57 protein-coding genes and 1 riboswitch (1 of these 58 running past the window's edge) are annotated in these 55,880 nt (G+C 64.0%); of the genes, 32 read left to right on the top strand and 25 right to left on the bottom strand.

The genetic code is table 11. From position 1 onward, the window contains the following. A protein-coding gene (locus JQ609_RS29390) for a hypothetical protein (protein ID WP_212276277.1) crosses the window boundary here: on the bottom strand, window positions 1-627 show its 5' portion. The gene continues 15 nt to the left of window position 1, outside the view; 627 of the gene's 642 nt are visible here — the first part of the coding sequence; its start codon is at window positions 625-627; its stop codon lies off the left edge, out of view. A 15-nt stretch (window positions 628-642) separates the two neighbouring features. Next, on the bottom strand, window positions 643-1,800 hold the full coding sequence (locus JQ609_RS29385; protein ID WP_249128550.1) for a TAXI family TRAP transporter solute-binding subunit: 1,158 nt from the start codon (window positions 1,798-1,800) through the stop codon (window positions 643-645). Window positions 1,801-2,306: 506 nt separating this feature from the next. Between JQ609_RS29385 and JQ609_RS29380 the strand changes: the two genes are divergently transcribed. Next, entirely contained in the window at window positions 2,307-2,525 is a 219-nt protein-coding gene (locus tag JQ609_RS29380) for a hypothetical protein (RefSeq protein ID WP_192737681.1), read from the top strand. A 100-nt stretch (window positions 2,526-2,625) separates the two neighbouring features. On the opposite strand, the gene JQ609_RS29375 is transcribed toward JQ609_RS29380, so the two are convergent. The 3 genes from JQ609_RS29375 to JQ609_RS29365 form a co-directional block, all read right to left on the bottom strand. Continuing rightward, window positions 2,626-3,423 (bottom strand): ABC transporter substrate-binding protein, encoded by a 798-nt coding sequence (locus tag JQ609_RS29375; RefSeq protein WP_212276276.1) that lies wholly within the window; start codon window positions 3,421-3,423, stop codon window positions 2,626-2,628. Next, the gene (locus JQ609_RS29370; RefSeq protein ID WP_212212921.1) at window positions 3,416-3,754 is read right to left on the bottom strand and encodes a cytochrome c; all 339 of its coding nucleotides are present in this window, start codon (window positions 3,752-3,754) and stop codon (window positions 3,416-3,418) included. Before JQ609_RS29370 ends, JQ609_RS29375 begins: the two co-directional genes overlap by 8 nt. A 76-nt stretch (window positions 3,755-3,830) precedes the next feature. Continuing rightward, window positions 3,831-5,555, bottom strand: a complete 1,725-nt coding sequence (locus JQ609_RS29365; RefSeq protein ID WP_212276275.1) for a PQQ-binding-like beta-propeller repeat protein — start codon at window positions 5,553-5,555, stop codon at window positions 3,831-3,833. 518 nt (window positions 5,556-6,073) lie between these two features. Here JQ609_RS29365 and JQ609_RS29360 point away from each other — a divergent pair. Then, window positions 6,074-6,790: a dihydrofolate reductase family protein gene (locus tag JQ609_RS29360; RefSeq protein WP_212276274.1), complete on the top strand. Its 717-nt coding sequence runs from the start codon at window positions 6,074-6,076 to the stop codon at window positions 6,788-6,790. 67 nt (window positions 6,791-6,857) lie between these two features. Here JQ609_RS29360 and JQ609_RS29355 read toward each other — a convergent pair whose 3' ends face one another. From JQ609_RS29355 to JQ609_RS29345, 3 genes are all read right to left on the bottom strand, one after another. Further along, window positions 6,858-7,667 (bottom strand): SDR family NAD(P)-dependent oxidoreductase, encoded by an 810-nt coding sequence (locus JQ609_RS29355; RefSeq protein ID WP_212276273.1) that lies wholly within the window; start codon window positions 7,665-7,667, stop codon window positions 6,858-6,860. 176 nt (window positions 7,668-7,843) lie between these two features. Then, window positions 7,844-8,470, bottom strand: a complete 627-nt coding sequence (locus tag JQ609_RS29350) for a 6,7-dimethyl-8-ribityllumazine synthase (protein WP_212276272.1) — start codon at window positions 8,468-8,470, stop codon at window positions 7,844-7,846. Between the two features lie 74 nt (window positions 8,471-8,544). Next, window positions 8,545-8,693, bottom strand: a riboswitch (FMN riboswitch). 202 nt (window positions 8,694-8,895) lie between these two features. Further along, entirely contained in the window at window positions 8,896-9,231 is a 336-nt protein-coding gene (locus JQ609_RS29345) for a glyoxalase superfamily protein (protein WP_212276271.1), read from the bottom strand. Window positions 9,232-9,744: 513 nt separating this feature from the next. Here JQ609_RS29345 and JQ609_RS29340 point away from each other — a divergent pair. Both JQ609_RS29340 and proC read left to right on the top strand, forming a co-directional pair. Next, window positions 9,745-10,245 (top strand): YbjN domain-containing protein, encoded by a 501-nt coding sequence (locus JQ609_RS29340; protein ID WP_212212934.1) that lies wholly within the window; start codon window positions 9,745-9,747, stop codon window positions 10,243-10,245. A 202-nt stretch (window positions 10,246-10,447) separates the two neighbouring features. Further along, window positions 10,448-11,275: a pyrroline-5-carboxylate reductase gene (gene proC, locus JQ609_RS29335; RefSeq protein WP_249128548.1), complete on the top strand. Its 828-nt coding sequence runs from the start codon at window positions 10,448-10,450 to the stop codon at window positions 11,273-11,275. A gap of 116 nt (window positions 11,276-11,391) precedes the next feature. Here the strand turns inward: proC and JQ609_RS29330 are convergent, their stop codons facing one another. The 6 genes from JQ609_RS29330 to JQ609_RS29305 form a co-directional block, all read right to left on the bottom strand. After that, the gene (locus tag JQ609_RS29330) at window positions 11,392-11,787 is read right to left on the bottom strand and encodes a thioesterase family protein (RefSeq protein WP_212212940.1); all 396 of its coding nucleotides are present in this window, start codon (window positions 11,785-11,787) and stop codon (window positions 11,392-11,394) included. Between the two features lie 161 nt (window positions 11,788-11,948). Further along, complete coding sequence (locus JQ609_RS29325) at window positions 11,949-12,152, bottom strand: tautomerase family protein (RefSeq protein WP_025590867.1); 204 nt, start codon at window positions 12,150-12,152, stop codon at window positions 11,949-11,951. A 123-nt stretch (window positions 12,153-12,275) separates the two neighbouring features. Beyond that, window positions 12,276-13,790, bottom strand: coding sequence for a histidine--tRNA ligase (hisS, locus tag JQ609_RS29320; protein WP_212276269.1), 1,515 nt, complete (start codon window positions 13,788-13,790; stop codon window positions 12,276-12,278). A gap of 144 nt (window positions 13,791-13,934) precedes the next feature. After that, on the bottom strand, window positions 13,935-14,417 hold the full coding sequence (locus JQ609_RS29315) for a DUF2314 domain-containing protein (protein WP_312014907.1): 483 nt from the start codon (window positions 14,415-14,417) through the stop codon (window positions 13,935-13,937). A gap of 292 nt (window positions 14,418-14,709) precedes the next feature. Then, window positions 14,710-15,600: a branched-chain amino acid aminotransferase gene (locus tag JQ609_RS29310; protein ID WP_212276267.1), complete on the bottom strand. Its 891-nt coding sequence runs from the start codon at window positions 15,598-15,600 to the stop codon at window positions 14,710-14,712. A 131-nt stretch (window positions 15,601-15,731) separates the two neighbouring features. Beyond that, window positions 15,732-16,808: a branched-chain amino acid aminotransferase gene (locus JQ609_RS29305; protein WP_212276266.1), complete on the bottom strand. Its 1,077-nt coding sequence runs from the start codon at window positions 16,806-16,808 to the stop codon at window positions 15,732-15,734. 343 nt (window positions 16,809-17,151) lie between these two features. Here JQ609_RS29305 and JQ609_RS29300 point away from each other — a divergent pair, with 343 nt between their 5' ends. From JQ609_RS29300 to JQ609_RS29290, 3 genes are all read left to right on the top strand, one after another. Next, the gene (locus tag JQ609_RS29300) at window positions 17,152-17,703 is read left to right on the top strand and encodes a MarR family winged helix-turn-helix transcriptional regulator (RefSeq protein ID WP_212276265.1); all 552 of its coding nucleotides are present in this window, start codon (window positions 17,152-17,154) and stop codon (window positions 17,701-17,703) included. An 86-nt stretch (window positions 17,704-17,789) separates the two neighbouring features. After that, complete coding sequence (locus tag JQ609_RS29295; RefSeq protein WP_212276283.1) at window positions 17,790-18,473, top strand: response regulator; 684 nt, start codon at window positions 17,790-17,792, stop codon at window positions 18,471-18,473. Between the two features lie 19 nt (window positions 18,474-18,492). Further along, the gene (locus JQ609_RS29290; protein WP_212212954.1) at window positions 18,493-19,878 is read left to right on the top strand and encodes an ATP-binding protein; all 1,386 of its coding nucleotides are present in this window, start codon (window positions 18,493-18,495) and stop codon (window positions 19,876-19,878) included. A gap of 185 nt (window positions 19,879-20,063) precedes the next feature. Here JQ609_RS29290 and JQ609_RS29285 read toward each other — a convergent pair whose 3' ends face one another. Together JQ609_RS29285 and JQ609_RS29280 are read right to left on the bottom strand one after the other, a co-directional pair. After that, window positions 20,064-20,609: a DUF3617 family protein gene (locus tag JQ609_RS29285; RefSeq protein WP_212276264.1), complete on the bottom strand. Its 546-nt coding sequence runs from the start codon at window positions 20,607-20,609 to the stop codon at window positions 20,064-20,066. 43 nt (window positions 20,610-20,652) lie between these two features. Next, window positions 20,653-20,943, bottom strand: a complete 291-nt coding sequence (locus JQ609_RS29280) for a hypothetical protein (protein ID WP_212276263.1) — start codon at window positions 20,941-20,943, stop codon at window positions 20,653-20,655. Between the two features lie 165 nt (window positions 20,944-21,108). On the opposite strand from JQ609_RS29280, the gene JQ609_RS29275 reads away from it, so the two are divergent. From JQ609_RS29275 to JQ609_RS29260, 4 genes are all read left to right on the top strand, one after another. Beyond that, a complete protein-coding gene (locus tag JQ609_RS29275) occupies window positions 21,109-21,567 on the top strand; it encodes a hypothetical protein (RefSeq protein WP_212212963.1) in 459 nt (152 codons plus the stop codon). Window positions 21,568-21,723: 156 nt separating this feature from the next. Continuing rightward, a complete protein-coding gene (locus JQ609_RS29270; protein WP_212269329.1) occupies window positions 21,724-22,407 on the top strand; it encodes a ribonuclease T2 family protein in 684 nt (227 codons plus the stop codon). Between the two features lie 132 nt (window positions 22,408-22,539). Beyond that, on the top strand, window positions 22,540-23,400 hold the full coding sequence (locus tag JQ609_RS29265) for a 23S rRNA (adenine(2030)-N(6))-methyltransferase RlmJ (RefSeq protein WP_212212970.1): 861 nt from the start codon (window positions 22,540-22,542) through the stop codon (window positions 23,398-23,400). A 327-nt stretch (window positions 23,401-23,727) separates the two neighbouring features. Beyond that, window positions 23,728-23,943, top strand: a complete 216-nt coding sequence (locus JQ609_RS29260; RefSeq protein WP_028350729.1) for a cold-shock protein — start codon at window positions 23,728-23,730, stop codon at window positions 23,941-23,943. An 82-nt stretch (window positions 23,944-24,025) separates the two neighbouring features. On the opposite strand, the gene JQ609_RS29255 is transcribed toward JQ609_RS29260, so the two are convergent. Next, window positions 24,026-24,865, bottom strand: coding sequence for a class I SAM-dependent methyltransferase (locus JQ609_RS29255; protein WP_212296398.1), 840 nt, complete (start codon window positions 24,863-24,865; stop codon window positions 24,026-24,028). A 109-nt stretch (window positions 24,866-24,974) separates the two neighbouring features. Then, on the bottom strand, window positions 24,975-25,598 hold the full coding sequence (locus tag JQ609_RS29250) for an outer membrane protein (RefSeq protein WP_212212987.1): 624 nt from the start codon (window positions 25,596-25,598) through the stop codon (window positions 24,975-24,977). Window positions 25,599-25,817: 219 nt separating this feature from the next. On the opposite strand from JQ609_RS29250, the gene uvrC reads away from it, so the two are divergent. From uvrC to JQ609_RS29200, 10 genes are all read left to right on the top strand, one after another. Beyond that, on the top strand, window positions 25,818-27,932 hold the full coding sequence (gene uvrC, locus JQ609_RS29245) for an excinuclease ABC subunit UvrC (RefSeq protein ID WP_212276261.1): 2,115 nt from the start codon (window positions 25,818-25,820) through the stop codon (window positions 27,930-27,932). A 114-nt stretch (window positions 27,933-28,046) separates the two neighbouring features. Then, entirely contained in the window at window positions 28,047-28,661 is a 615-nt protein-coding gene (gene pgsA / locus JQ609_RS29240; RefSeq protein WP_212212993.1) for a CDP-diacylglycerol--glycerol-3-phosphate 3-phosphatidyltransferase, read from the top strand. After that, a complete protein-coding gene (gene moaD / locus JQ609_RS29235; RefSeq protein ID WP_211998529.1) occupies window positions 28,658-28,909 on the top strand; it encodes a molybdopterin converting factor subunit 1 in 252 nt (83 codons plus the stop codon). Before pgsA ends, moaD begins: the two co-directional genes overlap by 4 nt. Window positions 28,910-28,917: 8 nt before the next feature. Continuing rightward, window positions 28,918-29,379: a molybdenum cofactor biosynthesis protein MoaE gene (locus JQ609_RS29230; RefSeq protein ID WP_212276260.1), complete on the top strand. Its 462-nt coding sequence runs from the start codon at window positions 28,918-28,920 to the stop codon at window positions 29,377-29,379. Then, the gene (gene prmB, locus JQ609_RS29225; RefSeq protein WP_212276259.1) at window positions 29,379-30,362 is read left to right on the top strand and encodes a 50S ribosomal protein L3 N(5)-glutamine methyltransferase; all 984 of its coding nucleotides are present in this window, start codon (window positions 29,379-29,381) and stop codon (window positions 30,360-30,362) included. Before JQ609_RS29230 ends, prmB begins: the two co-directional genes overlap by 1 nt. A 122-nt stretch (window positions 30,363-30,484) precedes the next feature. Then, the gene (locus tag JQ609_RS29220; RefSeq protein WP_212276258.1) at window positions 30,485-31,825 is read left to right on the top strand and encodes an aspartate aminotransferase family protein; all 1,341 of its coding nucleotides are present in this window, start codon (window positions 30,485-30,487) and stop codon (window positions 31,823-31,825) included. Between the two features lie 172 nt (window positions 31,826-31,997). Then, window positions 31,998-32,576: a phage holin family protein gene (locus JQ609_RS29215; protein ID WP_212276257.1), complete on the top strand. Its 579-nt coding sequence runs from the start codon at window positions 31,998-32,000 to the stop codon at window positions 32,574-32,576. Beyond that, window positions 32,576-33,697, top strand: coding sequence for a YihY/virulence factor BrkB family protein (locus tag JQ609_RS29210; protein ID WP_212276256.1), 1,122 nt, complete (start codon window positions 32,576-32,578; stop codon window positions 33,695-33,697). Before JQ609_RS29215 ends, JQ609_RS29210 begins: the two co-directional genes overlap by 1 nt. A gap of 134 nt (window positions 33,698-33,831) precedes the next feature. Continuing rightward, a complete protein-coding gene (locus JQ609_RS29205; protein ID WP_212276255.1) occupies window positions 33,832-35,298 on the top strand; it encodes an EAL domain-containing protein in 1,467 nt (488 codons plus the stop codon). 15 nt (window positions 35,299-35,313) lie between these two features. Further along, window positions 35,314-36,168, top strand: coding sequence for a TIGR01459 family HAD-type hydrolase (locus JQ609_RS29200; protein WP_212276254.1), 855 nt, complete (start codon window positions 35,314-35,316; stop codon window positions 36,166-36,168). 172 nt (window positions 36,169-36,340) lie between these two features. On the opposite strand, the gene JQ609_RS29195 is transcribed toward JQ609_RS29200, so the two are convergent. Then, window positions 36,341-36,736 carry a response regulator gene (locus JQ609_RS29195; RefSeq protein WP_192738834.1) on the bottom strand — a complete coding sequence of 132 codons (396 nt, stop codon included), beginning with the start codon at window positions 36,734-36,736 and terminating at the stop codon, window positions 36,341-36,343. A gap of 242 nt (window positions 36,737-36,978) precedes the next feature. Between JQ609_RS29195 and JQ609_RS29190 the strand changes: the two genes are divergently transcribed. The 8 genes from JQ609_RS29190 to arfB all read left to right on the top strand — a co-directional run bounded on the left by JQ609_RS29190 (window position 36,979) and on the right by arfB (window position 46,644). After that, window positions 36,979-37,950, top strand: coding sequence for a bifunctional riboflavin kinase/FAD synthetase (locus JQ609_RS29190; RefSeq protein WP_212276253.1), 972 nt, complete (start codon window positions 36,979-36,981; stop codon window positions 37,948-37,950). Then, the gene (locus JQ609_RS29185) at window positions 37,947-38,501 is read left to right on the top strand and encodes a sugar O-acetyltransferase (protein WP_212276252.1); all 555 of its coding nucleotides are present in this window, start codon (window positions 37,947-37,949) and stop codon (window positions 38,499-38,501) included. The genes JQ609_RS29190 and JQ609_RS29185 overlap by 4 nt, the downstream gene beginning before the upstream one ends. A 194-nt stretch (window positions 38,502-38,695) precedes the next feature. After that, window positions 38,696-41,704: an isoleucine--tRNA ligase gene (gene ileS / locus JQ609_RS29180; protein ID WP_212276251.1), complete on the top strand. Its 3,009-nt coding sequence runs from the start codon at window positions 38,696-38,698 to the stop codon at window positions 41,702-41,704. A 206-nt stretch (window positions 41,705-41,910) separates the two neighbouring features. Further along, on the top strand, window positions 41,911-42,408 hold the full coding sequence (gene lspA, locus JQ609_RS29175) for a signal peptidase II (protein WP_212276250.1): 498 nt from the start codon (window positions 41,911-41,913) through the stop codon (window positions 42,406-42,408). A 111-nt stretch (window positions 42,409-42,519) separates the two neighbouring features. Next, entirely contained in the window at window positions 42,520-43,242 is a 723-nt protein-coding gene (locus tag JQ609_RS29170) for a hypothetical protein (RefSeq protein ID WP_409411204.1), read from the top strand. A gap of 154 nt (window positions 43,243-43,396) precedes the next feature. Further along, window positions 43,397-44,788 (top strand): M16 family metallopeptidase, encoded by a 1,392-nt coding sequence (locus tag JQ609_RS29165; RefSeq protein WP_409363437.1) that lies wholly within the window; start codon window positions 43,397-43,399, stop codon window positions 44,786-44,788. Further along, entirely contained in the window at window positions 44,785-46,158 is a 1,374-nt protein-coding gene (locus JQ609_RS29160; protein ID WP_312014906.1) for a pitrilysin family protein, read from the top strand. Before JQ609_RS29165 ends, JQ609_RS29160 begins: the two co-directional genes overlap by 4 nt. 66 nt (window positions 46,159-46,224) lie before the next feature. Beyond that, entirely contained in the window at window positions 46,225-46,644 is a 420-nt protein-coding gene (gene arfB / locus JQ609_RS29155; RefSeq protein WP_212034213.1) for an alternative ribosome rescue aminoacyl-tRNA hydrolase ArfB, read from the top strand. Between the two features lie 128 nt (window positions 46,645-46,772). On the opposite strand, the gene JQ609_RS29150 is transcribed toward arfB, so the two are convergent. The 3 genes from JQ609_RS29150 to JQ609_RS29140 form a co-directional block, all read right to left on the bottom strand. Continuing rightward, window positions 46,773-47,069, bottom strand: coding sequence for a hypothetical protein (locus JQ609_RS29150; protein WP_212276249.1), 297 nt, complete (start codon window positions 47,067-47,069; stop codon window positions 46,773-46,775). Between the two features lie 203 nt (window positions 47,070-47,272). Then, window positions 47,273-47,806 (bottom strand): RNA polymerase sigma factor, encoded by a 534-nt coding sequence (locus tag JQ609_RS29145; RefSeq protein WP_212276248.1) that lies wholly within the window; start codon window positions 47,804-47,806, stop codon window positions 47,273-47,275. Beyond that, window positions 47,803-48,009, bottom strand: coding sequence for a DUF2892 domain-containing protein (locus JQ609_RS29140; protein ID WP_212276247.1), 207 nt, complete (start codon window positions 48,007-48,009; stop codon window positions 47,803-47,805). Before JQ609_RS29140 ends, JQ609_RS29145 begins: the two co-directional genes overlap by 4 nt. Window positions 48,010-48,174: 165 nt before the next feature. On the opposite strand from JQ609_RS29140, the gene mutL reads away from it, so the two are divergent. After that, the gene (gene mutL, locus JQ609_RS29135; RefSeq protein ID WP_212276246.1) at window positions 48,175-49,986 is read left to right on the top strand and encodes a DNA mismatch repair endonuclease MutL; all 1,812 of its coding nucleotides are present in this window, start codon (window positions 48,175-48,177) and stop codon (window positions 49,984-49,986) included. Window positions 49,987-50,073: 87 nt separating this feature from the next. Here mutL and rsmD read toward each other — a convergent pair whose 3' ends face one another. Then, a complete protein-coding gene (gene rsmD / locus JQ609_RS29130; protein WP_212276245.1) occupies window positions 50,074-50,628 on the bottom strand; it encodes a 16S rRNA (guanine(966)-N(2))-methyltransferase RsmD in 555 nt (184 codons plus the stop codon). Between the two features lie 7 nt (window positions 50,629-50,635). After that, on the bottom strand, window positions 50,636-52,762 hold the full coding sequence (locus JQ609_RS29125; RefSeq protein ID WP_212276244.1) for a pseudouridine synthase: 2,127 nt from the start codon (window positions 52,760-52,762) through the stop codon (window positions 50,636-50,638). Between the two features lie 153 nt (window positions 52,763-52,915). Between JQ609_RS29125 and JQ609_RS29120 the strand changes: the two genes are divergently transcribed. After that, window positions 52,916-53,374, top strand: coding sequence for a nucleoside deaminase (locus JQ609_RS29120; protein WP_212034203.1), 459 nt, complete (start codon window positions 52,916-52,918; stop codon window positions 53,372-53,374). A 133-nt stretch (window positions 53,375-53,507) separates the two neighbouring features. On the opposite strand, the gene JQ609_RS29115 is transcribed toward JQ609_RS29120, so the two are convergent. Then, window positions 53,508-54,410 carry an alpha/beta fold hydrolase gene (locus tag JQ609_RS29115; RefSeq protein WP_212276243.1) on the bottom strand — a complete coding sequence of 301 codons (903 nt, stop codon included), beginning with the start codon at window positions 54,408-54,410 and terminating at the stop codon, window positions 53,508-53,510. A 120-nt stretch (window positions 54,411-54,530) separates the two neighbouring features. On the opposite strand from JQ609_RS29115, the gene JQ609_RS29110 reads away from it, so the two are divergent. Beyond that, the gene (locus tag JQ609_RS29110; RefSeq protein ID WP_211998553.1) at window positions 54,531-55,763 is read left to right on the top strand and encodes an acyl-CoA dehydrogenase family protein; all 1,233 of its coding nucleotides are present in this window, start codon (window positions 54,531-54,533) and stop codon (window positions 55,761-55,763) included. Window positions 55,764-55,880: the final 117 nt, after the last annotated feature.

Below are 55,880 nucleotides of genomic sequence, written 5' to 3'. Positions count from 1 at the left end.
CGCTTCCTCCTTCCTGGTCACATGCCAGATCACGAGGTGGTAGTGCGGCACGTCCACGCCGGGGTGACCAGGGTTGAAATAGATGCTGACGTGGTCAAGCGGTGCACCGGCGAACCCCGGCGCCTCCAATGGCTTGTGATCGTCGATATCTTTTGTCGGGACCATATACACGGTCGCCATCAAGCGATCCTTGCGGTCGAAGGTCACGAATGGTCCGAGCGGCAAGGTTTCGGGTTTGACAAAGACGATGCCCAGGCTGGGAAAGAACTTTGGGAAGTTCACGAGATCGCTGACGCGCTTGTATCCGTTCTTCTCGGCCATCTTCCGCTGATTTGGCGGCGCACGAACGACGGCGGGCTTCCTGTGCGCTTTGGCTGCTCTGCGAACGGCTGGTTTGGCTTTTCTGACCTTGTCGGCCGTTTGCACCCTGGTCGGTGCTTGCACTTGCGGTGCCGCGCTTTGCGATGGACCAAATTGGGGTTGACCAAACGGGGGCTGAACAAATTGTGGTTGACCGAATTGCGGTTGGCTCAATTGGGGTTGGCCAAATTGGGCGGCAGGCTGCCGCACATCGGCGATCAATCCGAGCGAAGCGACGAGAGCTGCGGTCACCAGCGCATTGCGCATCGTGATCTCCCAATCTCACCTGCCCTGCTTGCGTTCCTGCCACCGCATGAAATCCTGGAACAACTCTTCGCGGTCCGGCGGATTGCTGGCTGGCTTCTGCTCGAGGAACCGGCCGAACGCCTTGCGAAGCGCAGCCTCTCCGCCCGATTGCCGCTGCAGCCAGCGCTCTGCCGGACGAAATCGCCGCCACCCCGGCAGCACCTCAGGCAAATTCACCTCGCGCCATTTGGGGTGGTGAGCGTCACCGAGAAATTCGGGAAACCGCGAGAACAGCGTTTCGACAAAATGTTCCAGGAGCTGAAACCGCTCGCTTCGGGTCGGCCAGTTGTAGGCGAAAAGAGCGCATTTGATCGCGATCGTGTCGACGCTTTCACCGGTCCCAACGATGTTTGGGTAATCCTCGCGGCGGAACGTCGATGGCAGATAATCTTGCTGCAGCGCCCGGGAATACGGTATCGGCAGCAGGTGAATGCCATCCATTTGCGCGGTGCGGGCCAGGGCGCTGACCGGCTTGCCCGAAACCAGCAGGCTGGCGAAGATTTGCCCCTTCCTCATGCCATCCAGCGCGGCGTCCAGCCCCAGGTTCAATTCGCTGAACTTAACCTCCAGACGGTTGAGCACCTCACGGCCAAGCAGCGCGGCAGCACTGCCTTCTTCGCCGAGATTGACCGTCTTTCCCTCAAGATCCGCCAGGCTCTTGATCTCGGAGCGCGCGAGGAGATGGAACTCTTCGACAAAAAGCGGGGTGATGTAGACGAGCTTGTTCTGGATGTCCGGGATCGTCCTTGTATCCCGCAGCCGGTCGACCAGGACGACAGGCGCGATCGCCATGTCGGCACCTGCCAGCGTCAGCACGTCCAGGATGTTGCGGATACCACCGTTTCCCACCATCGGGAGCACCCGTAATGCGACCTCGCCGCGCGGACCGGTCTCCTGGCCGGTGGCCAACGTGGTCGCAATGTCCTGCGTGATGGCGAACTCGGTGCTTTGCGGCGGACCGGTTACCAATCCCGCGGTGTAAGGGCTCACAGCTGCTCCCGCTTCCTTCCGGGGAGCGCTTGCCTTGGGCGCAGATGCTTTGGCGGGTTCACTCGCAGAAGCGGATGGTCGGGTTTGGGCGAGGCCCTCCCGGACCGGTTGGCCGAGCCAAGCCGCCGCAATGAATGCGGTCAACAAACCGACCCGCACCACTCCGCAGACCCTCATTGTTCCCACCTGTTCGACCAGACCAGCCCCGGGCGTGACATTCGCTCGCCGTCAGGGAAAAGGCTTGGGCCGACAAATCGTCACCCCGCGACGTCACAACCACGACCGGGCAAAGTGGATTTGCTTCGCCTTTTCTAACGCGCCCGAACCAGTGGCGTTCCTTTGTCGGGGATGCCTATGAACGGACGTCGTCCGGCCGCTTCGGCAGGCCTGAAAACTGCCGATAGCAGGCTCGTGCACTGCAGCGAAGAGCAGGGCTATTCAATTACGGCGTCAGCGCGCGCAAGAAGAGGGGCCGGGACTTCGAGACCGAATGTTCTGGCAGTTTTGAGGTTGATGTGAATCTCGTATCGATCTGGTTGTTCGACCGGGAGGTCGGCGGGCTTGATCCTTGGGCGGTCCGATCGCGTACCACCCTATTTTGATGTGTGCTACTTAGATGGGTAGCAAACTGGCAGCAGGAGAAACCGATCATGACTGACGATCAGGTCAATCTCGTCGTTCAGCATCTTTGCGAGCAATTGCACCTGGCGCTCCGATTGAAGGGCAGCGAAGCACATCCACCAAACGCCAAAGAAATTGGATTTGATCCTGCCTCTGTGAGAACTGTATTGCTGACCGGATTGCGTTCGGCAGGTGTCACGACCCACCACGAGGCAGCCGGGGCCAGCGAAGAGCCGCCGTGGTCCTAAAACAAGGCATTTTCCGCAGCGTCGTTTGACTCACCATACGTAACAGCGCGCGAGTGTTTTCCGGTCGCCAAGCCCGGGGCATCTGGCGCGATACCGCGCCTCACTGCGGAGGTCGCAGCTCGATGCCGTAGCGGGCGTAGATCCGCGCGATGGTGCCATCGGCCAGCAGGGCCTCGATCGCCGCATCGACACGCGCGCGCAGCTGGTCGTCGGGCCGAAGCAGCCCGGCGGCAATATTCCAGTTCAGGTCCTGATCGTCGCCGAACGCCGGAATCAGGCGCAACGGCTTGTCGGCGTGCTGCAGGTTGAACCAGCCCACCGTCATCGGGGTGACGGCGGCGGCCTCGATCTCGCGATTGGCGAGCGCCGCAACGATATCGTCCTCGAAGGCGAACGGAGACGTGGCGGCACCGCCCTTGGCGAGCGTCATCGAGACCACCGAGCCGACCGGTACCCCGACCCGCTGATCGGGACCGAGACCGGCCAGCGAGGACGCCTGTGAATCGCCGCGCACCGCGAGCACGACGCCGCTGCGGTGGTAAGGACGCGACGTCCGCACCCCGCCGGAGGGCGGCGTATCCTTGCGGGCGATGACGTCGAGCACGAGGTCGCAATCGGCGCGGCGATACTGGATTGCGCTGATCACCCATTCCCGCGTCAGCTTGACACCAAGTTGCTGGGCGATTTTTTCGCCGAGTTCGATCTGGAATCCGTGGACCGGTCCGGACTTGCTGGCAAACGGCAGCGCGTTGGGGCTGGCGCAGAGCGTCAACGCACCGCGCTCGATGACGGCTTCGAGCGAGCGGGCATCCGCCGGCGCGCTCCAGATCATCAGCAGAGCGAGACCTGCCGTATATCGCGAGTGGCGATATCGCGGTTTCCACGCCGCTTTAGTCATCGAGCCCTCGAATGTAGGCCAGGATCGCGATGATCTGGCCATCGCTGAACACCGAACCATAGGCGGGCATGGCGCCTACCTTGCCCTTCTTGATGCGCTCGATGAGGTATTCGTCGCTGCGCTCGGACTTCGACAGCTTCGGGCCCCTGCCCGCATGGCGGCCGCCCTCCTGGTGACAGAAGCCGCAGGTGGTGGCGAACATTTTCCCGCCCTCGATGTCGTCAGGCGAGGCTTCGGCCTGGGGCAGCGGATTTGCAGCCTGCTGGGCCAACGCGGCGGTCGACAGAAATGGCCAGATGATGGCCGCAACAATCAGCAACGGTATTCGCATTCCAGCATCCGTATTGACCTCGGGAGCAGCAGCGCAAGGGCGGCAAGGAGATCGATCCCTGCCGCCCGCGCCACCATCATTGTCTGAGTGCGTAGACAATCAGAGCGCCGGTATTCTTCGACATGCTCTTGAAGGGCTCGCCATAGAGCGCAACGAACTCGTCGGCCACCAGGCTGCCCCAGCCCGCCGGTACGGCGACGTACTGCTTGCCGCCGGCCATGTAGCTGATGATGCCGGCGTTGTGCCCCATGCCGTTGTTGCGCGACCAGAGCTCTTCGCCGGTATCGGCATTGTAGGCGTGCACGATACCCTCGGCGTCCGGCACGAAAACCAGATTGCCCGCGGTGGCGAGAACGCTGGCGAGCGGCGGCTGCTTGTAGGCGACCTCCCACTTCTTGGCGCCGGTGACCGGATCACGGGCGCTGAGATGGCCACGGGCCGGTCCGTCCGGCGGCGCCACGATCTTGAACGTGGCGCCGAGGTTGAGCTGGGCCATCGGCTCCGTGATCGGCGTGGTCTTCTCGACCGTCATCTCCATGCACCACTCCTGCCCGATCCGGTAGAACAGCCCGTTCTTGGGGCTGTAGGCGCCGGAGTTCCAGCTGATGCCGCCGGCGATGGCCGGGCACAATGGCGGGTCGACCTTGCCCTCGACGAGGTCGCGGCGACCGATCAGTTCACCGGTCTTCGGATCGATGCTCTTGACGAAGTTGATGTTCTTTACCAGCGGCCAGACGTTCTCGACCTTGGCGTTGGAACGGTCATAGACGAAGATGTATCCGCTCTTGTTGGCATGCACCACGAGCTTCTTGCCGCCGCGCTCGATCATGACGAACTCGCCCACGGAAGAGTCGAAGTCCCAGGCATCGTGCGGCAGCTCCTGATGATAGAATTTGAGCTTTCCGGTATCGGGATCGAGCGCGATGACCGATGTCGTGTGGAGATTGTCGCCCGGCCGCGGTCCACTCTTCTTCCAGTCCGCGCCCGACCAGTCGTAGAGCGGCGCCGGGTTGGCAGTGCCCCACCACACCGAATTGGTTTCCGGGTCATAGGTTCCGGGCATCCAGCCGCCGCCGCCGCCGGTCCGCCAGGACTCGCCGCCCCAGGTCTTCATGGCCTCTTCGGTCCCGGCCACCGTGAAGAATTCCCATTTCTTCTGGCCGGTCTTGCCGTCCACGCCAAAGATCGGTCCGCGACCGGTCCATTCGCCGCCCTGCGCGCCGATGATCACGATGTCCTTGACCACCAGCGGCGCGCCGGTGAAGCCGACGGTCACCTTCTTGGAATCCAGCAGCTTGGTGTCCCACACCGGTTTGCCGGATTTCAGATCGAGTGCGATCAGGCGCCCGTCGACGGTGCCGACATAGAGATTGCCGCCCCCGATGGCGATGCCGCGATTGTAGGGCGAGTGCGTTTGCTTCGCGACCAACTCCTCGTCGAGCTCCGGCGCATAGGCCCAGATCGTCTTGCCGGTCGCGCCGTCAAGCGCGTAGACGCGGCTGTAGGAGCCCGAATAATACAGCACGCCGTCAAGGGCGAGCGGCGTCGACTGCAGGCCGCGGGTGGCGCGTTCCGGGAAATGCATCCAGGCGACTTCGAGATTCTTGACGTTGCCGGCGTTGATCTGCTCGAGGCCGCTGTAATGGTAGGACTTGTAAGTGCCGTGATATGTCGGCCAGTCGTTCATGGTCGCCTCGGCATTCAGCGCCGCAGGGTTCTGCGCGCGCGCCGGCGAGACGGTGACCAATGCAGCCACCGCCAGCGCGGCGCAGCCGACAACAGATCGTCCATAGAAAATCATCTGCATCCTCCCTTTGTGTTTGTTTGTTGGGCCGAATTTCCGTCGCGACTCGTGCAGGATGTTCTGGTGTCAAAGCCTCATCAGGTATCAAAGCCTCATGGGGTCGGCAGTTCGAGATGGATGGCATGGACCGGCGGGACTGCCGTCGTGGGGCGGCAGCACTTCATGCCGCCTGATTGAGAGGCGGCCGTGGTCCGGGATTGTTTTCGAGGCGGGGACGATTTCAGCGCAGCGCGGCACACGCGGTCATGGCCGGGGCTTGCCTGCCCCAAACGGTCCCCGGCGACGTCGGTGCGGTGCACCATGACATGTCCCTCGATGCGCCACGCTATTAGCTGACCGGATTGTTGTTTTTTTGTGGAGCACCGTCGGCTTTGGCAACCCTAAGCTGAATTGCCTGATCCGCAAAAAATTTCCTGTCGGCTTCTTTGCAAATTTCAGTCAGGCTCGCACGCGCCGCCATCACGGCAACGACCACACGTCCGGCGACAATACAATCAGCAGGAAAGAGACCAGCGATGCGGCCTTACATCATCTGCCACATGAGCACATCCATTGATGGACGCCTGCATCCCAGCCGCTTCACCCGGGCGGCCACGGGCATCCCGGGGGATGTTTTGCGAGGACATTATGAAAAAATACATGAAGGGTTCGAAGCCGAGGGATGGATCGTCGGTCGCAAGACCATGAGTGAAATGGCCAAGGGAACCGAACGGCGCCTTGCCGAAGCGCCAAAAGCGCCACGTCAGGCGCATATCGGCGAACGCCGTGGCCGCAAGCTCGCTATTGCCATCGACCCGTCGGGGCGGGTCCATTACGGCAATGACAATGTCGGCGGCGACCACGTAGTTGCGGTACTCGGCGAGCAGGTCGCCGACGCTTACCTCGCCGAACTTCGCGAAGACGGGGTTTCCTATGTCTTCGCCGGCGCGAAAGGCGATGATCTGTTGCACGGGATGGAGCAACTGACCGCTGTTTTGGGCGTCGAGAAGCTGCTGCTCGAAGGCGGCGGCAGGATCAACGGCGCATTCCTCAAGCACAGACTGATCGACGAGTTCAGCACATTGATCTGGCCCGCCGTCGACGGCGTGGCCGGCACGCAAAGCATCGTCGATTACGACGGCCCGGAGGGCGACCGTCCCGGCGCGGGTCAGTCGTTGCGGCTCACCCACTGCGAGACGCTGGAGGGCGGCATGATCTGGCTCCGTCACGCCGTGGAGCGCGCGCCCGGGTAGGGCCGCAATGCGCAACTCGCCGACCGAGCCATCACCGGCGCGTGTCAGCGACACATTCACCTCTTCGTCACTCAAAGCCCGGCCGCGGTACCAAATTCATCAGCATGTTGGCATAGCCGCCGTCGACGGTGATCTCGTCGCCATTGACGTAGGACGAGCGGTCGCTGGCGAGGTAGAGGATGGCGTCCGCGATGTCCTGCGGCAAGCCGACCCGCCGTAACGGCACCACGGCGGAGCGGCGTTCGGTGACACCGGGTGTGTCGTAGAACGCCTGGCTCATCGGCGTGATCACCATGCCGGGGCTCACGACGTTGCTGCGGATGCCTGCCGGTCCCCACTCGCTGGCGAGCTGGCGCGAGAGCATGATGACGCCGGCCTTGCTGACGCTGTAGGCGCCGCTCTGGCCCTGCGCATGGCTGCCGGCGATCGACGACACGTGAACGATGCTGCCGCGCCCGGATTTACGCATCTGCCGGCCGAAACTTTGCGCGCAGAGGAAGTAGCCGGTGAGATTGACCGACAGCACGGCGTTCCATTCGGCCAGCGTCAGGTCCTCAAGGCCGCCCGGCCGCAGCACCGCGGCGGTGTTGACGAGGACGCTGCATGGCCCCAGCGATTGCTCGACCGCCTCGGACACGCCGGCAACGCTCTCGGCATTCGCGGTGTCGCAGCGCCCGACGAAATGCCCGGCGCCGAACTGGCGCAGCTCACTGCGCGTGGTCTCAAGGCCGCGCTCATCGAGGTCGATCGCGGCGACGCGGGCGCCGGCCTGCGCAAGGCTGAGCGCCGTGGCGCGGCCGATGCCGCCGCCGCCGCCCGTCACCACGCACACGCGGCCGGTCAGGCCGAGCCAATCGGGTGGATTTTGTCCGGTCATGATGGCGATGCTCCCTGTGATTTTTTCTATTTGCGAAATTTCCTCATGGCCGCGGCGGTAATATAGCCGCCGCGACCTGTTCGTAGTTCGTAAGATGGGTTGAGCTCTTGCGAAACCCATCAGTTGCCGATCGAGATGATGATGGGTTTCGCGAAGAGCTCAACCCATCCTACGGTTCACCCCGTAATCCCCGCCGCGACCTGGCCGCGCAGCCGCTCCAGGCTGTGCAGGGTGTTGGCGCAGGCCTCGGCGACTTCGATGCCCTTGATGACGAAATGCTTGCGGAAGAAATCGTGGTGCACGGCGCTTTCATGGAACTGCTGCGGCGTCAGCACCGCCGAGAAGATCGGCACTTCGGTCTTCAGCTGCACGTCCATCAGCGCCTTGATCACGGTGTCGGCGACGAATTCGTGGCGGTAGATGCCGCCATCGACCACCAGCCCCGCCGCCACGATCGCGGTGTAGCGCCGCGTCTTGGCGAGCAACTGCGCATGCAGCGGTATCTCGAACGAGCCCGGCACCTCGAACAGATCGACCTGCGCGCGCGAAATATGCCGCGCCTCGATCTCTTCGAGGAAGGCGATGCGGCATTCCTCGACCACGTCGCGGTGCCAGGACGCCTGCACGAAGGCGACCCGCTGCGGCTTGACGAAACGCGGATGCACGGGCGCCGGCGGGCGCTCGGGCGTGTCGGGAACGCCGGTGCGTTCGGGAACGCTGGTGCGTTCGGGAACGCTGGCTTGCGTTTCCTGGGGCTGGGCCAGCTGGGTTTGGGCTTCAGGCTCTTGCAACATCTGATTCATGGCTTTCCTCTTTCAGGACCAGAATCAGGGCACACGGAACGACGATTGACCCACGCAAACGCGCGGGCCGCCGCAACCGTTCTCTTTCATCCGGACTTTAACCGTCGGCTTCGGAATCACACCGAATCTGCTGACCCTTCTTCGGGAGAAGAAGGCGCTCGCGGGCTTGGGCTACGTCACCCTTACCGCCGGTGGGGATTTTCACCCCGCCCTGAGAACATCGGCCGCCCGGAATGGACGACCTGACGACAAATATGACCAAAGGCCGCGGCATCGGCAAGCGCCATCAGCACCGGGAATCTGCATGATCCCCATGACGGCGGGACAGGGCAGCGGCGGGTTTCTCTTCACCTCTCCCGCTTGCGGGGGTCGAGACGAGCGAAGCTCGCTCTTAGGTCGACGCGCGAAGCGCTGCGGGTGGGGGTCTATCCACTCGATCGACGGTCCGTCGCCAGCGCGCGCTCGATCGCGCGCCGGGTTTTTTCGCGCCCGACGAAAATCGGCGCGACCATCTGCGGAAACACCACGAGGTCCCGCATCGGCACGATCGGGATGCCCGCGGTTACCGAATTTGTTGCTCCGGTCGGCATGAGCGGAGGCAGGCTCGACTCGATTCGCGCGGCGAGATGATTCCAGTCGGGCAAGCCCAACGTCCTGGCGACAAGTTCCAGGCTTTCGCTGTGGGTGAGAGAAACCGATTTGGCCTTGAGAGCCTCGCGCAACGAATGCGCCATAGCCTTGGCATCGCGAAAATCGCGCATGGGATACGTCCTCTGCATTGGCGAACAAGATGTGTCAGGCGCTTGCGTTTCTGACTCGTTCGCTCTCGCAAAGGAGGCCTCGAACGGCTCGATACGTTCACCGTACCCTCGAAGGGGCGCAAGCAGCGGGTCGTATCCACCCTGTGGAAAAATATGCGCCTCTGCGGAAGCGGCTGTCAATTCAGGTTAAGAAAAAATTAACCATTGTGGCGGGCCGGTGCTCTTCCGGTGGCCGCCGACACCAATCCACAGAATCCGATTCCGATTTGTTCTCAAATCAATAATTACGACCACGAAGAGCTGTGGACGGCCCGCGCATTGGCTGTGGACGGACTCAGGGGTCGGTTGCGCAGATTCCGCAAATCACATCACTTGAGCCGGCAAGCCTCGGGACGATCAAGAACAAGGTCAGGAACGATCAGGGGATTGCAATCGGCCGCGACGCATCAGCTCCCGCGCGCGCCGGTCCCCGTGTGCGTATCAACTCACGTGAAATGGCAAGGTCGAGACGGAATGTCCCTCCTCGAAGGCATCATCGATTCCCCGAACAACCCGCTCGCGGTTGTCGAGGACATCGCCAGCGACAACAACTGGGCGTATGAGCGTTCCGGCGAAGACGAGGTGACGATCGTCTCCAAGGGCGACTGGACCGACTATCAGCTCTCCTTTACCTGGATGGCCGAGATCGAGGCGCTGCATCTGGCCTGCGCCTTCGACATGAAGATTCCACCCGCGCGCCGGCCCGAGGTGCAGCGGCTGATATCCGCGATCAACGAGCAATTGTGGATCGGCCATTTCGACATCTGGACCCATACCGGCATGATCATGTACCGGCAGGCGCTGGTACTGCCAAACGGGCTCACCGCCTCGACCGCGCAATGCGAAGCCATGCTGGTCGGCGCCATCCACGCCTGCGAACGCTATTACCCCGCGTTCCAGTTCGTGGTCTGGGCCGGCAAGACCGCCGCGGAAGCCATGAGCGCCGCGATGTTTGATACCGAGGGCGAGGCGTAGGCGCTTTAGCCCGAACCGCCACCACATATTCGGTGTCGTCCCGGGCTTGACCCGGGACCCATACGCCGTGACGTGAATGGCTAAAGCAAACTGCTTGTGGCCTGTCCTTCGCTTCACTAGAACCGCTGGTGGTTATGGGTCCCGGCTCCTGGTGCGCAATTGCGCACCGGGCCGGGACGACAGCGAATTCGTGGTGAGCACCTTGAGCACAACCAACGCACTCAAAAACGTCCACGGCACCATCGCGCTCGCGGGCGCCGGCAAGATGGGCGGCGCGATGCTGACCGGCTGGCTGGCGCAGGGGCTCGATCCCCAGCGCGTCGTGGTGATCGAGCCGCATCCCGCCAGCGAGATCAACGCGCTGGCGGCGCAGGGCATCCGGCTGAACCCGACGCCGAAGGATGTCGGCGAGGTCGATACGCTGGTGGTGGCGGTGAAGCCGCAATCCTTCCGCGAAGCCGGTGCGGCGCTGAAGGCTTTCGTAGGATCGTCGACGCTGGTGGTCTCGATCATGGCGGGTACGACGATTGCCGTGCTCGAAGCGGTCGTGGGCGGCAGCGTGGTTCGCGCCATGCCGAACACGCCGGCCGCGATCGGCCGCGGCATCACGGTCGCGGTCGCGGCGAAGAAAGTCAGCGCGGCGCAACGCGGAATCGCGGACGCGCTGCTGCGCGCGACGGGCTCGGTCGAATGGGTCGAGCAGGAAAGCCTGATGGACGCGGTGACGGCGGTGTCCGGCTCGGGTCCGGCTTACGTGTTCCTGCTCGCCGAAGAACTCGCGCGCGCCGGCGTCGCGGCCGGCCTGCCGGAGGAACTGGCGACCAAGCTTGCGCGCGAAACCGTCGCCGGCTCCGGCGAGCTCCTGCACCGTTCGGACCTGTCGTCGGCGACCTTGCGCCAGAACGTCACCTCGCCCGGCGGCACCACCGCGGCAGCGCTCGAAGTGCTGATGGGTCCTGACGGAATGCAGAAGCTGATGACGCGCGCGGTGGCCGCGGCGACGCAGCGCTCGAAGGATCTGGCGAAATGAACTCTATTGTCATTGCCGGGCTTGACCCGGCAATCCATCCCCTTCGATCGACTCTTCCGAAGAGGGGATGGATGCGCGGGTCAAGCCCGCGCATGACGAGTTAGTGGCGAGTGCAGCTACTTCACGCCCAGCCGCTTATTAAACATCTCGACATTGACGAGGCCGCGGGCGTGGCGGCCGTCGCCGATCTTGCGCTCGCCTTCAAAGGCCTCGACCTCGAAGCGGATCACGCGGCGTTCCACCGCGACCACTTTCGCCGTGGTCCGCACGGTCGCGCCGACCAGCGAAGCGCCGAGATGGCGGATATCGACCTCGGTGCCGACCGTGATCCAGCCCGGCTGAAGATGGTCCCGGACGGCGTCGCCCGATGCCATCTCCATCTCCAGGATCATCATCGGCGTCGCATAGACCATCGGCATATCAGGCACGAAATGCCCGACCGTGCGCTCCGGCGGCACCACCAGCGTGCGTTCAGCGCTCATGCCGATTTTTATGATTTCGCGTGCGTCCATGGGGTCCTGCTAAAACAACAAGCCGTCGTCCCAGACAAGCGAAGCGCGATCCGGGACCCATAACCACCGAACGTTGTTGCTGCGGAAGGTGTCAGCCACCTTGCTCCAACCGAGAGCACAACGCGGCATGGGTCCCGGCATTCGCCGGGACGACAGGCGCCCTACTTCTTCGCGGCAGCCGCGCGTTCCACAAACGTCTTGCCGCCCTTCATCTTGTGGGCGAGCGGGGCTTCGTTGATCTGGATCACGACCGCATCGGCATCGACGCCGAGGTTCTTGACCAGCGCCTGGGTGATGTCGCGCATCATGCCGGCCTTCTGCTCGTCGGTGCGGCCGGCGGCCATGCTCACGGTAATCTCGGGCATTTTTTTCTTTCTCCCTCTTTACTTCGTCATGGCCGGGCTTGTCCCGGGCCATCCACGATCCTTTGCATCAAACAAGACGTGGATATCAGGCACAAGGCCCGGCACCACGTCTGAAATGAATGGCTAGCCCCACTTCACGTCATGGCGCGCCAAAACTTCGCGCACGGCGTCGACGAGCTTGCTGGCATCGACCTCGTATTGGGCCTCGGACTGCTTCTTCAGATACTCCTCGCGGTCCTTGATCTCGGTCAGCCCCGCCCCGAGGATGAGGTCCTTGAGCTGAACCTTGCCGTTGGCCCGCTCGTCCGAGCCCTGGATGATCGCGCAAGGGCTGTTGCGGCGGTCGGCATATTTCATCTGCTGGCCGAGGCTGTGCTTCGGGTTTCCAAGATACAGTTCCGCACGGATACCGGCGTTGCGCAGCGTCGCGACCATTTTCTGGTAATCGGCGATTTCGCCGCCGAACACGGTGACGACAACAGGCCCGACAGCGGGCCTGGTGTCGACCTCGCCGATCAGTGTCAGCGCCGCCTGCAGCCGCGAGACGCCAATGGAGAAGCCAGTTGCAGGAACGGGTTCGCCGCGAAAGCGCGAGACCAGGCCATCGTAACGGCCGCCGCCGCCGACCGAGCCGAAACGCACGGGACGGCCCTTTTCGTCCCTAGTCTCCAGCAGCAGCTCAACTTCGTAGACTGCACCGGTGTAATATTCGAGACCGCGGACGACGGAAGGATCGATCCGGATGCGATCCGATGCGTAACCGGATGCTGTGACCAGTTTGGCAATCTCTTCCAATTCGCTGACGCCAGCCTGACCCACGTCGCTCCTGGCGAGATAAACATCGGCGGCGGCAATGGCCTCTTTCCAGTCGTCGCGTTTTTGCGTGACGGCCAAAACGATGTCGGCATCCGCGGCGCTTAACCCAGCTCCGTTTGTGAAGTCACCCTTGCCTTCTTCGCCCCCATCCCATCGTCCGGGACCGAGCAGTTTGCGAACTTCGTCGGCGGAAAATTTGTCGAGCTTGTCGATAGCGCGCAGCACCGTGAGCCGGCGTCCGGCATTCTCCTCGCCGCCGAGACCGATCGCTTCCAGCGCCCCGTCGAGCACCTTGCGGTTGTTGACCTTCACCACATAGCTGCCGCGCGGAATGCCGAGCGCTTCCATGGTGTCCGCCGCCATCATGCACATCTCGGCATCGGCGGCCGGCGTCGGCGCGCCGACGGTATCGGCGTCGAACTGCATGAACTGGCGGAAGCGACCCGGACCCGGCTTCTCGTTGCGAAACACCCACCCGAAACGATAGGAACGATAGGGCTTCGGCAGTGAGTCAAAATTCTCCGCGACATAGCGCGCCAGCGGCGCGGTCAAATCGTAGCGCAGCGAGATCCACTGCTCGTCATCGTCCTGGAACGAGAACACGCCTTCGTTGGGCCGATCCTGGTCGGGCAGGAATTTGCCGAGCGCGTCGGTGAATTCCATCGCCGGGGTTTCCACCGGCTCAAAACCGTAGCGCTCATAGACTTCGCGGATCTTCTCGACCATCTGCCGTGTCGCCGAGATCGCAGCGGGACCGCGATCCTCCAGCCCGCGCGGCAGGCGCGCCTTCAGCTTCTGGGGTTTTTTGGATTTGTCTGCCATGGGCGGCGTTGCAACTTGTGTAGGGTGGGCAAAGCCGCTTCTGGCGCCGCGCTCACCGGGAAAAACAGGGTGGGCTCTTTGCTCGGCCCATCCCTCGCACTTAGCCCACCGGGCCGGTTTTGACCAGAACGTCCTGCCCGGCGTTTAAGGGGTTTCCATCCTGGCGCGCAGCGCATCGGCGTCGGCCTTCGACATCTTTTTCAGCATCGGCCGGATCGTCTCGCCGCCGACGATCTTGCCGTTCCGCAAGAACATCCAGTCCGAGATGTCGGCCTCCCTGAACTCGGCCAGGTCGCCGGCCCGCTTGCCGCGCAAATGGACGGGCGTGTTGGCGAAACTGCCCGAATAGCGGCCGTTTCCAATCTTCTTCACCTCGGCCATCCAGATATGTTCGCCGCTGTTGTTCGGATAGGGAAAACGCGCCTTGAGAGAGTGACCGGTCTCCGACGGTTTTGGCGCGTCGTAGGAAGCCCAGAATTTCGGCAGCGTGGAACGCGCCTGCGCGATCGCGGCAATGATCTCCGGGTCACCGTTGCGAAAGTCGATCACGGGGGAGCGGTCCTCGGCCCTGACACTCGTTGTAGGGGAGCCGAGAAGCGCAAGCGCCGCCGCGAAGGCAGCCGCCACGACGCATTTCGAGCATGTTGAGAGGGCTGAGCTCATTGTAACCATTTCACGCACCGCTATCCGCAAGTCCGAAGTTGGTCGCGCAAGGGGGCGAAACAGTTCACGGCGGAAGGGCACACCCAAGAGCGAGAACGCGGCCGTTCTTCCCTTCTCCCCTTGTGGGAGAAGGTGGCGCGAAGCGCCGGATGAGGGGTTCTATCCGCATCTCCGAATCTTGCCGTGAGGAGAGAACCCCTCACCCGTCAGCCTTCGGCTGCCACCCTCTCCCACAAGGGGAGAGGGGAAGAGCGTCCTACGCCGCCGCCGCCTTGCCCTTCGGCTGCACTTCGACCGCAAAATCCGCCATCAGCTGTTCCGAAATCTGGCCGGGCGTAAATTTCCACTCGGCGATCTCAGCCACCGGGGTGATTTCGGCGGCGGTGCCGGTGATGAAGCATTCCGTAAAGCCAGAGAGCTCCTCCGGCATGATGCGGCGTTCGATCACTTCGATGCCGCGGCGCTGCGCGAGATCGATTGCGGTGGCGCGGGTGATGCCGGCGAGGAAGCAGTCGGCGATCGGGGTGTGGATCTTGCCATCTTTGATGAAGAAGATGTTGGCGCCGGTGCATTCGGCGACCCGCCCCTGCCAGTCCAGCATCATGGCGTCGGCATAGCCGGCACGCTCCGCTCTGTGCTTTGAGATGGTGCAGATCATGTAGAGACCGGAGGCCTTCGCCATCGCCGGGATCGTCATCGGATCGGGCCGCCGGTATTCGGCAAGGCACATGCGGATGCCCTTCATCTTGGTGGCCGGATCGAAATAGCTCGGCCAGTCCCAGGCGGCGATCGCCAGATGAATGGTGTTCGATGACGCCGAGACGCCCATCATCTCCGAACCGCGCCACGCGATCGGGCGGAGATAGGCGTCAGGCAGATTGTTCTTGTCGATCACGAGCTGCTTGGCGGCATCGATCTCGGCCACCGAATACGGAATCTCGAAATCGAGGATGTTGGCCGAGTTCTTCAGCCGCTCGGAATGTTCGGTGCTCTTGAACACCCTGCCGCCATAGGTGCGCTCGCCCTCGAACACGCAGCTGGCGTAATGCAGGCCGTGGGTCAGCAGATGGACTGTGGCGTCGGCCCACGGCACCAGCGCGCCATCGTACCAGATCACACCATCGATCTTGTCGAAGGAAACTCCCATGGGCTTTCTCCTTTTATTGACGCAGTTCATCAATCGCGCAGGCGCACGGCTCCGCGGGGCGCGCACGCCCGTGCTCACATTCAATGAAACGCTGCTTGTCTTAAGAAGCGGCGGAATAATTCCGCCGCCGGTTAGAGAACCTTTCGGATCCACTCGTGCGGATCTTCCGCGCGGCCGTACTGGATGTCGACCAGCTTCTTGCGCATCCCCATCGCGACCGGGCCGGCAGCACCGCCGCTGATGAGGAAATCGCCGCTTGCCGAACATACCTTGCCGATCGGCGAGATCACCGCGGCCGTGCCGCAGGCGAACGCTTCTTTCAGCTTTCCGCTGGCGGCGTCGCTGCGCCACTGGTCGATCGTGTAGAGCTCCTCGCGCACGCGGGTGCCGGAGTCCTTCGCCAGCGCAATGATCGAATCGCGGGTGATACCCGGCAGGATGGTGCCGAGCGGCGGCGTCAGCAGCGAGCCGTCGTCAAACACGAAGAACACGTTCATGCCGCCCAGTTCTTCGATGTAGCGGCGTTCGACCGCATCGAGGAACACCACCTGGTCGCAGCCGTGCTCGATCGCCTCGGCCTGCGCCCGCAGGCTGGCGGCGTAATTGCCGCCGCATTTGACGGCGCCGGTGCCGCCGATCGCGGCGCGCGTGTAGTTCTCCGACACCCAGATCGACACCGGAGCAGGTCCGCCCTTGAAATAGGAGCCGACCGGCGAGGCGATGACGGCGAAGATGTATTCGGAAGAAGGCTTGACGCCGAGAAAGGTCTCGCTCGCGATCATGAAGGGCCGCAAATAGAGGCTGCCCTCGCCGCCGGGTATCCAGGCGCTGTCGATGCGGACGAGCTGCTCGACCGCTTCGATGAAGACGTCCTCAGGGATCGGCGCCATCGCCATGCGCTCGGCCGAATTCCTGAAGCGCCTCGCATTGGCGTCGGGGCGGAACAGGTTCACGCCGTTGTCGCGCTTGTAGGCCTTGAGGCCTTCGAAAATCTCCTGCGCGTAGTGCAGGACGGCGGCCGCCGGATCGAGCGGAAAATTGGCGCGGGATTCGACCCGCGCGTCATGCCAGCCCTTGGCCTGGTTGTAGCGGACGATCGCCATGTGGTCGGTGAAGACCCGGCCGAAGCCGGGGTCCACGAGCTTTGCCGCGCGGTCCTGCTCGGACGTCGGAGTAGGCGTTGGCCGGATTTCGAATTTCAAACTCATTGTCTTGCTTCCCGCCCTTGCTTCCTGCTGTCGAAACCGGTGCGTTTCCTGGTGCAGGCCTGTTTCGTCAAGCCTGCTTGCTTGATTGGTCCGAACTTCACCACCACCGGCCTTGCCGCTGGTTTCCATCGCTGGCAAGTCCCTTGAGGACACGCTTTTGCGGAATGCCGAAGTCCAGTATGTTTGTGCAAATGCCGCTCGACAATCGCACGGTAGTCCAATTCGCGGCCGTTGCCGCCATCGCTGGCTTACTCCGGCCGCCCCTTACGTTGCCAAGGCCGAAACGACTTAAAGTTTCGTCGTGGCTGGCAGTTTTGTAACATTGAACCCAAGATATGTCAACATGACTGACATAAATTTCTCAAGGCCTGCCGGTGACCCTGATTCGAGGGGGCCTGACGGCGTGTCGCCAACCCTGCGCGCGGGCGAATTGCGCTGGGATATCATCGAGCTCCTGTTCTTCGCCTATCGCGACTTCGTCGGCGATGCCGACCATGAGCTCGAGGCGTTCGGATTCGGTCGCGCCCATCACCGGGTGATGCATTTCGTCCACCGCTACCCCGGCCTCAAGGTCGCCGACCTCCTGGACGTATTGCGCATCACCAAGCAGTCGCTGGGCCGGGTGCTCAAGCAATTGCTGGACGAAGGCTATATCGTGCAGAAGACCGGCAATAACGACCGCAGGCAGCGCCTTCTTTACGCTACGGCGAAGGGCGAGGCCCTGGTGGGCAAGCTCGCCGGGCTGCAGACCGATCGCATCAACCGCGCCATGCAGGATATCGATCCTGCCGGCCAGGAAACGGTGCGGCAGTTCCTGCGCGCGATGATCGATCGCGACGACCCGGACAAGGTGCTGGAGACGATCTTCGGCAGCGGAAAGAAGCCAAGGGAGTGACTGTGGCCCAAGGAACCCCGAACGGAATTCCAAACGCAACTGCCAACCCGACCATCGCCGCAGCCTCCGTGCGGACGCCGCGGCAAATGGCCGACGACGCCCCGCATCTGCTGCTGGTCGATGACGACCGCCGTATCCGCGACTTGCTGTCGCGCTTCCTGTCCGGCGAGGGCTATCGCGTCACGACCGCGGCGAGCGCCACCGACGCCCGCGCCAAGCTGCTCGGCCTGCATTTCGATCTCCTGATCCTCGACATCATGATGCCCGGCGAAACCGGTTTCGATCTCGCCCGCTTCATCCGCACCTCCTCCTCGGTGCCGATCATCATGCTGACGGCGCGCCATGAGGCGGAAGCCCGCATCGAAGGGCTGCAGATCGGCGCCGACGATTATGTGGCCAAGCCGTTCGAGCCGCGCGAACTGGTCCTGCGGATCGGCAACATCCTCAAGCGCACCGCGACGCCACCGGTGGAGACGCTGGAGCAGATCGCGTTCGGGCCCTACGTCTATCATCTCGAACGCGGCGAGCTGCGCGAAGGCGAGGAGATCATCCACCTGACGGACCGCGAACGCGAGATGCTGCGCATCCTGAGCCTCTGCCCCGGCGAGACCGTGCCGCGCGCGGCGCTGACCGGCGGCGGCACCGTCAACGAGCGCGCCGTCGACGTGCAGATCAACCGGCTGCGCCGCAAGATCGAAAAAGATCCGGCCAATCCGTTGTTCCTGCAGGCGGTGCGCGGCATCGGCTATCGCCTGGTGGCGTCGCCGTGAGCCAAACGAACCAAGCGCGATGAGCACGCTCGACACCGGCCTCACGCTGATCCGCACCGCCGCCGGCCGGGTCTCCAAGGTCAATGGCTGGATGGGCAACGCCTTCAAGGGCTGGATGCCGACCGGCCTCTATGCCCGCGCGCTCTTGATCATGATCGTGCCGATGGTGGTGCTGCAGACCGTGGTCGCGTTCGTGTTCATGGAGCGGCACTGGAACACGGTGACGCGGCGCCTGTCGGCCGCGGTGGTGCAGGATATCGCCAGCCTGATCGACATCTACAAGTTCTTTCCGCAGGACAAGGACCGCGCGCAATTGCGCCTCGTCGGGCAGCGGCTGCAGCTGGTGGTCGATTTTCTCCCGGTCGGCGACATGCCGCCGCCAGGGCCGAAGCCGTTCTTCTCGCTGCTCGACCAGACCCTGTCGGCACAGATCGGCCGCCAGATCCGCCGCCCGTTCTGGATCGACACCGTCGGCAAATCCAACCTCGTCGAGATCCGCATTCAGCTCGACGACGCTGTCATGCGCATCTTCGCGCAAAGAAGTGCGGCCTACGCCTCCAATTCGGAGATCTTCATCTTCTGGATGCTGGGCACGTCCTCGATCCTGTTGATCGTCGCGGTGCTGTTCCTGCGCAACCAGATCAGGCCGATCCTGCGGCTCGCCGACGCCGCCGAAAGTTTCGGCAAGGGCCGCGAGGCGCCGAACTTCCGTCCCCGCGGCGCGCGGGAAGTGCGGCGCGCGGCGCAGGCGTTCCTGGAGATGAAGGCGCGCATCGAGCGCTCGATCGAGCAACGCACCGCGATGCTCGCCGGCGTCAGCCACGATCTGCGCACCATCCTGACCCGCTTCAAGCTCGAGCTCGCGCTGATCGGCGACATTCCCGAGGTCGACGGCATGCGCAAGGACGTCGACGAAATGTCCGCGATGCTCGAGGCCTATCTCGCCTTTGCCCGCGGCGACAGCGGCGAGGTCGCGCAGCCGACCGACATGTCGATGGCGCTGGAGGAATTGCGCAGCGATGCCGAGCGCCACGGCCATACCGCCACGGTGGCTTTCCACGGCCTGCCGGTGGTGACCGTAAAACCGGCCTCGTTCAAGCGCTGTCTTGCCAACCTCGTCTCCAACGCCGCGCGGCACGCCAATGCGATTTCGATCACCGGCCATCGCGACCACCGCTATCTGACGGTCACGATCGACGACGACGGACCGGGCATTCCGGCCAACATGCGCGAGGAAGTGTTCAAGCCGTTCCTGCGGCTCGACGACGCCCGCAACCAGGACGAAGGCGGCACCGGCCTTGGGCTGGCGATCGCCCGCGACATCGCCCGTTCGCATGGCGGCGACATCACGCTCGGCGACAGTCCGATGGGGGGATTAAGGGCGGCGGTCAGGGTGCCGGTGTAGGGCACTTCTCCCGCACCACTTCTTGGATCGCTATCTCGTCATGGCCGGGCATAGCCGTCTGAAGGACGGCGTCGCTTCCGCTCGCCTGTGCCCGGCCATCCACGTCTTGGCGGCAAAGGAAGTCGTGGATGCCCGGGACAGGCCCGGGCATGACGGCATTGGTTAGGCGGGGAGATTCAAGCGAATTACTTCGGAGCCTGCTTCGGCAACAAACCCTTCAGCTTTTCCATGTCCTTGAGGTTTATCTTCATGCCGCCCGGCATGATGATGTCGCCGGGCTTTTGATCGGCCTTGCAGGCCCCTAACCACTTCGCCTCGATCGTGGCCGTGGAATCACGCGGCACGCCGGCCGGAGCGCCGGTGCTGTTCGAAGTCGACTTCACGGTGTAGGCGGAGTTGAAGTCGCCGGTGATCTCGGCACGCGATTTGACCGACATGCCGCCGAAGCCGCAGACGGAATCGGTGACGTAGCCGGTCGCGGTCTTCTGGATATCGTTTTTCGAGCAGGCGTCCTTGGTCATCGGCGAGAACGAGGTGCTCATATCCTTGTCGGTGGTCGCGTCGGTGCACTGCTGCATCGTCATCTCGGGCACCGGCGAGCCGGTCTGCACCACCTTCATTTCCCCCAGGCCGGCCTTGCGCACCGGCAGCTCGACGGCGCTGGCATGGCTCGCAGGCCACACCGCGAGCAGGCCAAACGCCAAACAAACGGAATCAAGCTGTCGCGCCATGCTCGCGCTCCCCTTATTCGTGGTTCAGGCGCTCAGGTCCCGCTCAGTAGAGCGTGCGCAGCGGCCGGGCGTCGGTCCCATAGGGCACCCAGCGGCAGGCAAAGGAGACGTATCCGCCCTCATAGGGCTGCACCGCCAGGAATTTCACCACCTTGCCGTAACCGGCGCAGTGATCGACCGCGAGCTGGCGCGCATCCGCCTGTCTCGCCAGCGAATAGGCGATAATGCCGCCGGTATCATTGCCCTTGAACGGCGGCACCCAGTCGGCCTGCGCCGGCGCAGCCGCCAGCAACCCGCATATCGCAACCAGGCACGCGGCCCCAATTCTCTGCATCGCCGACTCCATTTCGCTGGGGCCACCATAGAGTGCGCCGGCGGCCATGAAAAGAATGGGTTACGGCCAAACCCCGACTTGCCTGCAAGGTGTTGCCGCGCTGCACTTGACCTCGTCCGGGCTTCACGGCACGGTCCTGACGGTTGGATGACCGGCGGAATTTCCATGCGCACCCTCTTCACATCGTTGAAAACCCTCGGCTTGGCCGCGGCACTCGCCGTCCTGGCATTCGGCCAGTCGGCGCAGGCCGCCAATCCGCTGGAATTGAATTTCTGGCTGTCCGGTCCCCGCTATGACGGACGCGTTGCGCCGTGCGAATCGGCGCTGCCGACCATCATTTCGCAGTTCCGGGAGAAGGAAAGCACCTTCTGGAATTCGCCCCTGACCATCACCGCCTATGGCCGGATCCACGAAACCACGTTCCGGCCCTGGCAATCCGACAACATTCCGCGCCGCTATTGCACCGGCGACGTGATGCTGAGCGACGGCAAGGTGCGCAACGTGCACTATTCGATCCTCGAGGATGGCGGCTTTGCCGGCTTCGGCCAGGGTGTCGAATGGTGCGTCACCGGGCTGGACCGCAACTGGGCCTATAACCCCGGCTGCAAGGCCGCACGGCCTTAAGCTTACCCTAAGTTTCCTGCCTGAGTTTTTCGATCGCGGTGGCCGGCGCCACCCGATTCGCACCTAGCGCCATTTTTGTTCTTGAAATGTTCCGGTTCCCTGCTAGGCTCGGGTGATCGAGTACCGTCATGCTTTTGCGAGTTAAGGGAGCGTTTGATGTTTCCATCGGTCATTGTTTCGCGGCTGCTGATTTCCCTGGCACTTGTTTTGGTCACCGCGGGCCACGCCGCCGCGCAGGACCGCCGGCAGAACGCCCCTGGCGAGTTCGATTTCTACGTGCTGGCCCTGTCATGGTCGCCCTCCTTCTGCGAGGCCGCCTCCGAACGCGGCAATAGCGGCCGTTCTGCGCAGATCCAGTGCGAGCGCCCGTTTTCCTTCGTGGTTCACGGCCTGTGGCCGCAATACGAGCGCGGTTTTCCCGAATATTGCCAGCGGCCGTCGCCCCGTCTCGACCGCAACGTCATGTCGTCGATGCTCGACCTGATGCCGGCGCCCGGGCTGATCTTCAACGAATGGGACAAGCACGGCACCTGTTCCGGCCTTGGCGCGCGGGCCTATTTCGAGAACATCCGCAAAGCCCGCGCCGCGGTAAAGATCCCCGAGGAATTCCTGCAATTGTCGGAATCGAAGACGATCGCCCCCGAGGCGCTCGAGGCAGCCTTCATCAAGGTCAATCCCGGCCTGAGCAGCTCGGCGATTTCGGTCGTCTGCAGCAGCCGGCGGCTCAGCGAAGTCAGGGTCTGCATGAGCAAGGACCTGCAATTCCGCTCCTGCGAGGAAATCGACCGCCGCGCCTGCCGCCGCGACGAGGTCGTGATGCCGCCGGTGCGCGGGAGTTAGAGGTCCCTCTACCGTCATTGCGAGCGCAGCGAAGCAATCCATGGTCCGGCAAGAGGAAGAATGGATTGCTTCGTCGCTTCGCTCCTCGCAATGACGGTTACTTTCCTCGCCGCGATGTCGTAACCCCTTATCATGAACTACCGACACGCCTTTCATGCCGGCGGCTTTGCCGATGTCATCAAGCACATCGTGCTGGTGCGGATGCTGACCTATCTGCAGGAAAAGCCCGCCGCCTTTCGCGTCATCGACACCCATGCCGGCGCCGGGCGCTACGATCTGTCCGGCGATGAGGCCAGCCGCAGCGGCGAATGGCTGACCGGCATCGCACGGGTGATGCAGGCACGGTTCTCGGAAAATGCGTTGCCGCTGGTGGCGCCCTATCTCGACATCGTCAGGGCCTTCAACGCGCAAGCCGAGCTGAAAGCCTATCCCGGATCGCCCTTGATCGCGCGTGCGCTGCTGCGGCCGCAGGACCGCCTCACCGCGTGCGAGATCGAGCCGAAAGCCCACAAGCAATTGATCGATGCGCTGCGCCGCGACACCCAGGCCCGGGTGGTCGATCTCGACGGCTGGACGGCGTTGCCGGCCTTCGTGCCGCCGAACGAGCGGCGCGGCCTGGTGCTGATCGACCCGTCGTTCGAGCAAAAGGACGAGTTCGACAAGCTCGCCGACGGCTTTGCGGAGGCCTATGCGAAATGGCCGACCGGCAGCTATCTGTTGTGGTATCCGGTCAAGAGCCGGCGCATCACCGACGGCCTGGCGCGACATGTCGCCGCCGTGGCTGAGACCGGCAAGCCGGCCGGGAAATGTCTGCGGCTCGAATTCAGCGTCGCACCGCAGCAAGCCGGCGGTCCCCTCACTTCAACCGGGCTTCTGATCGTCAACCCGCCGTGGACGCTGGCGGGCGAGCTGAAGACCATTTTACCCGAACTGGAAAAGCCGCTCGGCCAGGGCGGCGCCGGCCGGTTCAGGCTTGAGACGCCCAAACCTTGAAGGCTCGTCTTGAACGCAATCCTTGAAAGCAAGCCTTGAAAGCAAGCCTTTCGAGGTAAGCCTTCAAGGCAGGGCATTGGGCCGAAAAGTGCGATTGAGCCATAGTCAATTTGCGCGGAACCGTATTATGCTCGGCCGTTATGACTGGCTTTACGTTCCGCTTCCGCGAATGGTTGCGGCGGAGTGATCAAGGCCTAAAAAAAATCCAGACTGATCGGTGCGTGACCCGATCAGTTCAGGTGGCCAAGCTTCCGGCAGCGAATGTCCGGTCGGCCGATACGCGAATTGCGCGTAGCGGCACAGCAATGCGGGGGAGGAGTTTTCCCGATGGCCATGACTGGTACAGTCAAGTTCTTCAATGGAGAACGCGGCTACGGCTTCATCAAGCCAGATGACGGCGGCCGCGACGTGTTCGTTCACATCACTGCCGTTGAGCGGGCCGGATTGAAGGATTTGACTGAAGGACAGCGCATTACATTCGAGGTTGAACCGGACAAGAAGGGCAAGGGCCCCAAGGCGGTCAACCTGGTGATTTCATCGTAGGCTGACGCGCGAGCTGAAGCTTCTCGGTGAAAGCGGACTGAAGTTTTGCCTGCACCAAATCCCGCTGAGCGCGAGGCGCGGCTCAGAACGTGGACGCGTGCATGATGTGGCCGCCGAGCGCCGGTGCGTTGCGTTCGCTCTCGGGGAAGAACCGCGCCGCGATCCTGTCAGGGCCGACATCATCGACATGCCGGAAGCCGGCCGCGCTCATGCGGGCGCAAAGCGATGCGGTATCAAAATAGCTCTGAAGGCTTTCGCCAACCGCGGCCACCCGCTCGGCAAGCGCTTGATGCGCCGCGCGGCCGGCCGGTGCGACCGAGCTTGCGGGATTGACATAGTCGAACACCACTTCAGCGCCGCCTTCGAGCTGCGCGATATAGCCGAGCGTCGAGAACATTGCCGTCTCGGTCAGATAGGGCACCACGCCGAGCCAGCTGAAGAAGCTGCGTTTGGCGGCGACAAAGCCTGCGGCGTCCAGCGCTTCGGCCAATGTCTGCCGTTCGAAATCGATCCCGACATAAGTCAGCGTGTCCGGCACGGCGATTGTCGCAGCGGCCAGCATGTCGCGCTTGCGTGCTTGCGTGGCGGGAAAATCGACCTCGAAAATCCGCAGGCCACCCGCGAGCGGCGTCCGGTAGGCCAGCGTATCGAGCCCTGCGCCGAGCACCACGAGCTGCGTCGCACCATTTTTCACCGCTTCCGTCAGCGCTTCTTCCGAGATGCGCGAGCGCGCGGCGATGAACCAGCGCAGCCGTGGCCCGGACGTGTGGGCCCGGGCATGGTCGAGCGAGACCTGGATATCGTCGCCGAGAATGCGTAACGCCAGCGGATCCCGAAGGATCGATGCGTTATCCAGCACCTGATGCGCCGCGCGCAAGCGGGCGGCGCCCAACGCGGTCAGACTTGGCTGCCCCGGCTGCATCGACGAGTTTTAGGCGTGCCGCCGCGCACTGTCCACGAGACAAAAAAATCCCGGCGGCTTGGCGCCGCCGGGAGGCTGCAACAGACGGTTTCTTTGCGTTTTCTTGATCTCAGAACCGATAGTTCACGCCGGCGCGGATCAGCCCGAAGCTGTAGCCGTTTGATGCTCCGGTGATGACAAAATTGGTGTTGGCGAGGTCGACATAGAGATATTCGACCTTGGCGCTCCAGTTCGGCGCAAAGCCCATTTCAGCGCCGACGCCCGCGGTCCAGCCCGCCGTGGTGTGGGATTCCGACAGGCCGAACGTGGTGGCGCGCAGTTCGCCGAAGGCGAGACCGCCAGTGCCGTAGAACATCACGTTGTTGAAGGCGTAGCCGACCCGGCCACGCAGCGTGCCGAACCAGGGGTTGGAGAACTTCCACGGCGCGAAAGTGTCCGCCGCGCCGCTCGCGTTGATATCGCCCTCGAGGCCGAACACCCACGGTCCGTTCTGAAAGTTGTAGCCGGCCTGCACGCCGCCTGCGAAGCCCGACGGCTTGGTCGGATTGTTGGCGACCGAACCCCAGGCATAGCCGAGATTGCCGCCGAGATAGGGACCGGCCCAGCTATAGGCGTTGAGCGGCTGATTGACCGTATAGGGCGCGCGCGATCCGTAATTCACATCGGCCGCCTGCGCCGACATCGTCCAGGCTGCGGCGACTACCGCCAGCGCTCGCAAAACAAAGCTGCCCATCACTCAACTCCACTACGCAACAGCCGCACCCTTCCGGCCGAGGCCGGCTTGGTTACGGAATTCCACTTTTTTCCTGTAAGATTTATCGAGAGTTTTAAGTTAAAGGGTTGTTAAGCCCTCTTACCGCCCGATCATCAGTCTTAAGAATGTGTTACCCGGCATGGCCTCGGTCCCGCCGGCACGCTGGCGATGCCGGCCAGCAGCGCTTAATTTAGGCCCATGGATCACGATTCTACCGACCATCCGAAAGCTCCGGGCAAGCCGCGGCGGGGTTCCCAGCCGGATTTGCTTTCAAAGGACCCTGCAAAGGACCCCGCGCAGGAGCTTGGCTCCGCCGATCTCGATCCGGCGACGTCCGCGGCCGAGGAGGAGGATGAGGCCCGCCTGCCGGAACCCGCGGAGGAGACCGCCGAGGACGCCATGGAGACCGTGGCCGAGGGCCCGCTCGCGGTCGGCCACGCCGCGATCGAAAATGCCGTGCGCCTGGCGCCGACCTCGCCCGGTGTCTACCGCATGCTCAACACCGGCCACGACGTGCTCTACGTCGGCAAGGCGAAGAACGTCCGCAAGCGGCTTGCCTCCTACGCCCGCGTCAACGCGCCGCTGCCGGCGCGGATCCTGCGCATGATTGCGGCCACCGTTGCGGTCGAGATCGTCTCGACCACGACGGAGACCGAGGCGCTGTTGCTCGAAGCCAATCTGATCAAGCAGCTGCGGCCGCGCTTCAACGTGCAGCTGCGCGACGACAAGTCATTTCCCTATATCCTGATCACCGGCGACCACTGGGCGCCGCAGATCCTCAAACATCGCGGCGCGCAGTCGCGGCCGGGACGGTATTTCGGGCCGTTCGCCAACGCCGGCGCAGTCAACCGCACCATCACGGCACTGCAGCGCGCGTTTTTGATCCGCTCCTGCACCGACGGCTTCTTCGAGAGCCGCACCCGGCCCTGCCTGCTCTATCAAATCCGCCGCTGCTCCGGACCCTGCACCCGCGAGATCGATTTCCCCGGCTATACCGAACTGGTGCGTGAGGCCAACGACTTCCTGTCCGGCCGTAGCCATCTGGTCAAAAAAGAACTGGCCGGCGAGATGGAGAAGGCGTCCGCCGAACTCGAATTCGAGACTGCCGCACTCTACCGCGACCGCCTCGCCGCACTGTCGGCGATCCAGTCGCAGCAGGGCATCAATCCGCGCACCGTGGAAGAGGCCGACGTGTTCGCCATCCACCAGGAGGGCGGCTATTCCTGCGTCGAGGTGTTCTTCTTCCGCACCGGCCAGAACTGGGGCAACCGCGCCTATTTCCCGCGCGCGGAGAAATCCTTCACGCCGGAGGAAGTGCTGGCCTCGTTCCTGGCGCAATTCTACGACGACAAGCCGCCGCCGAAACTGATCCTGCTGTCGCACGAGATCGAGGAAAGCGCTCTGCTGGCGGATGCCCTCGCCGTCAAGGCCGGCTACAAGGTGGAAGTCTCGACGCCGAAGCGCGGCGAGAAAAAGGAATTGATCGCGCACGCGCTGACCAACGCCCGCGAGGCGCTCGGCCGCAAGCTGAGCGATACCGCGACCCAGGGCCGCCTGCTGCAGGGCATGGTCACGACGCTCGGGCTGCCGCATGCGCCCAAGCGCATCGAGGTCTACGACAACAGCCACATCCAGGGCACCAATGCGGTCGGCGCGATGATCGTGGCGGGACCCGACGGATTTATCAAAAACCAGTACCGCAAGTTCAACATCAAGTCGGAAGGCCTGACGCCGGGCGACGATTACGCGATGATGCGCGAGGTGCTGGAGCGTCGCTTCAAGCGGCTGTTGAAACCGCCGGAAGACGATACCGCCAAAGCAAAGGCCGCGATCAAGGCCGACGACGATTCGTTTCCGCAATGGCCGGATCTGGTCATTATCGACGGCGGCCGCGGCCAGCTCAACGCGGCGAGGGAGATCTTCCAGACGCTGGGACTAACGCAAGTCACGCTGCTGGCGGTGGCCAAGGGGCCGGACCGCGACGCCGGCCGGGAAACCCTGTTCATGCCGGACCGCGAGGCGATCAAGCTCGAACCGCGCGACCCCGTGCTGTATTTCATCCAGCGGCTGCGCGACGAGGCACATCGTTTCGTGATCGGATCGCACCGCAAACTGCGCAAAAAGGACATCCGCGAAGCGGGTTTGCAGGAGATTCCGGGCATCGGCCCGTCACGCAAACGTGCCTTGCTGCATCACTTTGGAACGCTGAAGGAAATCGAGCGGGCCTCGATCACCGACCTTGGCAAGGTTCCAGGGGTCAGCGCCGAAAGCGCCCGCAAGATTTTCGAGTTTTTCCATGCGCAACCGGGTTAAAGGGAGCCGATTCACATGACGTTCACCTGGACGTTTCATTTGGCCGTCGCCTGCGACAGATCATCTGGGGCCTGCACGGTTGACCTTCACGCCTGAGCGGTATTGGTAAGACGGATGAACATCGCGACCACCAAGGGCCAGTCCAAGAGCCTGTCCCTCCCGAATATCCTGACCTATGCCCGCATCGCCGCCATCCCGGTGGTGGTCGGCTGCGTTTATGCCCAATCCATCATGGACGGCCCGCTGTGGCTGCGCTGGGTGGCGCTGGCGCTCTTTATCGCCGCCGCCGTGACCGACGTTCTCGATGGCTATTATGCACGGATGTGGGACCAGCAATCCGCCTTCGGCCGCATGCTCGACCCGATCGCCGATAAATTGCTGGTCGCGTCCTGCCTGTTGATGCTGGCCGCCGACAACAGCATCCATGGCTGGACGCTGTGGGCCGCCATCGTGATCCTGTGCCGCGAAATCCTGGTCTCGGGCTTGCGGGAGTATCTCGCGGCGCTCCGGGTCAGCGTCCCCGTGACCAAGCTCGCGAAATGGAAGACCACCGTGCAGTTGGTCGCGATCGGCTTTCTGATCGCCGGCGAAGCGGGTGAACAGATTTTCCCCCCGACCACCATGATCGGGATCGCCCTGCTGTGGACATCGGCGATTGTCACGATCTACACCGGCTGGGACTATTTCCGCGCCGGCATCCACCACCTCATCAAGGAGGATGAGGGATGAAGGTCAAATATTTCGCCTGGGTGCGCGAACGGATCGGCATTTCGGAAGAAATGGTCGAGCCGCCGGCCGCCGTGCGTACGGTGGACGATTTGATCGGCTGGCTCTCCCAGCGCGGCGAGACCTATGCCTACGCGTTCGAGAAGCCGAAGGTGATCCGCGCCGCGATCGACCATACCCATGTCAAGCCCGATGCGATGATATCAGGCGCCCGCGAGATCGCGTTCTTTCCGCCGATGACCGGCGGTTGATCTCTACAATGACCGCGACCATCCGCATCCAGCAAGCCGATTTCGACATTGCGCAGGAGATTGCGGCGCTGACCAAGGGCCGCAACGATGTCGGCGCGGTCGTGACCTTCAGCGGCATCTGCCGCGGCAGCGAGAATGGCGAACCGATCGCGGCACTGACGCTCGAGCACTATCCCGGCATGGCGGAGGCCGAAATCAAGCGGCACACCGACGAAGCGATGTCACGCTGGCCGTTGACCGGCCTCACCGTGGTGCATCGCGTCGGGCGCATCGCGCCGGGCGAGAACATCGTGCTGGTGCTGGCGGCGTCGGCGCACCGCCAGGCGGCGTTTCAGGCGGCGGAGTTCCTGATGGATTATCTGAAGGCCAATGCGCCGTTCTGGAAGCGCGAGGAAAGCGCGAAAGGAACCAGCTGGATCGAGGCGCGCGGCCATGACGACGACGCCGCGGCGCGCTGGACCAAACCCTGATGGCCAAACAGAGCAAGGCGCCCGTCAAACGCGGTCTGCCGAAATACACCAAGCCGAGATTTCCAAAAGTCCGCGCCGGCGAATTACTGACGCTCCTGGATTTCGTTCGCTTTGCGGCAAGCCGCTTCATCGAAGCCGACCTGGTATTCGCGCACGGCACCACCGATCCGGTCGCCGAGGCCGCGTTCCTGGTCTGCGAATCGCTGCACCTTCACCCCGACCAGTTCGAGGCATTTGCCACCGCCCGGGTCACGGCGGCCGAAGGCAAGGCGATCCTCGCCCTGATCGAGCGCCGCGTCACCACGCGGACACCGACCGCCTACCTCGTCAACAAGATCTACATGCGCGGCCTGCCGTTCTATGTCGACGAGCGCACCATCGTGCCACGCTCTTTCATCGGCGAACTGCTCGACTCGCATTTTGGCCAGGAAAACGAAGGTGACGACGTGACCGGCGGTTCGCTGATCTCGGACCCGACGGCGGTGGAAAATGTGCTCGACCTCTGCACCGGCTCGGGCTGCCTTGCCATCCTGGCGAGCCGGAGTTTCCCCAACGCCGAAATCGACGCGGTGGATATTTCCAAGGATGCGCTCGATGTCGCCGCGCACAATGTTGCCGATTACGGGCTGCAAGATCGCCTGACGCTGCACCGCGGCGACCTGTTCAAGCCGCTGGGCGACAAGCGCTACGACCTCATCATTTCAAACCCGCCCTATGTCGATGCGCAAGGCATGGCCGCCCTGCCGCGCGAATGCCGCGCCGAACCGAAACTCGCCTTCGACGGCGGCGCTGACGGGCTCGACATCGTCAGGCGGATCCTCGACGAGGCCAAACAGCATCTGACGCCGGATGGCGGGCTGCTCTGCGAGATCGGCCGCTGCCGGCCCGCGCTTGAAGCGGCCTATCCGCAACTACCGCTGATGTGGCTCGACACCGAGGATTCGGAAGCCGAAGTATTTTATATCACGGCCGACGATCTGTAGCGCGTTTTGGCGCTTGAACCGCCGGATTGCGCGGAAATATCACGCACCATTGGCGTTCCCGACGCAGCGCGAAACTGGTAGTTTGGCGGTAATTCCACGCCGCAATACCAGAGAGGCCTGCCATGCTGGACAAGAGCCCCACCAAGGTCAATGTTCCGAACGACCTCGCCGCGCACTGGATGCCGTTCACCGCAAACCGCGCCTTCAAGAAGAACCCGCGGCTGCTCGCCGGCGCCAAGGACATGCATTACTTCACCGTCGACGGCCGCAAGATCATCGACGGTGCTGCCGGCATGTGGTGCTGCAATGCCGGCCACGGCCGCAGCCAGATTTCAGAGGCGATCGGCAAGCAGGCCGCCGACCTCGATTACGCGCCGCCGTTCCAGTTCGGCATCCCACAGGCCTTTGAACTCGCCAGCCGCCTCGCCGATCTGGCGCCTGCCGGCCTCGACCATGTGTTCTTCTGCAACTCCGGCTCGGAAGCGGCCGACACCGCGCTCAAGATTGCGCTGGCCTATCACCAGATCAGCGGCCAGGGCGGCCGCAACAGGCTGATCGGCCGCGAGCGCGGCTATCACGGCGTCGGCTTCGGCGGCACGTCCGTCGGCGGCATTGTCGGCAACCGCAAGATCTACGGCTCCTTGCTGACCGGTGTCGATCATATTTCCCATACCTACGACCGCGAGAAGCAGGCCTTCAGCAAGGGCGAGCCGGAATATGGCGCGCATTTCGCCGACGATGTGGAGCGGCTGGTCAATCTGCACGGCGCCAACACGATTGCCGCCGTCATGGTCGAGCCGATGGCGGGATCGACCGGGGTGCTGCCGGCGCCGAAGGGCTATCTCAAGCGCTTGCGCGAGATCACCCAGAAGCACGGCATCCTCCTGATCTTCGACGAGGTCATCACCGGCTTTGGCCGGCTCGGCTTTGCCTTTGCCGCCGAACGCTATGGCGTGGTGCCTGACATGCTGACCTTCGCCAAGGGCGTCACCAATGGTGCGGCGCCGATGGGTGGCGTGCTGGTGCGCGACACCATCCACGACGCCTTCATGAGCGGCCCGGAACATGCCGTGGAACTGACCCATGGCTACACCTATTCGGCCCATCCGCTGGCTTGCGCCACGGCGCTTGCCACGCTCGACATCTACCGCGACGAAAAACTGTTCGAGCGGGCGGGCAAGCTCGAACCGAAGTTCGCCGAAGCGGTCATGTCGCTGCGGAAGGAACCCGGCGTGGTGGATATCCGCACCGTCGGCCTCACTGCCGGCATCGACCTCGCGCCGCGTCCGGATCTGCCCGGCAAGCGCGGCTTTGACGGGCTCAACAGCGCCTTCCACGACAACGATTTGATGATACGGGTCGCCGGCGATACTTTGGTGCTGACCCCGCCCTTGATCATCAGCGAGGACCAGATCGGCGAAGTCATCGACAAGGTCGCCAAGGTGATCCGCGCGACGGCGTAAGGGGCCTACTCTCGTGTCCCGGCCTTGAGCCGGGACCCATCTCTCCACATCTAATCTGCAACACGGGTCCCGGCTCAAGGCCGGGACACGCGCGCTGTCGGAACATTCGAAACCAACTCGCGTTCACTCCCGGCGGAGACAATCATGCCTCTGCCGACGGAGGAAAGCTGACATGCCCGGGCCTTCGAGCGGCTTGTTGCGCGCTGGCATTGCGCTGAAGCTCAACCAGGTCAAGCGCGCGACGCAATCCTATCTGCGCGACCGGACCAACCAGGCCACCGGCACGGTTACCTCCTACGCGATCGCCGCCGGTCTCTTCGCGGCCGCCGGTATTTTTCTGATCGCGGCGCTCCTCGTCGGCGCAGCAGCGCTGTTTCGCTGGGTTGAAATCAACTACGGACAGTTTTGGGCGTTCGGCGCCGTCGGCGGCCTGCTCGCGGTCATCGCCGGCATCTGCGCCGCGGTAGCCGTCATCAAGCTCAAGCGCCCTCCGCCGCAGTTCCCGTCGCTCGCCAGCCGCTTGCAGGTGGCGATCAAGGCCAGCCCCGTGAAACCCGATCAGATCGAGGCCGTCCGGGATACCGCCGCGGCGATCCTGCAAGCCCCTGCGGCGCCGGTTGGACATCGGAGGCGGCGAAGCCGGCCGGGGCACGGCAATAGAAACGCGAATATCGGCTTGATCCTGATGGCAAGCTTGTTGGGCTACGCGGCGGTGCGCCGGCGGCAACAGGCACGACACGCGGGGATCTGATGTCCCGCGCCCGCTCCGACCATACGGACAATCTGATCCTGATTGCGGCCACCACCCTCGTGATCCTGACCGCGCAGCGCTATTTCCAGACGTCCGCGCCTGAACACGCCAATCCCGCGACCGATCCGGCGGTCACCAAAGGCAACGACTTTACCTCCGAGCTTTCCCAACGCGGCCGCGGGCGGCGCGCGCGCAGCCCGTTCAGCATTCCCTGGGCGGGCTGGAAAGACATTCTGTGGCGCACCTATCAGCAGGCCAATGACGACCGCCTGCTCGCCACGGCCGCAGGCGTGGTCTTCTTCGGCCTGCTCGCGGTGTTCCCAGCCGTGACGGCGCTGGTTTCTTCCTATGGCCTGTTCGCCGATCCCTCGACCATCGGCGCCAACCTGCAGACGCTGGCGCTGATGCTGCCGGAAGGCTCGTTCCAGATCGTGCAGGACCAGATTGCGCGTGTGCTCGACAAGGGCAGCACTGCGCTCGGCGGAGCCTTCCTGTTCGGCCTCGCCCTTGCAATCTGGAGTGCCAACGCGGGGGTCAAAGCCGTGATCGACGCCCTCAACGCGGTCGATGGAGAACGGGAGAAGCGCAGCTTCATCAGGTTGAATCTGATTTCGCTGGCGTTCACGATCGGCGGGATCGCGGCGCTGTTGTTGATGGTCGGGGCCGTGGTGGCGTTTCCTTTGGCGCTCAATCATCTGGGCCTGCCTCCGGACATCCTGTTCATCGTGAGCCTGGCGCGTTGGCCGTTCTTGTTCGCGGTGCTGCTGGCGGCGCTCGGCGTTCTCTACCGGTTCGGACCGAGCCGGCGCCCGGCGCAGTGGAAATGGCTCAGTGTCGGCACGCTGCTCGCCGCCCTGCTGTGGATCGCCGGCTCCGCGGCGCTGTCCTGGTATCTGTCGAACTTCGGCAATTACAATGCGACCTACGGTTCGCTCGGCGCCGCCATCGGCCTGATGATGTGGATGTGGATGTCGGCCATTATCGTGCTGTTCGGAGCGGAACTGAATTCGGAAATCGAGCACCAGACCGCGGTCGATACCACCGTCGGCCACCCAAAGCCGATGGGTAGCCGCGGCGCCACCATGGCCGATACGCTGGGACCGGCGGTTCCAGCCTCCTGAAAGAACACTAGACCCGCGAATCAACATTGATGCTAAGGTCGTTGCGCTTGGGGGAGCGCAAACCGGACGATGCCTGACGACACCAGCGTTTTCCCGGGCGGGGGTAGTTCGGACCTGAAGGCGTAGCGCGCGACATGATTCGCATTTCGACGATTTTCATCGCCATCTGCATGGTGCTGGTCGCAGCCTCGCTTGGCCTGGTCCTGCATGCGGTCGCCGGCATCAGCGGAACCGAATCCGCGATCGTGGCGCTGACGGCGCTGACCTTCCTGATCCTCTACAACGCAGTTTCGATGCGGCTGCGCGATCGCTCCGATGTCGGCAGCCAGATCGCGGACCTGTCCCGCGGCACCGCCGACCTCGCCCGCCAGGTCGCCGAATTCGGCCGCCGGCTCGCGGCCGTCGAGGGCCGCGTGGTGTCGGCGAATTCCGCCAGCAGCGACCGCATCCAGGCCGTGGTCGGCGAGATCAATGAACTCGGCGTGCTGGTCAAGCAGCTCGCGGTCTCCGTCGCCAGCCATGAGGATTTGATTGCCTCGGGCGCCGCTGCCGCGCCACCGGCACCGGCACCGGCACCGATCGTGGCTGCGCCTGTCGCCGGGCCGCAAATCTCACCACCATTGTCCATCGAATCCGCAGCGCCGCCCGTCATCGCCAGGCCGGCACCCGTCGCGCCGGCCGAAGCCGCCGCGCGCAGCCAGCCGCAGCTTCTCGCCGCGGTGAAGAACGCCATCGAGGAGAACCGGCTCGACATCTATCTGCAGCCGATGGTGACGCTGCCGCAGCGCAAGGTGCGCTTCTACGAGGCGGTGACGCGGCTGCGCGACGACAACGACCAGATTCTTGCCGCCGACGATTTCATCGCCACCGCCGAAGCCGGCGGCCTGATGGGGCGCATCGACCACATGGTGATGCTGCGCTGTGTGCAGGTGCTGCGCCGCCTGATGGTGCGCAACAAGGATGTCGGCGTGTTCTGCAACGTCTCCGCGGCGACGCTGGCCAGTCCCACCACCTTCGCGCAATGCCTCGACTTCCTCGAAGCCAATCGCGCGCTGGCGCCGTCCTTCGTGCTCGAGTTCAAGCAGGCCACGTTCCGCAACCTCGGCCCGACCGAGAGCGAGCATCTCGCGGCGCTGTCGCAGCGCGGCTACCGTTTCTCGATCGACCATGTCAGCGACCTCCGGGTCGAGCCGCGGGAACTCGCCGACCGCGGCGTCCGCTTCATCAAGGTTCCAGCGGCGCTGCTGCTCGATCCCAGGCAGAGCTCGACGTCGGACATTCACCCCTCTGACCTGTCGGATCTGCTCGGCCGCTTCGGCATCGACCTGATTGCCGAAAAGATCGAGGGCGAGCGCGCGGTGGTCGATCTCTTGGATTTCGACGTGCGGTTCGGCCAGGGCTTCCTGTTCGCGCCGCCCCGGCCGTTGCGGCCCGAGGGGGCATCTGCTACCGGCGGGACGTCTTCGAACAGCACCAATGGTTCCAATGGCCCAAGCCCGCCTGCAAGCCCCCCTGCTCCCGTCGCCAGCCCGGCGATCGAACCTTCGACGCGGGCGACCGGCAATGCCGCGCTGGCCCGCCGCGCCGCCGGACCGGGCTAACCGGCGCCCGATGTCATGACCGCACTCCGGTTCGTCGAAAAACTGAGCGACCTCGTCGATGGCGTGGAAGTCATCCTGTCCGATATCTGGGGCGTGGTGCACAACGGGCTCGAGGCATTTCCCGAGGCTTGCGCGGCGCTGCATACCTTTCGCCAGCGCGGCGGCACCGTCATCCTCATCACCAACGCGCCGCGGCCCGCTGATTCGGTGCAGCGGCAGTTGCGCAAGCTCGGCGTTGCCGACGAGATCTATGACGCGATCGTCTCTTCCGGCGATCTGACCCGGCACTTTGTCGCCGACCATCCGGGGCAGAAAGTTTTCTGGCTCGGTCCGGAGCGCGACAATTCGATCTACCGCGGCCTTGATCCGGTGATGGCTCCGCTCGAACAGGCTGATTACATCGTCTGCACCGGACCGTTCGACGACGAAACCGAATCGGCTGAAGATTATCGCGCGATGATGCTGCAGGCGCGCGAGCGCAAGCTGCCGCTGATCTGCGCCAACCCTGACATCGTCGTCGAACGCGGCGACCGGCTGGTCTATTGCGCGGGCGCGATCGCCGAGCTCTATCGCGAACTCGGCGGCGAGGTGATCTTCTACGGCAAGCCGCACCGGCCGATCTATGAACGCGCGATGGCGCTCGCCGCCGAGCACCGCGGCCATGCCGCCCCGCTCGACCGGGTGCTGGCGATCGGCGATTCCGTCCGCACCGACCTCACCGGGGCATTGGGTTTCGGCATCGACTGCCTGTTCGTGACCCGCGGCATCCATTCCGAGGAATTCGAAGGCATCGACCAGCTCGACCCGGCCTCGGTCAGGGAATTGTTCGGCCATCCGCCAAAGGCGCTGATGCGGGAACTGAAGTGGTAGTGGCGGCACGCGCCTCTGCTCCCTCGCCCCGCTCTTGCGGGGAGAGGGTTGGGGTGAGGGGCTCTCTCGGCGAATTCTGAAGATGTGGTGAGAGCGGTACCCCCTCACCCGGCGCTACGCGCCGACCTCTCTCCGCAAGCGGGGCGAGGTTAAGAAAGAAGCTAGAGCAACTTTACGCCGTCGCCATGTCCGGGAAGACCGCCTCGATCTTGGTCTTCAGCGTCGCCGCGTTGAACGGCTTGACGATGTAATTGTTCACGCCGGCCTTCTTGGCCGCGATCACGTTCTCGGTTTTGGATTCCGCCGTGATCATGATGAAGGGCGTGGTGGCCAAATTGGGATCGGCACGGACTTCCTTGAGCAGGTCGTAGCCGGTCATCGGCTCCATGTTCCAGTCGGAAATCACGAGCCCGTATTTCTTGCCGCGCATCTTGTTCAGCGCTTCCGAACCGTCGCTGGCATCGTCGATATTCTCAAAGCCAAGCTGCTTCAAAAGATTTCGGATGATCCGGATCATGGTGTTGTAGTCATCGACCACCAGAACCGACATCGACAAATCAACCGCCATCTCTTCCCCCACTAACGCTTACGCCACTAAATATCGGCAGGCCTGCGCGACCCGCAGTCCTCGCCCCACCCCTAGCATCAAGGCGTTAAACAGCGCGTTAATCGGGCGCGGGTGGATTGCCTCGGTTTTGAACCAAAGCCGTCCGGCTTGACTTCGCCCGCGCGCCCACGTCACGGTCCGGCCGCGCGCATCGCGACCCAAGGTCTTTTTGAATCCGCAAGAATCCTGCAAGAATCCGTCACATGACAACTGGTTTTACCGTTATTCGAGACACCACCCCCGCCGCCGACATCCCCAAAGGGGCGGTGGTCGCCATGGGTAATTTCGACGGCGTCCATCTCGGTCACCGGGCCGTGATATCAGCCGCGCTGACCATGGGGCACGCCCACGGAAAACCCGCTTTTGCGGTGACCTTCGAGCCGCATCCGCGCAGCTTTTTCAGCCCGAACAGCCCGCAATTCCGTCTCACGGACGAGACCAACAAGCTGCGGCTCCTGGCCGCCACCGGGCTCGCCGGCGCCGTGGTGATGACCTTCGACAAGGGCCGCGCCGGAACGTCGGCGCAAGATTTCATTCACCATGACCTGATCGGCCGGCTCGGCATCAGCGGCATCGCGGTCGGCTACGACTTCCATTTCGGCAAAGGCCGGGTCGGCTCGCCGAGCCTCCTGGTCAGCGAGGCGCCGCGGCTCGGGATCGAGGTCGACGTCCAGGCCCATGTCGACATCGCCGAGCGGCCGGTGTCCTCCAGCGCCATCCGCATGGCGCTGGCGGAGGGCCAGATCGACGACGCCACCGCGATGCTGGGCGGACCGTGGTTTGCGACCGGCGAGGTGATCCATGGCGAGAAGCGCGGCCGCGACCTCGGCTATCCCACCGCCAACATCCGGCTCGACAAGAACTGCGCGCTCAAGCACGGCATCTATGCGGTGCGGGTCGGCCGCGGAGCCGAGCGGCTCAACGGCGTGGCGAGCTATGGCCGCCGTCCGACCTTCGACAATGGCGCGCCGCTGCTGGAAGTGTTCCTGTTCGACTTCAAGGGCGATCTCTATGGCTCGGTGCTCGACGTCGCCTTCATCGCCTTCATCCGCGATGAACTTAAATTCGACGGCATCGAGGCGTTGATCCGCCAGATGGACGACGACAGCGTCCGGGCCCGGGCAGCGCTCGCAGCCGCGCCCGATGCGTTTCCGAAGCTTGGAGTGATCGATTGAGCAGAAGCGAAAAGCAAAAGATGCTCGCCGGCGAACTGTATCGCCCCGACGCCGAACTCGGCGCCGAACAGGCCGTCAACAAGGCCTGGCTGGCGCGCTACAATGCAGCGCTGGCGCAGCCGGTCTCGGAACGGCACGCGTTGCTCTGCGAACGCCTGGGCCATGTCGGCAAGGACGCCGTGATCCGGCCGCCGTTCTTTTGCGACTACGGCTACAACATCCGCCTCGGCGACGGCGTGTTCATGAACTTCAACTGCGTCATCCTCGATGTCGTCGAGGTCTCGATCGGCGACCGCACCCAGATCGGACCCACGGTGCAGATTTACGCGGCCGACCATCCCCGCGACGCCAGGACACGGCGCGAAGGCCTCGAATTCGGGCGCCCGGTCCGGATCGGCAGCGACGTCTGGATTGGCGGCGGTGCCATCATCCTGCCGGGCGTCACCATCGGCGACGGTGCGGTGATCGGCGCCGGCAGCGTGGTCACGCGCGACGTCGGCGCTGAGGTGACCGTCACGGGAAACCCGGCAAGGCCGAAACGGTCGTCCTGAGATGCGGGGGCCCGGCGGGCCTTTGCGATTTCCGCTTCCGGCTGCTATGGAAAGCCCATGTTTGCGCGGCGCACCATCCCCATTAGCGGCCCGGCTTCCGCCTGAGCTTTGGCTCGGCGCAAGACCGGGATTTCCCCGTTTACCCCGCGAATGACCAGCGTATCTCGCGCCCTTTGAGCCAAACCAGAGCATTCATGTCCGAAAAACCGCAAAAGTCCGAAAAGTCCGAAGGACCAGACTATTCCAAGACCCTGTTCCTGCCGCTGACGGAATTCCCGATGCGCGCCGGCCTGCCCAAGCTCGAGCCTGAAATCCTCAACCACTGGAACAAGATCGGTCTCTACGAGAAGCTGCGCGAGGCGGCCGACGGGCGACCGAAATTCGTGCTGCATGACGGCCCGCCCTACGCCAACGGCAACATCCATATCGGCCACGCGCTGAACAAGATCCTCAAGGACGTCGTGACCAAGAGCCAGCAGATGCTCGGCTTCGACTCCAACTATGTGCCGGGCTGGGACTGTCACGGCCTGCCGATCGAATGGAAGATCGAGGAAGAGAACTACCGCTCCAAGGGCAAGCCGAAGCCCGACTTCCGCGACTCCACGGCGATGGTGGCGTTCCGCAAGGAATGCCGCGCCTATGCCACGCATTGGCTCAACGTGCAGCGCGAGGAATTCAAGCGGCTCGGCATCATCGGCGACTGGGACCATCCCTACGCCACCATGAGCTATCCCGCCGAAGCCCAGATCGCGCGCGAACTGATGAAGTTCGCCGCCAACGGCACGCTGTATCGCGGCTCCAAGCCCGTGATGTGGAGCGTGGTGGAAAAGACCGCGCTCGCCGAGGCCGAGGTCGAATATGAGGACTACACCTCGGACACGGTGTGGGTGAAATTTCCGGTGACCTCGCCGGCGCATGGGGCGCTGGCCAATGCATCCGTCGTGATCTGGACCACGACGCCATGGACGCTGCCCGGCAACCGCGCCATCAGCTTCTCGCCCAAGATCGCCTACGGTCTGTTTGAGGTCACCGATGCGCCGGCGGACAATTGGGCCAAGAACGGCGACCTCCTGATCCTCGCCGACGCGCTGGCCGAGAGCGTGTTCAAGCAGGCGCGCGTCACCGCCTACAAGAAGGTTCGCGAGCTGCCGGCCGACACGCTCGACGCGGTGGAATGCGCCCATCCGCTGAAAGGCTTTAGCGGCGGATACGAGTTCACCGTACCGCTGCTGCCCGGCGACCACGTCACCGACGATGCCGGCACCGGCTTCGTGCATACCGCGCCCGGCCACGGCCGCGAAGACTTCGATGCCTGGATGGCGAATGCGCGCGAACTCGACAGCCGCGGCATCAATACCGCGATCCCCTATACCGTCGACGAGAACGGCGCCTTCACCGACCACGCCCCGGGCTTTGTCGGCAAGCGCGTGATCAACGACAAGGGCGAAAAGGGCGACGCCAACGAGGCCGTGATCAAGGTTCTGGTCGAAGGCGGCAAGCTCTTGGCGCGCGGCCGCCTCAAGCATCAGTATCCGCATTCCTGGCGCTCGAAGAAGCCGGTGATCTTCCGCAATACGCCGCAATGGTTCATCGCGATGGACAAGGACATCGCCGACAACGGCAAGGCCAAGCCCGGCGACACGCTGCGCGCCCGCGCGCTGCATGCGATCTCGGTGACGCAATGGGTGCCGCCGGCCGGGCAAAACCGCATCAACGGCATGATCGCCGGCCGCCCCGACTGGGTGATCTCGCGCCAGCGCGCCTGGGGCGTTCCGATCGCGGTGTTCGTCCGCGAAAAGGGCGACGGCTCCGCCGAAATCCTGCAGGATGAAATCGTCAACCAGCGCATCGCCGAGGCTTTCATGGAGGAAGGCGCCGACGCCTGGTACATGGAAGGCGCCCGCGAACGCTTTCTTGGGTCCCGTGCGAGCGAAGACTGGAAGAAGGTCGACGACATCTGCGACGTCTGGTTCGATTCCGGCTCGACGCATGCCTTCGTGCTGGAAGACCGCCAGAATTTTCCCACGCTCGGCAACATCGTCCGCAAGGTCGATGGCGGCGAGGATACCGTGATGTATCTGGAAGGCTCAGACCAGCATCGCGGCTGGTTTCATTCCTCGCTGCTGGAAAGCTGCGGCACCCGCGGCCGCGCGCCTTACGACGTGGTGCTGACGCACGGCTTCACGCTGGACGAGAACGGCCGCAAGATGTCGAAATCGCTCGGCAACACCGTCGAGCCGCAGAAGGTGATGAAGGATTCCGGCGCCGATATCCTGCGGCTCTGGGTCAGTTCGACCGACTATGCCGACGACCAGCGCATCGGGCCGGAAATCCTGAAAAATACCATCGAGACCTACAAGAAGCTGCGCAACTCGATCCGCTGGATGCTCGGCACGCTGCACCACTTCAAGCCCAGTGACGCGGTCGCGCATGAGGAGATGCCGGAACTCGAGCGGCTGATGCTGCATCAACTGGCGGGACAAGCCGCGATCGTGCGGCAGGCCTATGCCGAGTTCGATTACAAGACGGTTGTCGCCAGCCTGTCGGCGTTCATGAACACCGAATTGTCGGCGTTCTATTTCGACATCCGGAAAGACGCGCTGTATTGCGATGCGCCGTCCTCGCCGGTGCGCAAGGCGGCGCTGACCGCGATCGACATCATCTGCGACGCGATCCTGAAATGGCTGGCGCCGGTGCTCAGCTTCACCACCGACGAAGCCTGGCGGATGTACCGGCCGGGCGCCGCGCCGTCGGTGCACCTGACACTGTTCCCGACCGATCTAGGTTCATTCCAGGACGATGCGCTGGCTGCGAAATGGGAAACCATCCGCGACGTCAGGCGCGTCGTCACCGGCGCGCTCGAACTCGAACGCGCCGCCAAGAACATCGGCTCGTCGCTGGAAGCGTCGCCTCTGGTCTATGTGTCGGACAAGGCGATCTTCAACACGCTGTTCGACGTCGATCTGGCCGAAGTGTGCATCACCTCGAACGCGATGGTGACCAATGACGACGCGCCGGCCGCGGCCTTCACCCTCGCCGACGTTCCCGGCGTCGCGGTCGTGGTCGAAAAGGCCCAGGGCATCAAATGCGCGCGGTCGTGGAAGATCCTGCCGACCGTGGGCGATGACGCCGAATACCCTGATGTCTCGCCGCGCGACGCGCAGGCGCTACGGGAGTGGAAAGCGCTCGGAGTGAGTGTCTAAAATTCTATCGTCGTCCCGGCCTAGTGCGCAATTGCGCGCGGGGGCCGGGGACCCATAACCACGGGCGTCCGTAGTAGACAAAGGAAGATGACCCAGAGTCTTTCAAACAAAATCCGACACGGCGACGCGATGAGCGCTATCGCTCTCACGCTGGCGGTCCCGGCCTTCGCCGGGACGACACCGGAGTTTGTGTCGGGCACGTCGCCATGAGCCCTCACCTCCGCCCCGGCATCATCGCCGCCGTCGCAGCCCTGGTGCTCGACCAGGCCTCGAAACTCTGGCTGCTGTTCGTGTTCGATATCGGCCGGCGGGGCGCGGTCAAGGTGACGCCGTTTTTCGATCTGGTGCTGGCCTGGAATGTCGGGATCAGCTTCGGCTGGTTCCAGAACGACGGTTTTCTGGCCCAGGCCATCCTGACCGCGATCAAGGCGGTGGCCGTGGTCGTTCTGGCGGTCTGGATGGCCCACTCGCGCAACTGGCTGGCCACCGTGGCGCTCGGCCTGATCATCGGCGGGGCAATTGGCAACGCCATCGACCGGGTCGCCTATGGCGCGGTGGTCGATTTTGCCCTGTTCCACGTCGAGATCGGCGGAAATACCTACAATTGGTACGTGTTTAACGTGGCCGATGTGGCCATTGTTGCCGGGGTAGCGGCCCTATTGTATGATTCCTTCCTAGGGGTACCCGCCGCAAAAGCGCCCTGATCCCGGTCGATACGGGCCGTTGGCGGCAGCCGTCCCTATTTGGGCGTTAACTGCCTTGCAAACACGGGTTTGTGCCTCAAGGCCACCCCGGAAAGTTTTGCGGAAAATTGAATGGGAACGAGCGCGATGCGCGAGACCGAAACCGGCTTCTGGATGGTGCAGACAACCTCGCTGACACGGGCGATGCGGTTCGCCGCCGTTGCCCTTGGCGTTGGCCTCGTGATGGCCGCCGGTCCGGTGCGCGCCGCCGATGACGACGAGGATGACGACAGGACCTTCGAGGAAAAGATCATCGGCAACATCATGAGCGGCCTCGGCGGCAAGAACATGGAAAGCAAGGGCATCGAATACCGCGAGCGTTCCCCGCTGGTGGTGCCCCCGAAACTCGATCTGCCGCAGCCGGCCTCTTCGGCCGCAGCGAATGCGCCGAACTGGCCAAAGGATCCGGACGAGGCACGCCGCAAGGCTGCGATCGCGGCCCGCAAGAAAGAAAACAAGGACAACTCCCAGTCGGCTCGAGCCCTGTCGCCGGCCGAACTCAACGTCGGCAGGACCGCCGCGCCCGTCCGCACCAATAACGATCCGGTCCAGCCGGGCACCACCAACAACGCCCCGCAGCTGAGCCCATCGCAGCTCGGCTATGAAGGCGGTTTGTTCGGTATGTTCAAAGGCAACAAGACCGAGTCGGCGGAGTTCAAGGGCGAACCGCCGCGACAGTCGCTGGTCGAGCCTCCGGCTGGGTACCAGACGCCCTCGCCGAACTTTGCCTACGGCACCGGGCCCAAGGAATCGCTGAACAAGAACTACGACGTCATGACGGGCAAGGAACGCTGACGCCAATTTCGGCTCCGCGCCGTCGCCTGCGAGGACCGCTGTTGGAACCGCCAGGCGTTTTGCTCTCTGCATCGTGACATCAGGCGTGATACGCGCGGTATACGATGCCGCGGGCTTTGTCCCGAACGCTTGGGTTCGGGCTTCCAGATAGGTCATGATGTCCCCACATCGCTTTGCCGTTTCACTCGTTGCCGCTTTTATTTCGACAATCGCTTTTTCCAGCAGCGGCGCGCCGGCCCAGACCACGGTGACATCGGAGCGGCCCGCCAGCTTCACGCTCGGCAACGGCCTGCAGGTGGTGGTGATCCCCGATCACCGCACCCCCGTCGTGACGCAGATGATCTGGTACAAGGTCGGCTCCGCCGACGAGACGCCGGGCAAATCGGGACTGGCGCATTTCCTCGAGCATTTGATGTTCAAGGGCACCGCCAAGCATCCCGCCGGTGAATTCTCCGAAACCGTGCGCCGGATCGGCGGCAACGAAAACGCCTTCACCTCGGTCGACTATACCGGCTATTTCCAGCGCGTGCCGCGAGACCAGCTGGGGCGGATGATGGAATTCGAGGCCGACCGCATGACCGGCCTCATTCTGAAGGACGAAAATGTTCTGCCCGAGCGCGACGTCGTGCTGGAGGAATACAACATGCGGGTCGCCAACAACCCGGACGCGCGGCTGAACGAACAGATGATGGCCGCGCTGTATCTCAACCATCCCTATGGCCGCCCCGTGATCGGCTGGCGACAGGAGATCGAGAAGCTCGACCGCGAGGACGCGCTGGCGTTCTACAAGCGCTTCTACGCGCCGAACAACGCCACCCTGGTGATTGCCGGCGATGTCGATGCCAAGGAGATTCGCCCAATGGTGGAGCGCGCCTATGGCGCGATCCCCGCGCAGCCGGCGATTCCCGCGCAGCGGATTCGTCCGCAAGAGCCGGTGCCTGCAGCTCCGCGCACCGTGACGCTGTCCGATCCGCGCGTCGAACAGTCCGGCCTGCGGCGCTATTACCTCGTTCCCTCCTCCACAACCGCGGCTGCCGGCGAAAGCCCGGCGCTCGACGTGCTTGCGCAACTGATGGGCGGCGGCTCCAACTCCTATCTCTACCGCGCGCTGGTGATCGACCGCCCGCTCGCGATCAACGCCGGTGCCGGCTATCAGGGCACCTCGCTCGATCCGTCGCAATTCTCGATCTCGGTCTCGCCGAAACCCGGCGTGGAGTTCTCGGCAATCGAGCAAGCGATCGACGACGTGATAACGGACGTCATCCAAAATCCCGCCCGCGCCGAGGATATCGAACGGGTCAAGACCCAGCTGATCGCGGAGGCGATCTACGCGCAGGACAACCAGGCGACGCTGGCGCGCTGGTATGGCGGCGCGCTCACCACGGGCCTGAGCATCGAGGACATCCGCAGCTGGCCTGATCGCATCCGCGCCGTCACCGCCGAACAGGTCCGTGACGCCGCTCATAAATGGCTCGACAAGAAGCGTTCGGTGACGGGCTATCTGATCAAGGACCCCGCACCGAAACGCGAGGAGAAGCGCTCGTGATCCATTTTTCGATTGGCGCGCAGCGCTTCACATCAACCATTGTCGCCCTCGCGGCACTGCTGTTGCTGAGTTCGGCACCATCGCACGCCGCCGCAAAAATCCAGCACCTGGTGTCACCCGGCGGCATTGAAGCCTGGTTCGTGCAGGACGCCACCGTGCCCCTGATCGCGATGGAATATGCCTTCCGCGGCGGCTCGAGCCAGGACCCGGCCGACAAGCCCGGCACCGGCAATCTGGTCGCCGGTCTGCTCGACGAAGGTGCCGCCGATCTCGACTCCAAGACCTTTCACGAGCGGCTTGACCGCCGCGCCATCGAACTGAGCTTCTCGTCGACGCGGGATTACTTCCGCGGCAGCTTGCGCATGCTCAAGGACAACAAGGACGAAGCCTTCAACCTGCTGCAGCTGGCATTGACCTCGGCACGTTTCGACGCCGCCGACGTCGAGCGCATCCGCGCGCAGGTGATCTCCGGTCTGCGGCGTGAGACCACCAACCCCTCCTCGCTGGCGAGCCGCAAATTCCTGGAAGTCGCGTTCGGCAATCATCCCTATGGCCGTCCGTCCAACGGCACGCTGGACGGCGTGCCCAAGATCGACGTGTCGGACATGAAGGCCTATGCCGGCCGCATCATCGCCAAAGACACATTGCGGATATCCGTGGTGGGCGATGTCGACGCCGACACGCTCGGCAAACTCCTCGACAAGACGTTCGGCGGATTGCCGGCCAAAGCCAGCCTGACGCCGGTCGCCGAAATCCAGGCCGCCCAGCCGCCGCAGCGCGCCTTCGTTCCGCTCGACGTGCCGCAGACCGTGGTCATGTTCGGCGGCCCCGGCATCCGCCGCCATGATCCGAATTTCATGGCCGGCTATGTCGTGAACCATATCCTCGGTAGCGGATCATCGTCGCGGCTCTACAGGGAAGTCCGCGAGAAACGCGGGCTGGCTTATTCGATTTCTGAATCCCTGCTCTGGATGGAACGCTCCGCCTTGTTCGTAGGCAATACCGGCACCCGCGCCGACCGCGCCGGTGAAACCGTCGATGCCATTGAAAAGGAGATCCGCCGTATCGCCGAGGACGGCCCGACCCAGAAGGAACTGGATGAGGCCAAGTCCTATCTGAAGGGCTCGCAGATGCTGGCGCTCGACACCTCCTCGAAGCTCGCCGCGGCACTGCTGCAATACCAGCTCGACAGGCTTCCGATCGATTACATCGAACGGCGCAACGCCCTCGTCGATGCCGTGACGCTCGATGATGCCAAAAAGGCCGCCCAGCTGCTGTGGGCCAACGGTCTGCTCACCGTCATCGTCGGCCGCGCCCCGCAAGCCGCCGCCCAGCCGGCTGTTGCCGCGCCGCCGCCGAAGGCGAACTGACAGAGCAACTTCTGTCCAAAAACGCTATCTTGCGCGCACCGATTCTTTCCACGCCCGGTGAACGCCATGCTGCGGGTCTCCCGCGACCTTTCAATTGAAGAGAACGACATCGAGATCGGCTTTGTCCGCGCCTCCGGTCCGGGCGGGCAGAACGTCAACAAGCTCTCGACCGCCGCGCAATTGCGTTTCGACACGCGCAAGATAACGCTGCCGGAAGACGCCGCTCTGCGGCTCAACCGGCTCGCCGGCCAGCGCATGACCAAGGAAGGCGTGATCGTGATCCACGCCCAGCGCTTCCGCACCCAGGAGCGCAACCGCGCCGACGCCATCGACCGCCTGCTCGAACTGCTGCGCGAAGCCATGGTGAGGCCGGTGCCGCGGCGCGCCACCAAGCCGACTTTCGGCTCGAAGCAACGGCGGCTGGAAGGCAAGAAGAGCCGCAGCGACGTCAAGTCGAAGCGCGGCGCGGTGCGCTTCGACGACTGACCGATATGGCGGCGAGCATTGGTCTGCTGCGCCAGAGCTTCCGCTTAATTGAGTCAGAAAAAAACTCCGGCCGCCATGCGACCGGAGTTTCCGAGTTGTAACTGGAACCTGCTGAAGGGCGCGCGGTACTAGTAGCGCTTGCCGCCGGTCGCGGTGTCACCGGCAGCACCGCCAGTGCCCTTGGCCGCACCACTGCCGGCGCCGACCGTGCCCTTCGCACCGGTCTTCGCGGCCTTTTGTCCGGCGGCACCTGGCTGCGCACTGAGTTCCTCGTCGTCGGTGGCCGCTGCCCCGCCCTGCATCTGGCTCTTGCCCTGCACGCCGCCGCGGATCTTGCTGTCGGACGAGGTACCCTGCGCCAGCACGGGACCGGCCACCATGGCCGAGATGGCAAGCGCGATCGCCGAGGTTTTCACTAACTTCATTCAGTTCTCCTGGGTTTGATTCGCGATGAGCGGTTCGTTGTTCCATGCGCCATCCGTCCGGACCTGCCCATCGCACAGAGCAATTTGTGGCGAACGGCGCACGCACCAGACAATCCGCGCCGTGTGGTCTTCGTTTAGGGATTTCGGGGCAATTTCGCGAAAACTTGGCCACGGGTCGACCCAATATGCGGCACGTGGAACCGTCAGTCGCGAATCAAATATTCCCGGATCATGATCCGCGCGCGGTGAATGCGGGCCTTGACGCTTTCGCGAGAGAGGCCGAGCGCGCCGGCGATCTCGTCGATCGACAATTCCTCGATGTCGCGCAGCAGGATCACTTCGCGATAATGCTCGGGCAGCGACTGGATGGCACGCGAAAGATCGATGCGAAGGTCTTCAGGACGCCAATGCGCCAGACGCGCCTCGGTGTCTGCCGCCGACGCGTCGGCCATTCCGATCGACCGGCGCAAGAGTCGCAGACAAGCGCGCCGCGCGACCGCGAACAGCCACGCCGAAAACGACGTCACCGCCCGCAGCGTTCCGACGCGCCGGTAGAGCAGCAGCAGCGTTTCCTGAACCGCATCGTCGATGTCGGCTGCGCGGCAATTGCGCGCCGCGTAGCGACGGACGTCAGGCTGGGCCGCTGATATCAGCGACACCAGCGCATCGGCGTCCCCGTCCCGCGCCGCCTCGATCAGCCCGGGATCGCAGCGGCTGGTTCGGACAAGCGCATTCATGGCGAGGGCAGCCGGCGGCCGACCATGGCGCACATCGGGCAGAATCCGAAGAATCCGGTCGCGATCGCGACGGCTCCGGCGCCGGCGATCAAATAGCCTGATGTCGTGCCTAACATCGCCATCAGCCCATACGCGATCATCATGATGCCCCCGACGGTCCGCATCGCCCGCTCCCAGCCCGGCAGATTCTTACGATAGAACATTCTAGCTCCTTTGATTTCACGAGAGAACTCATGCGTTCTCGTGTCATAGAGCCGCCCCGCCGGGCTTTCGGTTCGCGAGCCCCGAACTATATTTCGCTCAAGAATTCCGGGAACATCCGCGCCGATGGGGTCCCGCCTCGCCCCTGAATCGGCTACCCATACGACATGCCCGTCCGCCAGCTCCCAGAACAGGTCGCCAACCGCATCGCCGCCGGCGAGGTGGTGGAACGGCCTGCCAGCGTGGTCAAGGAACTGGTCGAGAACGCCATCGACGCCGGCGCCTCCAGGGTCGATATCTTCACCGATGGCGGCGGCCGGCGGCGGATCGGCATCACCGACGACGGCAGCGGCATGACCCATGCCGACCTGGCGCTGGCGGTCGATCGCCACGCCACCTCCAAGCTCGACGACGAGGACCTGCTGCGCATTCGCACGCTGGGATTCCGCGGCGAGGCGCTGCCCTCGATCGGCGCGGTGGCCAGATTAGGCATCACCACGCGGCATGCAGGCGAGCCGCACGCCTGGTCGCTGTCGGTCGAAGGCGGCGCGAAGTCGCCGATCATGCCGGCGGCGCTGAGCCAGGGCACCCGCGTCGAGGTCAGCGATCTCTTTTATGCGACGCCGGCGCGGTTGAAGTTTCTCAAGACCGACCGCACCGAAGCCGAAGCGATCCGCGAAGTGGTGCGAAGGCTGGCAATGGCGCGCCCCGACATCGCCTTCACGCTGGCCGGCGAGGAGCGCGCACCGGTGACTTGGGCCGCAGCACTGCCCGGCGCTGCCGGCCGGCTGACGCGGCTCGGCGATATCCTCGGCGCGGATTTCCGTTCCAGCGCGATCGAAGTGCGCAGCGAGCGCGAGGGCGTGGTGGTCGAAGGCTTTGCCGCCGCCCCCTCGCTGACGCGCGCCAATGCGCTCGGGCAATATCTGTTCGTCAACGGCCGCCCGGTGCGCGACAAGCTGATCCTCGGCGCGGTGCGCGCGGCCTATTCCGATTATCTGCCGCGCGACCGCCATCCGGTCGTGGCGCTGTTCGTGACGCTGGAGCCGCAGGAAGTCGATGCCAACGTGCATCCCGCCAAGACCGAGGTCCGGTTCCGCAACGTCGGCCTGGTCCGCGCGCTGATCGTGTATGCGCTGAAGGACGGCCTCGCCCGCGAAGGCCGGCGCACCGCGGCTAATACCGATGGGGCTGCGCTCGCCTCGTTCCGCCCATCCTTCGCCCCGCGCCCGACCAATTGGGACTGGCGGAGTTCGCCCTCCTATCCGACGGGGCCGACGCCCTCCTTCACCGGTTCGGCGGCGCCGTCGTTCGCGGAAGCCGGACAGGCCGCATTCGATGTCGGCACGCCGACGGCCGATGTGCGTTTTGAAGCGCAGCCCGCTGCCGACATGCTGGATCGCCCGCTGGGTGCGGCACGAACGCAGATCCACGAGACCTATATCGTGTCGCAGACCCGCGATGGACTGATCGTCGTGGACCAGCACGCCGCCCATGAGCGCATCGTCTATGAGAAGCTCAAGGCCTCGCTGGCGCGCAATGGCGTGCAGCGGCAGATATTGCTGATCCCCGAGATCGTCGAACTCGACGAAGCGACGGTCGAGAAGCTGCTCGATCGTTCTCTGGAGCTGGCAACGTTCGGACTGGCGATCGATTCCTTCGGCCCCGGCGCGGTTGCGGTGCGCGAAACGCCGTCGCTGCTTGGCAAGGCTAATGCCGCGGGGCTGCTCCGTGATCTCGCCGAGCACATGGCGGAATGGGATGAGGCGCTGCCTTTGGAACGCCGGCTGATGCATGTCGCCGCCACCATGGCCTGCCACGGCTCGGTCCGCGCCGGCCGCCGCCTCAAGCCGGAAGAGATGAACGCGCTGCTGCGCGAGATGGAAGACACGCCGAACTCCGGCCAGTGCAACCACGGCCGCCCGACCTATGTCGAATTGAAGCTGTCGGATATCGAGAAGCTGTTCGGGCGGAGATAGCGTGATGGATTTGTAGGGTGGATTGAGCGAAGCGTAATCCACCGATTTTGCCAGCCTGAGGGCGGATTACGCTTCGCTCAATCCGCCCTACTTCGCCTTCAGGAACACGAACTCCGTGTCATCATAGGCTCGCCGCTCGAGCTCTTCGAACCCTTCGGGTGCCGCGAACGCCGCGACCTTCGCCTCCTCGACGATCAGCAGCGCGCCCGGCGTCAGCCAGCCGCCTTCGCGCATCGAGGCCAGCGCTTTGTCGGCGAGTCCCTTGCCATAGGGCGGATCGAGGAACACCAGCGAGAACGGCTCCATCGGATGCGCGGGGCCGAGATTGGTGGCGTCGCGGCGATAGACTTTTGTCACGCCGCCAAGACCGAGCGCCTCGACATTGTTGCGCAGCAGCGCCCGTGCCTCCGCGCCATTGTCGACGAACAGCGTGAACGCGGCACCGCGCGAGGTCGCCTCGATGCCGAGCGCGCCGGTGCCCGCGAACAGGTCGAGCACGCGCGCGCCTTCGATCGGGTCGTCATAGGCATGGACGAGGATGTTGAACACGGATTCGCGCAGCCGATCCGCCGTGGGGCGGATCTCGCGCGATGAGGGCGAGGCCAGATTACGACCCTTCAACCGTCCGCCGACGACACGCATAGGCCAACTACTCGTCCCGTGGCTTCAGATCGCGCTTGCCGTGATAGCCGCGCTGAGGGCGGCGCGGCGGGCCGTAGCCATTGGCCTCTTCCTCGTTGCGCGCGCGGGCTTCCTCGCTGCCGGTGCGCTGCACCAGCACGCGGCGGCCCTTGCGGTCGGCGATCACGCCTCGCTGGGTCACCGGCTTGGGAGGCGTTGGCTCCTTGTCGCCCGGCATCGGTCGATTGAAGTCGGCGCCTGCGAGCGTCGCAATCTTCTCGCCGAGCTGCTCGCGCAGGACGCGGGTCTTGACCTCTTCGACCTCGCCTTCGGCGAGTTCGCCGAGCTGGAACGGGCCGTAGGAGACCCGGATCAGCCGGTTCACCTCGAGGCCGAGATGCGCCATCACGTTGCGCACTTCGCGGTTCTTGCCTTCGCGGATCGCAAACACCAGCCAGACATTGGCGCCCTGGTCGCGCTCCAGCGTGGCATCGATCGAGCCGTATTTGACGCCGTCGACCTCGACGCCCTTCTTGAGTTCATCGAGCTGCGCCTGCGTGACTTCGCCATGGGCACGGACGCGGTAGCGCCGCAGCCAGCCGGTGTCGGGCAGTTCGAGCGCGCGTGCCAGACCGCCATCATTGGTCAGCAGCAGCAGGCCCTCGGTGTTGAAGTCGAGCCGCCCGATCGAGATCAGCCGCGGCAGGCCTTCGGGCAGATTATCGAATACCGTCGGCCGCCCTTCGGGATCGGCATGCGTCGTCATCAAGCCGCGCGGCTTGTGGAACATGAACAGGCGCGTGCGCTCGCGCGGCGGCAACGGCTTGCCATCGACGGTGATTACATCATTGACGGTGACATCGAGCGCCGGCGAATTGATGACGCGGCCGTTGACGCTGACGCGGCCCTGCGTGATCCATTCCTCGGCATCGCGGCGCGAGGCCAGGCCGGCGCGCGACACCACTTTTGCAATTCGCTCGCCAGACTTCTTCACCTTCGGTGGCTGCGGACCCCGTTTCTCAAATTCAGTCTTGCGCTCACGGTAGGCGCCACGGCCGCCGAACGCCGGACGTTTTGCAAAGATCTTGCTGTCGTCCTCGTTCTCGCGGCGCGGCCGTTCGTCACGCGCGTCGCTGCGCGGATGTTCCTGCCAGTCCGTGCGGCCTTCGGGCCGCTGACGCGGGCGGTCGAATTTCGGGCGATCGCCAGCGGGACGATCCTCGCGCGAACGCGAGATGCGCGGACGTTCTTCGCCGCCGCGATCGTCGCGGGAGAAGCGCGGCTTGTCGAAACCGCGCGCACCGTCGCGTGCGGGGCAGGAATCCCGGCCGCCACGATCTTCACGCTTCTGCCACGGCTTTGAGTCGCTGCGATCAGCGCCAAAGCTTTTGCGCGGACCGCGATCGGGCGCGCCGCGCGAGGAGAATTTCTTGTCACCGCCAAATTTTCGTTCCGGACGATCGCCGCGAGGGCCGTCGCCACGCGGCGTATACGGCCGCTTCTCACCACCACCCTCGCCACGCGGAGTGTAGGGACGCTTCTCGCCGAATTTCTTCTCGCCGAAACGCGAGGCCGGACGCGCATCGTCACGATCCCGAGGGCCGCTCTCGCGGTCCCGGCGCGGCGGACGGTCGTCGCGATTGAAGTTCGGGCGGTCGCCGCGCGGCGTGTACGGGCGCTTCTCGCCACCCCGATCCTCGCGCGGCTTGAACGAACGCTTCTCGCCATCGTCACCACGGGATGGACGGCTGGAAAACGGACGATCGCCACGGGGACGGTCGTCGCGATTGAAACGTTGCGGACGATCCCCGCCCTCGCTGCGATCGCGGAACGGCCGGTCGCCACGCGGCGGACGCGGCGCGTCGAAATCGCGGCGCGGCGGACGATCGCCGTCGCGCTTGCCGGCGTAGGGCTTGCCGCCATAAGGCTTCTTGTCGAACGACCGCGCGCCGTCGGACTTGCCGGCATAGGGACGGCGCTCGCCGTCGCGCTTGTCGCTGTCACTTTTTCCGGCAAAGCCGCGCTTGGCGAATTTCTTCTCCGGACCCCTCGCCGCGCCCGAGCGGCCTTTGCCTCCGCCGGCGCGGCCTTGGCCGCCACCGGGGCGATCACGCCGGCCGCGGGAATCGTTGTCTTTGTCGTTGTCGCGGGGCATGAATAGTCTCTCGTTCGTAGCTGAAATGGCGATCAGGCGGATGTGGATCGGCTGTCATAGCGGTAACGCGCGCGCACTTGGCTCAAGGCGCAATCTCACGCAAAACCGGTATCCACGTTTGCTGAAGGCGCTTCTAGTAGCAGGTTTCTTCCGATGATACGAGGGATGACTGCCCCTTCTTTCATGGATTTGGCGCTCAAAACGGCCAAAAACGCCGCCAAGGCGGGCGAAGTTCCGATCGGATGCGTCATTGTCCGGGGTTATGAGGTCATCGCCACCGCCGGCAACCGGACCCTGACCGACCGCGATCCGACCGCCCATGCCGAGGTTTTGGCGATCCGGCAGGCCGCGGATGCCATCGGGACCGAGCGGCTGGTCGATTGCGACCTCTATGTCACCCTCGAGCCCTGCACGATGTGCGCCGGCGCGATCTCGTTCGCGCGGATCCGGCGGCTCTATTACGGCGCCGCCGATCCGAAGGGCGGCGCGGTCGATTCCGGCGTGCGGTTCTTTGCGCAGCCGACCTGCCATCACGTGCCGGAAGTGTATTCGTCGGTCGGCGAGACCGAGGCGGCGACGCTGCTGAAGGATTTTTTCCGGGTGAGGAGGTAGCGGCCACCCACGCCCGTCATTGCGAGCGAAGCGAAGCAATCCATCGCGCGGCAAAACGGATGGATGGATTGCTTCGTCGCTTCGCTCCCTTGCGCAAACGCTTTGCGTTTGTCGCAGGCAATGACGGGAATGACTAGCCAGTGAAAAACTCCTTCAACAACCTCGCCGTCACCTCCGGATTCTCCTCCGGCAGAAAATGTCCGCTGTCGACCGGCGCGCCCTGTACGTTGGTCGCCCACTTCTTCCAGGTGTCGAGCGGGGTGGTCGCGGCGCTGGCGACGCCGGCGTCGCCCCACAGTGCCAGCATCGGGATCGTGATCTTCTTGCCGGCGTCGAAATCGGCCTTGTCGATCTCGTAATCGGCATAGGCGCCGGCGCGGTAGTCCTCGCACATCGCGTGCACGCGGGCAGGATCGCGGAACGGTGCGAGATAATGCTCCAGCGCGCGCGGGTCGATGGCGTCAAGCGTCTGGCTCTTGGTCTGGCTCGCCATCTTCTGGCGGAGGAAGAATTCGCCATGGCCGTCGATCAGCGTTTCCGGCAGCGGATGCGGCTGCGCCAGAAACGCCCAATGATAGATTTTCAGCGCGGAGAGCCGGTTCAGCTTCTCCCAGTAATCATAGGTCGGCGCGATATCGAGCACGGCGAGCTTTGATAACCGACCGGGATGGTCGAGCGCGAGCCGGTACGACACCCGCCCGCCGCGGTCGTGGCCGGCGAGCGCGAAATGCACATGGCCGAGCTGCTCCATCGCCTCGACCATGACCTTGGCCATCGCGCGCTTGGTGTAGGGCGTGTGGTGCTCGTCGGTGCGCGGCATGTCCGACCAGCCATAGCCCGGCAGGTCGGCGATGATCAGCGTGAACTTGTCCGCCAGCTGTGGTGCTACCGTGTGCCACATCACATGCGTGGACGAGAAGCCATGCAGCAGCAACAGCGGCGGCCCCTTGCCGCCGACGCGGGCGAAAATGCGGCCCGTTGATGTATTGATCCATTCGGAGGCGTAGCCGGGAAACAGGTCGGCAAGATCGGGCATGGTGAGCGCTCCCTTGTGCCCGCGCTGCTTTAAACATTGTTTGGCGTTGCCGCTGGCACGTCCCGGGTTTATGCCATTCATCAAGTCTGCCCAACAAGAACCAAAAAGCGAGGAAGTGCCATGTCGATCGATTTCGAGATTCCGGCCGAAGCCAAGGCGATCCGCGAGAAGGTCCGCAAATGGGTGCAGGAAGAGTGCATTCCGGCGGAGAAGGAACTCGATACCAAGCCGCTCGCTGAAGTGCTGGGCCCGCTGCGCAAGAAGGCGCGGGCGCAGGGCCTGTGGTGCCCGTGGGTGCCGAAGGAGTATGGCGGCATGGGCCTTGGGCCCCTCGCCAATGCGCTGGTGCAGATGGAGCTCGGCGAGAGCATGCTCGGGGCGCTGTCGATGAACACGCAGGGCCCCGACGACGCCTCGATGATGACGATATTGGCCCATGGCACGGAATATCAGAAGGAGAAGTTCCTTAAACCCCTCCTCAACGGCGACAAGCGCATCTGCTTCTCGATGACCGAGAAGGCCGCCGGCGCCGACGCCACCGGCATGCAGACCACGGCGGTGAAGGACGGCAACGAGAACTACATCCTCAACGGCGAGAAATGGTTTTCGTCGTCGGCCAGCGTCGCCGACATGGCGCTGGTGGTCGCCAGAACCGATCCGAATGCGCCGCGCCACAAGCAGCACTCGACCTTCATCGTCGAACTGCCGAACCCCGGCTACAAGATCAAGCGCAACGTCGCCAACATGGCGATCGAGGGGCCGCATGCCGACGCGATCCATGGCGGCCACTCCGAGATCGAGATCAAGGATTTGAAAGTGCCAGCCGACAATCTGCTCGGCGGCGAAGGCAACGGTTTCAATATGGGCCAGCATCGCCTCGCCTATGGCCGCCTTCGCCACGGCATGCACAACGTCGCCAAGGCGCAGCGCGCGCTCGACATGGCGGTCGGCCACATCACCAAACGCTCGACCTTCGGCCAGTTGCTCGCCGACCGGCAGGCCGTGCAGTTCATGCTCGCCGACTGCGCCGAGCAGCTCTATATCGGCCGGCTCATGCTCCTCCATATCGCCTACAAGGCGGAGAAGGGCCTCGATATCCGGCAGGAGAACTCGATCGCCAAGGTCTACCATGCGCACATGGTGCACAAGGTGATCGACACCGCGATCCAGCTCCACGGCGCGCTCGGCTTCAGCCAGGATACGCCGCTCGCCAAATGGTACACGCAAGTCCGCTCGCAGCGGCTGGTCGACGGTCCGGACGAGGTGCACCGGTGGAAGATCGGCAAGAACGTCATCAAGGCGTTCCGCGAGCACGGCACGACGGCGAGTGCTGTGGGCGGGGATTTGCTGTAGGAAGTGCACAGCGCACCTACACTCGTCGTCCCGGCCTTGAGCCGGGACCCATATGTGGACGGCCCCCGTGCCACAAGAGTTTTTTGACGGTCTGATCGGATCGCTTGCATCCATATG

The organism is Bradyrhizobium sp. AUGA SZCCT0169 (assembly GCF_018130085.1).
Lineage (GTDB): Bacteria > Pseudomonadota > Alphaproteobacteria > Rhizobiales > Xanthobacteraceae > Bradyrhizobium.
Note: the sequence above shows the minus strand (reverse complement) of the source record. Positions and strands in the feature narration are given on the sequence as shown.

Coding starts and splice junctions, on each gene's coding strand:
- JQ609_RS29255 (WP_212296398.1), bottom strand. CDS start 24,865: ATGCAGCCGGGGCAGCCAAGTCTGACCGCGTTGGGCGCCGCCCGCTTG.
- JQ609_RS29190 (WP_212276253.1), top strand. CDS start 36,979: ATGACAACTGGTTTTACCGTTATTCGAGACACCACCCCCGCCGCCGAC.
- ileS (WP_212276251.1), top strand. CDS start 38,696: ATGTCCGAAAAACCGCAAAAGTCCGAAAAGTCCGAAGGACCAGACTAT.
- JQ609_RS29330 (WP_212212940.1), bottom strand. CDS start 11,787: ATGGACGCACGCGAAATCATAAAAATCGGCATGAGCGCTGAACGCACG.
- JQ609_RS29265 (WP_212212970.1), top strand. CDS start 22,540: ATGAACTACCGACACGCCTTTCATGCCGGCGGCTTTGCCGATGTCATC.
- JQ609_RS29220 (WP_212276258.1), top strand. CDS start 30,485: ATGCTGGACAAGAGCCCCACCAAGGTCAATGTTCCGAACGACCTCGCC.
- JQ609_RS29370 (WP_212212921.1), bottom strand. CDS start 3,754: ATGCGAATACCGTTGCTGATTGTTGCGGCCATCATCTGGCCATTTCTG.
- JQ609_RS29110 (WP_211998553.1), top strand. CDS start 54,531: ATGTCGATCGATTTCGAGATTCCGGCCGAAGCCAAGGCGATCCGCGAG.
- JQ609_RS29145 (WP_212276248.1), bottom strand. CDS start 47,806: ATGAATGCGCTTGTCCGAACCAGCCGCTGCGATCCCGGGCTGATCGAG.
- JQ609_RS29310 (WP_212276267.1), bottom strand. CDS start 15,600: ATGGGAGTTTCCTTCGACAAGATCGATGGTGTGATCTGGTACGATGGC.
- JQ609_RS29230 (WP_212276260.1), top strand. CDS start 28,918: ATGACCGCGACCATCCGCATCCAGCAAGCCGATTTCGACATTGCGCAG.
- JQ609_RS29295 (WP_212276283.1), top strand. CDS start 17,790: ATGGCCGACGACGCCCCGCATCTGCTGCTGGTCGATGACGACCGCCGT.
- rsmD (WP_212276245.1), bottom strand. CDS start 50,628: ATGCGTGTCGTCGGCGGACGGTTGAAGGGTCGTAATCTGGCCTCGCCC.
- JQ609_RS29140 (WP_212276247.1), bottom strand. CDS start 48,009: ATGTTCTATCGTAAGAATCTGCCGGGCTGGGAGCGGGCGATGCGGACC.
- JQ609_RS29200 (WP_212276254.1), top strand. CDS start 35,314: ATGACCGCACTCCGGTTCGTCGAAAAACTGAGCGACCTCGTCGATGGC.
- JQ609_RS29205 (WP_212276255.1), top strand. CDS start 33,832: ATGATTCGCATTTCGACGATTTTCATCGCCATCTGCATGGTGCTGGTC.
- JQ609_RS29150 (WP_212276249.1), bottom strand. CDS start 47,069: ATGAAGTTAGTGAAAACCTCGGCGATCGCGCTTGCCATCTCGGCCATG.
- lspA (WP_212276250.1), top strand. CDS start 41,911: ATGAGCCCTCACCTCCGCCCCGGCATCATCGCCGCCGTCGCAGCCCTG.
- JQ609_RS29270 (WP_212269329.1), top strand. CDS start 21,724: ATGTTTCCATCGGTCATTGTTTCGCGGCTGCTGATTTCCCTGGCACTT.
- JQ609_RS29350 (WP_212276272.1), bottom strand. CDS start 8,470: ATGAATCAGATGTTGCAAGAGCCTGAAGCCCAAACCCAGCTGGCCCAG.
- JQ609_RS29290 (WP_212212954.1), top strand. CDS start 18,493: ATGAGCACGCTCGACACCGGCCTCACGCTGATCCGCACCGCCGCCGGC.
- hisS (WP_212276269.1), bottom strand. CDS start 13,790: ATGGCAGACAAATCCAAAAAACCCCAGAAGCTGAAGGCGCGCCTGCCG.
- JQ609_RS29360 (WP_212276274.1), top strand. CDS start 6,074: ATGCGGCCTTACATCATCTGCCACATGAGCACATCCATTGATGGACGC.
- JQ609_RS29170 (WP_409411204.1), top strand. CDS start 42,520: ATGGGAACGAGCGCGATGCGCGAGACCGAAACCGGCTTCTGGATGGTG.
- JQ609_RS29115 (WP_212276243.1), bottom strand. CDS start 54,410: ATGCCCGATCTTGCCGACCTGTTTCCCGGCTACGCCTCCGAATGGATC.
- JQ609_RS29275 (WP_212212963.1), top strand. CDS start 21,109: ATGCGCACCCTCTTCACATCGTTGAAAACCCTCGGCTTGGCCGCGGCA.
- arfB (WP_212034213.1), top strand. CDS start 46,225: ATGCTGCGGGTCTCCCGCGACCTTTCAATTGAAGAGAACGACATCGAG.
- JQ609_RS29305 (WP_212276266.1), bottom strand. CDS start 16,808: ATGAGTTTGAAATTCGAAATCCGGCCAACGCCTACTCCGACGTCCGAG.
- prmB (WP_212276259.1), top strand. CDS start 29,379: ATGGCCAAACAGAGCAAGGCGCCCGTCAAACGCGGTCTGCCGAAATAC.
- JQ609_RS29215 (WP_212276257.1), top strand. CDS start 31,998: ATGCCCGGGCCTTCGAGCGGCTTGTTGCGCGCTGGCATTGCGCTGAAG.
- JQ609_RS29300 (WP_212276265.1), top strand. CDS start 17,152: ATGACTGACATAAATTTCTCAAGGCCTGCCGGTGACCCTGATTCGAGG.
- moaD (WP_211998529.1), top strand. CDS start 28,658: ATGAAGGTCAAATATTTCGCCTGGGTGCGCGAACGGATCGGCATTTCG.
- JQ609_RS29380 (WP_192737681.1), top strand. CDS start 2,307: ATGACTGACGATCAGGTCAATCTCGTCGTTCAGCATCTTTGCGAGCAA.
- JQ609_RS29340 (WP_212212934.1), top strand. CDS start 9,745: ATGTCCCTCCTCGAAGGCATCATCGATTCCCCGAACAACCCGCTCGCG.
- JQ609_RS29355 (WP_212276273.1), bottom strand. CDS start 7,667: ATGACCGGACAAAATCCACCCGATTGGCTCGGCCTGACCGGCCGCGTG.
- JQ609_RS29125 (WP_212276244.1), bottom strand. CDS start 52,762: ATGCCCCGCGACAACGACAAAGACAACGATTCCCGCGGCCGGCGTGAT.
- JQ609_RS29165 (WP_409363437.1), top strand. CDS start 43,397: ATGATGTCCCCACATCGCTTTGCCGTTTCACTCGTTGCCGCTTTTATT.
- JQ609_RS29375 (WP_212276276.1), bottom strand. CDS start 3,423: ATGACTAAAGCGGCGTGGAAACCGCGATATCGCCACTCGCGATATACG.
- uvrC (WP_212276261.1), top strand. CDS start 25,818: ATGGATCACGATTCTACCGACCATCCGAAAGCTCCGGGCAAGCCGCGG.
- JQ609_RS29280 (WP_212276263.1), bottom strand. CDS start 20,943: ATGCAGAGAATTGGGGCCGCGTGCCTGGTTGCGATATGCGGGTTGCTG.
- JQ609_RS29195 (WP_192738834.1), bottom strand. CDS start 36,736: ATGGCGGTTGATTTGTCGATGTCGGTTCTGGTGGTCGATGACTACAAC.
- JQ609_RS29365 (WP_212276275.1), bottom strand. CDS start 5,555: ATGATTTTCTATGGACGATCTGTTGTCGGCTGCGCCGCGCTGGCGGTG.
- JQ609_RS29250 (WP_212212987.1), bottom strand. CDS start 25,598: ATGGGCAGCTTTGTTTTGCGAGCGCTGGCGGTAGTCGCCGCAGCCTGG.
- JQ609_RS29285 (WP_212276264.1), bottom strand. CDS start 20,609: ATGGCGCGACAGCTTGATTCCGTTTGTTTGGCGTTTGGCCTGCTCGCG.
- JQ609_RS29120 (WP_212034203.1), top strand. CDS start 52,916: ATGATACGAGGGATGACTGCCCCTTCTTTCATGGATTTGGCGCTCAAA.
- JQ609_RS29345 (WP_212276271.1), bottom strand. CDS start 9,231: ATGCGCGATTTTCGCGATGCCAAGGCTATGGCGCATTCGTTGCGCGAG.
- JQ609_RS29325 (WP_025590867.1), bottom strand. CDS start 12,152: ATGCCCGAGATTACCGTGAGCATGGCCGCCGGCCGCACCGACGAGCAG.
- pgsA (WP_212212993.1), top strand. CDS start 28,047: ATGAACATCGCGACCACCAAGGGCCAGTCCAAGAGCCTGTCCCTCCCG.
- mutL (WP_212276246.1), top strand. CDS start 48,175: ATGCCCGTCCGCCAGCTCCCAGAACAGGTCGCCAACCGCATCGCCGCC.
- JQ609_RS29260 (WP_028350729.1), top strand. CDS start 23,728: ATGGCCATGACTGGTACAGTCAAGTTCTTCAATGGAGAACGCGGCTAC.
- JQ609_RS29210 (WP_212276256.1), top strand. CDS start 32,576: ATGTCCCGCGCCCGCTCCGACCATACGGACAATCTGATCCTGATTGCG.